Here is a 41,097-nt window from a genome sequence, read left to right as displayed (position 1 = left end):
GCCGGGCGCCCCAGGGCGTCCAGCGCCGCCACGAGCCGGCGGTCGTAGAGCGAGCCGCCGGTGGGCCGCCCGCCGTCGTCGGGCACCACCACGTCGATGCCCGCGCGCGCGGTGCTCACCGGGCGGGGGCGGGCCCGCCGCGCTCGCTCAGCACGGGCAGCTCGAGGGTGTAGGAGGCCCAGGCGTCGGGTGTCTCCCGGAGGGTCACGGTCAGCCGCTCGAGCCCTTCGACGAACGCCGCCCCCGCCGCGAGCCGCTCGGCGACGTACTGGGCCAGGACCTCCGTGGTGGACAGCCGGCCCGCGAAGTCCGGGTGCTCGTCGAGGTTGCGGTAGCGCAGCCCGTCGAGGACGCCCGCGAGCAGGTCGTTGGCCACGCCGATGTCCATGACCACCCCGTGCTCGTCGAGGACCGGCCGGGACCAGGTGGTCTCCACCACGTAGGTGGCCCCGTGCAGGTTCTGGGCGGGACCGAAGAACGGGTCCGGCAGGCTGTGGGCGATCATCATGTGGTCTCGGACGGTCAGGGTGAACACGGAGCTCCTCGGGTCGGTGGGGGGGGCGGTCAGTCGTAGTGCACCACGTGGCACAGGATGTCCGGGGCTCCTGCGGCGAGCCGCGCCATCGTGGCGGGCAGCTCCTCGAACGAGGAGCTCCCGGAGAGCAGGGCGTCGAAGCGGGGGTCCCGGAGGGCGTCCAGCGCGGTGGCGAGCCGGTCGGCGGTCGTGCGGCGGGCCCGGCGGGCGGGGGCGACGACGCCCACCTGGCTGGCGCGCAGCTGCAGCCGGCGGGCGTGGAAGTCGGCGCCGAGCGGGACGGCAGGGTCCTCGTCGCCGTACCAGGACAGCTCGATCAGCTCCCCCTCGTCGCCGAGCAGCTCGAGCCCCCGCGCCAGGCCGGCGGCGGTGGAGGAGGCGTGCAGGACGACGTCGCACTCCCCCGCGGCGTCCTCCGGCAGCACGTGCTCCACGCCGAGCCGGGCCGCGAGCACCCCGCGGGACGGCTGCGGGTCCACGAGCTGCAGCCGGGCCAGCGGGAAGCGGGCCAGCAGCGCGGCCGTGCACGCGCCGATCATCCCGGCCCCGACCACGGCCACGCGGTCCCCGAAGCGGGGCGCGGCCTCCCACAGCGCGTTGACGGCCGTCTCCACCGAGCCCGCGAGCACCGCGCGCCCGGAGGGGACGTCGTCGGGCACCGGGGTCACGGCGGAGGCCGGGAGCACGTAGCGGTCCTGGTGGGGGTGGAGGCTGAAGACCCGCCGGCCCACCAGGTGCTCCGGCCCCTGCTCCACGACGCCCACGGAGAGGTAGCCGTACTTCACGGGGCCGGGGAAGTCCCCCTCCTGGAACGGGGCGCGCATCCGCCCGTGCACGCGCGCCGGGACGAGGCCGCGGTGGACGAGCGACTCGGTGCCGCGGCTGACCCCGGAGCGCAGCGCCCGCACCAGGACGTCCTCGGGGCCCGGGACGGGCAGCTCCGCGGTGCGCAGCTCTCCCCGGCCGGGCTCCACGGTCCAGTAGGCCCGGCCGGTGCGGGGGTCCTCCGGCGGGGCGGGGTGAGCGGCGTCGGTCATGGTCCCATTGTGTCCTGACGGCCGCGCCGCGCCACCGGGTGACCACGGCGCGCCCCCGTGACCCCCGTGCCCCGGCCGACCACGCCGCCGCGGGGTCGGCCGGGCGCCGCCGGGTCAGCCGGGCGCCCCGTGGTCGGCCGGCGGGGAGCGGACGCCGCCGGGCTCCTCGTGCAGCTCGGCGAGCCCCCGGCGCAGCGCGGCATAGCGCCGCGCCCCGAGCCGGCGCCGCCACTGCTCCTCCACCTCGGCGACCACCCCGGCCGCCACCGCCTGGGCGGCCCGGCCGCGCTCGGCGACGCTCACGAGCCGCGCCCGGGCGTCGGCGGGATCGGGGCGCCGCTCCACGTACCCCTCCTCCTCCAGGGCCTGCACGAGCAGGCTGGCCGTCTGCTTGGTGACCCGGGCCTGCTCCGCCAGCTGCACCGTGCGGGTGCCGTCCGGGCCGATGCGCTGGAAGATCCGGGCCTGCGCGTAGGAGAGGTCCGCGAAGCCGGCGGCGTGCAGGGCCTCGACCACCCGGATCTCCATGTCCCGGTACGGGTAGTACAGCAGCAGCCCGGTGTTGGTCCCCGCGTCCTCGTGCATGCCCACCCCTTGACACCGTGGCCGTCGCCGCCGGAAAATTCAGTCAGGAAACCTGACCATCTGGAGGAGATTATCATGGACCGCGACGCCATCTGGGACGCCGTCCACCGGGAGCGGTCCGCGCTGGCGGACCTGCTCGAGACGCTCCGTCCCGAGGAGTGGGACCACCCCACCCTCTGCCCGGGATGGGCGGTGCGGGACGTCGCGGCGCACGTCATCGCCTCGCCCCAGGTCGGTCTCGCCGATCTCGTCCCGGCCCTGTGGCGGGGCCGCGGGGACTACAACCGCGCCCTGTACCTGGACGGCCGGGCCCGCGGCCGCCGGCCGGTCGAGTCGATCCTCGCCGACTACCGCCGCCTGGACGGCTCGAGGCGCCACCCGCCGGGAACGACCGTCCGCGAGCCGCTGCTGGACGTCCTGGTCCACACCCAGGACATCGTCCTGCCCCTGGGCCGGCACCACGCCATGCCCCCGGAGGCCGCGCGCACGGCCGCCGACCGGGTGTGGTCCATGCCCTTCCCGTTCCGGGCGCGCCGGAGACTGCGCGGGGTGGCGCTCACCGCGACCGACGTCGACTGGCACGCCGGCAGCGGTCCCGAGGTGCGGGGCGCCATCGACGCGCTCCTGCTGCTGCTGACCGGCCGCACCGCGGCGCTGGACCGGCTCGAGGGGCCCGGCCTCGACGTCGTGGGAGCGGGCCCGGGAGCCTCCCGCCGCTCTTGACACCTCGCCGCGGCGGCGGGGACGCTGGTGGAGGCGGCGTCCGCCGTCACCTCCCCCGTCCCCGAGGTGACCCATGGTCCAGCGCATCCTCTTCCTGCACGGTGCCGGGCCCCAGCCCCGCACCGGCGACAACCCGGTGCTCGAGGCCGTGCGGCGGCAGTGGCCCGATGCCGACCTCGTGGCCCCGGACCTCCCGAGCCCGGAGGATCCCGACCCGGACCAGTGGCAGGAGGCGATCGGCCGGGCCGTCCGCGCCATCCCGGACGAGCCCTGGGTGATCGTGGGCCACTCCCTCGGCGGGTCCGAGGCCCTGCGCTTCCTGTGCCACCGGATCCCCACCCTGCTGCAGCGCGTCGTGACCGTGGCGGCCCCGTGCTGGTGCCCGGAGCACCCGGACGTGGAGGAGCAGGGGTTCGCCCTGCCCTCCACCGTGGGCCGGAAGCTCGCGGACCTCGAGATCGTCGTGGTCCACGCCGAGGACGACGACGTGGTGCCCCCCGCCCACGCGCGCTGCCTCACCGAGCGGCTGCCCTCGGCCCAGCTCGTGCTGCTCCCCTCCGGCGGGCACCTGCCGACGTCCTGGACGGACCGGGGTCTCATTGCGTGAGGCGGACCCGCCCGGCTCGGCAGGACGGCCGCCGTGCGAGAGCATGGGCACCATGAGCCGATCGCACCCGCAGCACCGCAGGACCGTCCGCACCCTGGGGGCCGCCGCGCTCCTCCTGGGACTCACCGTCCCGGCCCCCGCGGCGGCGCTCCCGGCCGCCCCGGGCGGTGCGGCCGCCACGACCGCGGCGGTCACCGTCCCCGCCTCCTGCGGTCCGGCCGCGGGCCCGCTGCCCGCCGCGGCGCAGGACGACCGGCGTGCCCTGACCACCGCGCTGGACGGGCTGAGCGCGGCGGTGGGCGCCGAGATCGGGCTGCTGGTGCAGGACGCGGACGGCCGCACGGTCTTCGCCCACCGCCCCGAGGTGTCCGGCATGGAGGCCAGCCTCTCCAAGGTCCCGCTGGCCCTCACCACCATGCGCCTGGCCGCCGAGCGGGACGGCCGGCTCACGGAGCAGCAGCGGGCCCTGATCCGCGACAGCGTCCACGAGAGCGGCAACGAGTCCACCACCGCTCTCTACGGCGCGCTCGGGCCCACGCTCTCCGCCATGGAGGGCGAGCTCAACGAGACCTACGACCTCATGGGCGTCAGCTCGACCCGGTCCTCGGGCGGCTGGGGCCACAACCTGACCACCGCCTCCGACCAGCTGGCCGTGCTGGGCACGGTCGTCCACGGGGCGGACTGGCTGCCCGAGGAGGACCTGGCCTGGCTGCGGGAGCAGATGCGGCCCACCCATCCGTCCCAGACCTGGGGCGTGGGCGCGGCCCGCGCGGACGGGTCCGGGGCGGCGGACTCCCTCGTCAAGAACGGGTGGCTGCCGGACGCCGGCGGCGCGTGGGACACCCACAGCGTGGGGCGCACGGTGTCGGGCGGGACCGCCCACCACATCGCGGTGCTGGGCTCCGGCTACCCCTCCGCGGCCTGCGGCCAGGACGTGGCCACCGCCGTGGTCGACCTGTACCTCGCGCTCGGGACCGGCTGAGCTCACGCGGCCGCGTGCGGCGCCCCCGCGCCCGGATCCACCCGGTGCGGTCCGGACGCGGACGGCCGGACGTCGAAGTCGAAGATCGCGGTGGGCAGATAGACCGTGGCGCAGGAGTTGGGGATGTCCACCACCCCCGAGAACCGGCCCTCGATCGGCGCGGCGCCCAGCAGCAGGTACGCCTGCTCCGGGGAGTACCCGAACTTCGTGAGGTAGTCGACGGCGTGCAGGCACGCCCGCTGGTAGGACAGCTGCGAGTCGAGGTAGCGCTGCTCGCCGTCGAGGGTCACCGAGGTGCCGGAGAAGGCGATCCACTCGCTGTACTGCGGGTCCGTCCTGCCCGGCAGGAAGATCGCGTTCTCCGTGACCCCGTAGGTCTCCATCCCGCCCTTGATGACGTCCACGTGGAAGTCGATGAACCCGCCCATCTCGATGGCGCCGCAGAACGTGATCTCGCCGTCGCCCTGGGAGAAGTGCAGGTCGCCCACGGAGAAGTTCGCGCCGTCCACGAAGACGGGGTAGAAGACGCGGGTGCCCTTGGTGAGGTTCTTGATGTCCTGGTTGCCGCCGTTCTCGCGGGGCGGCGCGGTGCGCGCGGCCTCCGCGGCGACCCGCTCGACGTCCGGGCCGGGAACCCCGCCGAGCAGGGCGTTCTCCGGCTCGGGCGGCAGCGCCAGGGGCGGGACCCGGTCCGGGTCGGTGGCGATGAGCGCCCCTTCGCGCGCGTTCCACCGGGCCAGGAGCTCCGCGGAGGGCGCGGTGCCCATCAGGCCGGGGTGGACGATGCCGGTGAACGAGACCTCCGGGACGTGCCGGGAGGTCGCGGTCTGGCCGCGGAAGTCCCAGATCGCCTTGTAGGCGTCCGGGAACCGGTCGGTGAGGAAGCCGCCACCGTTGGACCGCGCGAAGACGCCGGTGTACCCCCAGCCCTGCCCGGCCAGGGGGCCGGAGTCCTCCTGCGGGATCGGGCCGACGTCGAGGATGTCGACGACGAGCAGGTCGCCCGGCTGGGCGCCCTGCACCGCGAACGGGCCGGAGAGCTTGTGCACGGTCGTCAGCGGCGCGTTGAGGACGTCCTCGGCGGAGTCGTCGTTGACGATCGCGCCGTCGAACCACTCCCGGCAGTGCACCCGGAACGTGTCCCCCGGTCGCACGGTGGCCACCGGGGGGATCTCCGGGTGCCACCGGTTGTGCCCGACCAGCTGCTGGTCCTCGAACGGCCGTGACGAGTCCAGGGGAAAGATGAGCTCCGGCATGACGTGCCTCCTTGGCGGCTGTGCTGCGGTGGTGTGCCTCTCAGGGCCGGGGAAGTCTGCGGTGCAGGGGGTTGCCGGTGGTGCGGGTCGCTCGCCGGGAGCCGGGCGGGGGCGCGGCGACGACGTCGGGCTCCGCGGCGGTGCGCTCGGTGCGCTCGATCAGCCGGGCCGCGGGGGTGCCGGCCCGGGAGAGCCCGGGCGCGCTCATCAGCCGCCGCGCCGCGGAGCCGCAGCCGGGGCAGTCGCTCTCGCGCGTGGCCGCGCCCATGCCCAGCAGGACCTCGAAGTCGCCGCACTCCCGGCACCGGTACTCGTAGATCGGCATGCGGGGCGCCTCCCGGGAACGCGGGGTCTCTGGACTGACGACCCTAGTGCGGGGTCCGTGGCCGGGGAAGGGCTGCCATCGACATCGCCCGGACATGACGGGGCGGGGCCGCAGGTTCCTCGGGGCGCGAGCCCGCACCAGGAGGCCCTGCCGGACGTGCGCTCAGGGCCGGCCGGGCGGCACGTTCAGGTTGTGCCGGAAGAGGTTCCCGGGATCGTAGCGGTCCTTGAGGGCGGCCAGCCGCTGGTGCTTCTCCCGCCCGTAGGCCAGGCGGGCCGCCTCCACCGGGTCGCCCCCGAGCTCGGCGTCGGGCCCCATGAGGCCGACGTACTCGCCGTGCTCGGCGAACGGCTGCATCGTGTCCCGCACGGTCCGCACGAAGGCTGCGAGGTGCTCGTCCTCGGCCGGGTCGTGCCGGACGCCGTGCACCGTCAGCCAGTACCGTGCGGACCGGTTGGGGAAGGCGGTGGCCTCCTCGGGCACCCTGCCGAAGGCGCCCTCGAGGTGGTGGACGTCGATGCCGGTGCCTCGGCAGGTGATCCCGGAGGCCAGCCCGACGAGGACGTCGACGACCTCGTCGTCCAGCCGGGAGAAGGGAAGGTTGCGCCAGTGGCCGTGCGAGCCCCGGGGGAAGAGCCCGTCCCGCGCCCCCTGCCACGCGAGCCAGGGCGTCGGGCCCATCTCCTCGGCGTCGGGCGGAGCGTCCTCCCGCAGTCCGTCGACGACGTCCAGGCCTGCTGCGTGGTCCTCCGAGACCCAGCTGAACCCCACGGTCAGCACCGGTTCCTCGCCCATCCCGGCCGCCGGGGGCGGGATCGCGAAGGTGAGGACCGGGTTCATCTCGTCCGGCAGACCGCGCGACCACGCGGCGAAGGCGGACAGGGCGCCCGCCCAGCGCGGCCTTCGGTAGTGGAGGTTCCCCGCGAGCACGGTGGACGGCAGCCGGCGGGCCCGGAAGGTGAAGGAGGAGACCACCCCGAGGTTGCCCCCGCCGCCGCGGAGCCCCCAGAACAGCCCGGCGTTCTCCTCCTCGCTGACGTGCAGGTGGTCGCCGGCTGCGGTCACGACGTCGGCGGAGTCCAGGTTGTCGAGGCTCAGCCCGTTGCTGCGGGTCAGCCACCCCATGCCCCCGCACAGGGTCAGCCCCGCCACGCCCACCGCGCCGGTGAGGCCGCCGGGAACGGCGAGGCCGTGCCGGGCCGTGGCGCGGTCGAGAGCGGCGAAGGTGGTGCCGGGCTCCACGCTCACGAGCTGGTTCGCGGGATCGACGACGACGCCCCGCAGCCGCCCGAGGTCCAGCACCAGGCCGCCCTCGACCGTGCCGTGGCCCGCCACGCCGTGCGCGGCGCCCCGCACCGCCAGCGGCAGGCGCGTGCGCTGGGCCGCGGCCAGCGCCAGGTCGATGTCGGCGAGGTCCCCGGCCCGCACGAGAGCCCGGGGACGGGCGTCGATCAGGCCGTTCCAGACGCGGCGGGCCCTGTCGTAGTCGGCGTCCCCCGGCTCCACCAGCGCCCCGGCGAGACGGCCCCGGAGTTCCTGGAGCGCCCTGGTCGTCCCGTGGTCCGGCGCACCGTGGTCGGTGGTGCTCATGGCTCCCGCTCCCGCGCGAAAATAATTCGTCGGCCCGGGGCAAATTCTAGTCGTCCGCGTTCCCGACTCGGCAGATGACCTCGTCACGCCTGCATAACTCCGCGCGGGACGTCAGGGACGGACGGTCCCGTCCGCTCCGGCGGCCGGCCGGAGCTCGGCGGCCGGAGCCGCCCCGGCGGCACCGGCGCCCTCCGCGGGGCCGGCCGGATCGGCCGGGTCGGTGGTCCCGGTCCTGCCGGTGGCCGGCCCGGCCGCGGCCTTCGGCGCCGGGCTGTCCGGCTCCGCGTCCTGGTCGTTCGGGATCCCGTCGCCGTCACGGTCCAGGTCGTCCTCGTTGCGCAGGCCGTCGCCGTCCATGTCCGGGTCGTCAGCGTTGTCGATGTCGTCCCCGTCGATGTCGGAGTCCAGCTCGTTGGGGATCTTGTCCCCGTCGATGTCGGGATCCTCCATGTCGATGGTCCCGTCCCCGTCGGTGTCCCGCACCGCGTCCGGCACGACGACGGGAGCGACTCCCGGCTCGAGCTCGGGCTCCACAGGATCGGGCTCGACGGGATCAGGCAGGGTCTCCACCGGGTCCGGCACGGTCTCCACCGGGTCCGGCACGGTCTCCACCGGGTCCGGCACGGTCTCCACCGGCGCGGGCACGGTCTCCACCGGATCCGGCCGGTCAGGCTGCGCAGCCGGCGACCCCGGCGTGGTCGGAGTCGGTGTGAGAGCGACCGGAGGGGGCGTGGTCACCACCGGGGCTGCTGGGGCGGCCTCCACCTGCTTCGCCGGCTGCTTGGCGTTCCCGGTCTTCTCGGCCTTCGCCTTCTTCGCGGCGTCGGCCTTCGTCTTCTCCGCCTCAGCCTTCGTCTTCTCGGCCTTCGCCTTCTCGGCCCGCTTCTTCTCTGCCTCGGTCTTCTTCTTCGCCGCCTCGGCCTTCTTCGCCGCATCGGCCTTCTTGGCGGCCGCCGCCTTCTTCGCCGCATCGGCCTTCTTGGCGGCCTCCGCCTTCTGCGCGGCCGGGTCCTCGACCGTGCCCGGGACGGGGACCTCGAGGGAGTACTTGCTGCGGGAGGCGGGGATGACGCGCATGCCGTCGACCCAGTCGAAGGACTGCGGGTCGACGGCCTGCCCGTCCACCCAGGTCTCGAAGTGCAGGTGCGGGCCCGTGACCCGGACGCCGGTGGCCCCCACCGTGCCGAGCTGCTCGGAGGCGGCGAGCCGGTCCCCGGTCCGGACCCGGACGTCCTCGAGGTGGTTGTAGGTGGTCCTGATCCCGTCCGCGTGGGTGACCTCCACCCGGTTGCCGCCCCAGACGTCCCAGAACACGGCCGTCACCACGCCGTCGAGGGCGGCGACGACGGGCAGGCCCGCCGCGGCGGAGACGTCGGTGCCGTTGTGGAACTCGCGCCCGCCGCGGTCCGGGGCGATCCGCCAGCCGAACTGGCCACCGGGCAGGACGGCGCCGGGCCGGGCCGGCGCGATGATCGTGTTGACGGGCAGCTCGCCCTGGTACAGCTTCGGCGCCTGCCGGCCCGGGCGCACGGTCGAGGCCGACTCGCGCCCCCCGTCACCGCGGCCCGTCCCGGCCCGCCAGGAGCCCTTGCCCGCTCCGCCGTCCCGCACGGGCGAGGTCGTGCGGTCGTCCCGCAGCGGCCCGGCCGGCGGAGCGGGCCGCTCCTGCCCGGCCGCGAGCAGGCTCCATCCGCTGTCCCTCTGCTCCGTCCGCTCCGCGGAGGCCGCCGGGGCGCCGAAGGCCGAGCCCCGGCCCTGCCCGGTGTCCGGGCTGATGCCGGAGCTGACCGCCACGCTGACGGCCACCAGCGCCGAGAACGCGGTGAGCGCGGTCACCGGCGAGGACGCGCGCTGGCGCAGACCGGGGCGGGCGGGACGGCGAGAGGAGTCGCGGGGCATGACGGTGTTTCCCCCAGGATGTCGCGACGAGCGACGTGAAGATCGTGCAGGAGTTCGAGGTGCTGGGACCCAGCGTGATCAGCTTAAGCGAACGGAGTCTGACCACCGAGGAAACTCCCGTCCCCACATCAGCGCCTTGTCATGCGACGACTTGATGCAAAAGCAAACACCTCGGGACAGGCGGTCAGTAGGGCCCCGACCACCCGTCCTCGAGCAGACCGCGGGCGTAGGCGGCCTGGCCGAGGTGCTGCGCGGCGTCGTCGACCGTGCTCACCAGGCGGGCGCCACGGGTGACGGGCGGGGTCCACGACCGGTCCACCACGTCGTCCAGCTGAGCCTCCGTGAGTCCGTGCACGTACGCCACGGTGCGCTCGACCACCGCGTCGAGGTAGCCGCGCAGCAGGTCGGGGGACGCCACGCGGATCCGTGCGACGTCCTCCGGCCCGTCTCCGAAACCCATGGAGGAGTCGGGGACGTCGAGGCCGAACCGCCCGCTCCACCCCTCGGCGGTCCACACCTCCTCCGTGCCGGCGAGCTGGGCCACCTGTGCGTCCTGCTGGCGGGACGCGTGCCACACCAGCCAGACCACGGAGTTCGCGGTCCCGCCCGGCATGGTGTGCAGCACCTCCGCCGAGATGCCCTCGAGCACGTGCTCCGCCACCTCGGACGGGCGGCGGGCGGCGTCCTCGAACAGTTCCTGCGGCGTCATCGCGACCACTCCTTCCACACCGGGGGCCGGGCCGGCCCCTGCCGCCGAGCCTACGTCCCCCGGGGCCCGTGGCGCCGGGTCCCGGTGAGGTGACGGCCCGGGGGGCGGGCGGGTCAGCGCACGGCCGGCCGCAGCATGCGGGCGACCGTGAACGCCGCCAGGACCACCACGGCCGTCATGACCAGGGCCGTCCAGTGCATGCCCGCCGTGAACGCGGCGACCGCCGCCTCCTGCACCGCGGGACCGAGCGCCCCGGCGCCCTCCGCGACCTCGACGGCTCCGCCGAGGGTCTCGTGCGCCGCGGCCGAGGAGCCGGCGTCCAGGGCCGCGGGCAGGTCGAGGTGGCGCTGGTAGAACGCGGTCAGCAGTCCGCCGAGCACGGCCGTGCCCAGCACCGCACCGACCTCGTAGCCGGTCTCCGAGATCGCCGAGGCCGCGCCGGCCTTGTGCGGCGGGGCCGCCGTGAGGACGAGGTCGTTGGACAGCGTCTCGGCGAGTCCGATGCCGGTGCCCACCAGGCAGAAGGCCACGAGGACCACCACGGCGCCGGCGGTCGCGGAGAGGTCCGCGAGGGTGACCACGAGGAAGCCGGTCGAGGACAGGAGGATCCCCGCCATGATCACGGTCCGGGGGCTCAGCCACCGCACGGCGCGCACGGCCACGAAGCCGGCGAGGACCGTGAGGACGAGGCCCGGGACCATGGTCAGGCCCGCGGTCATCGGGTCCAGACCGACCACGAGCTGCAGGTACTGGGTCAGCATGAACAGGAACCCGTAGAGCCCCACGTTGCCGAGCACGTTGACGGTGACGCCGCCGCGGAAGCCCGGGTGCCGGAACAGGCCGAGGTCGAGCATCGGGTGCGCCAGGACCGCCTGGCGCCGGACGAACAGCACACCGGCCAGCACGCCGAAGGCCGCGCTGAGCAGACCCTGGAAGAGCTCCCCGGAGGCCGTCGCCGCCTTGATGCCGTAGACCACGGGGGTCATGGCGAGCATGGCGAGCAGCACGGACGGGACGTCCACCGGCCCGGGCCGGGGGTCGCGCGACTCCGGCACCAGCAGGGGGCCGAGCACCAGCAGGGGCAGCAGCACGGGCACGGACATCAGGAACACCGAGCCCCACCAGAAGTGGTTGAGCAGGAAGCCCCCGACGATGGGGCCCAGTGCGGCGCCGCCGCTGAAGCCGCCGGCCCACACCGCGATCGCGATCCGGCGCTGCCCCGGGTCCAGGAAGATGTTGCGCAGCAGGGACAGGGTCGCAGGCATCAGCATCGCGCCGAAGAGCCCCATGGCGGCCCGCCCCGCCACGAGCAGCTCGGCGGTGGGCGCGAAGGCCGACGCCGCGGAGACGGCGGCGAAGCCCGTGCCGCCGATCAGCAGCAGCCGCCGGCGGCCGATCCGGTCCCCCATGGAGCCCATGGGGATGAGCAGGCCGGCGAGCACGAGGGGGTAGACGTCCACGATCCACAGCAGCTGCGCGCCGGTGGGGTGCAGCGCCTGCGAGATGGTGGGCAGCGCGAAGCTCAGGGCCGTGTTGTCGACCGACACGAGCAGGACGGGCATCATCAGGACCGCGAGCGCGGCCCATTCGCGCGCACCGGCCGTGGGGCGGGGCGTCAGCAGAGTGGTCATGGTTCACCTCCGGGGAACGGATGGGGAGCGGACAGCCTCAGTAACTGTACCGTCTAGACGGTACAGTTATGGGCGAGCTGACACAATGGGCACCACGTCCGACCCAGGGAGGTCTTCCTCACATGCCCCGCCCACCCGTGGCCCGGGACAAGCTCCTGGCCGCCTTCGAGCAGATCGTCCTCGACGACGGCGAGCGCGCCGCGACCCTCGACGCCGTCGCCGCCGCCGCCGGAGTGTCCAAGGGGGGTCTGCTCTACCACTTCCCGCACCGCCAGGCCCTCGTGGACGCGACGCTGCAGCGCCTCGAGGAGCTCATGCAGCTGGACCTCGAGGCCATGGCGGCGGCGCCGGACGGGGCCGCGCGCTACTTCCTGGTCACGTCCCTGTTCGAGGACAGCCGGCTGGACCGTGCCCTGATCGTGGCCTCCCGGCTCGTCCAGGCCGGGGACGAGAACGCCCGGGCCGCCCTGAAGCGGCTCGAGGTGGCGTGGTACGAGCTGATCCTCGCGGACGTGGGCGACCCGGTGGTGGCGACCGCGGTCCAGCAGATGGGCGACGGGCTCTACCACAACGCGTCGATCGGCCTGCTGCCCGACGGCAGCGCCCGGCGGCACACCATCCTGGAGCACCTCCTGGCCGCGGTGGACCGGCTCAGCCCACGCCCCTGAGCGCGCCTGTTCAGGCCCGTGCAGCAGCGGCCGCGCGCAGCGCGACGAGGATCCGCTGCCGGGTCTCCGCCCGGCGGTGGCCGTTGCGCAGCGAGGGGTGCGGTACGCCCAGCACGGGCAGCAGCCGCGGCGGGTCCTCGACGGTGAGCAGCCGCATCATCCCCGTGAGCGCCGGGGCCCCGAAGGTCACGACGACGCGCAGCTCCGGCAGCGAACCGACCAGTTCCCGAAGAGCAGGCTCCGCCTCGACGAGGTCCTCCACCCTGGGCGGCCGGTGCCGCCCGTCCGCGTCCCGCAGCGCCCAGGGCACCACGTTCCAACGCAGGTAGTCGCCGCGGGCCAGCCCGGACTCCTCCCGCAGCCCCTTGAAGACCCGGGCGGTGGGATCAGGGTTGTCCTCGGAGCTGAAGCCCCGCTCCCCGGCCGCCACGGTGGCCGGCCCTGGGGCCTCCATGAGCACGAGCACTCGAGCGCCGGTTCCGCCGCCGTCGGGATCGACCCACGGCACGAACCGGCCGCCGCTGCGCCAACCCCGGACCAGGGCGTTGAGCGGGGCCACGTGGGGCTGGTCCACACGGGCGCGCTTGCTCGGGACCGGAGTTTCCGCTGAATTTTCCGAATTCAAATCGTTATCCCATCCATTAATAAACCGACGGGTAAAGGTATTTCTGTTCAATTCTTTTTCTACCGCCTGGTGTTCACGCCTTCGTGACCATGAAACACGCTGTCACATGCGGTGACGCGTCTAGATTAATCCGCATCAGCTTGTTGCGAATTCTTTTGCCCGGGCCCGGAGGATTGCCATGCCGCAGCACACCGAACGTCTCGCAGAAGTGGGTCCTATCGATCCGAGGACCGGTTTTCCCTTCTGGTACGAGGATTTCACAGGACTCCGGCTCGAACTGGTCTGGGCGCCCGGGGACGACTTCGCACCGGTCGTCATCGATCCGGAGGAGAGCGGACCGCTGCGCGACATCGGCGCGTTCCCGGGAGAGTCCTTCTACCTGTCCGCTGAGGCGCGCCTGCCCCTCGGCGGAGGGGAGGACGACGCCGAGGCCCGGGTGATCCTGGCCCTCGAGGCAACCTTCGCCACCGAGGGCGTGCTCGACGGTCAGCAGATCGTCTTCGGCAGGGTCCGCTTCCGCGTCGACGAAGGCCGGCCCGACACCATGTACCTCCTGACGCACCCGTACGGCACCATGACCGTGACCACCGACGAGGACGGTGAGGGCTCCGCGACCGAGGACATCGGCCTCAAGCCGTTGGACTTCGAAGGCGCCCTGACCTCGTCCATCGCCCCTTTCCTGCGCTGGACACCCGACCCCGACCTGGATTTCGCCCGGTACGTCGGAGACGGCGGATCCGAGCACACCGTCACCGGCAGCCCGCTCGGCACGAACTATGCCATGGTCGAGGGTCCCGGCGTCGGCTCGGGCGGTGGCGGTCCGGATCCGAACGATCCCACGAACCCGGACAAGGTCTACACCGATCTGTTCGTGCTGCAGGGCCGGGTCGCGAGGACCCACGGCGCGGAGATCGGGCGCGCCGTCTACACCCGCAGCGCGGCCGGCGAGGTCGTCGTGGCGGTGTTCGCCCGGTCGATCCCTGGCCAGCAGCTGACGCTTGCGATCCCCGCTCTGCCGGACACACCGATGCAGGGTGGCGAGGACATCCATTACCTCGCCCGCGTCGACGCCGGCGGCTCCGTCCCCGAACAGATCACCGTCACGAATACGACCGATCCCACGCCCGTGCCCACGACTGCCGACGTCGTCGACGCCGTGGAGATCACCCAGGCCGACTACAGCACCCCCGCCCGGACGCTCACCGTGGCGGCCACGTCGAGCGATGAGCAGAGCCCGCCAGCGCTCACCGTGACCGGCCGCGGCGGGCTGTCCGGACCGGTCGGCGTCCTGACCGGCCTCGACGCCCCACCACCCGTCATCACCGTCACGTCTGCTGCGGGCGGCTCGAGCACCCGCAGCGTCAGGGTCGTCGGCTGAGCCGGTCGGTCCTTCTCCCGCACACCGCACCGGACCAGCAAGGAACCATCATGGAGTACACACTGGCAGGCCAGTTCCTCGAAGCCTGCGACTGCACCGTCATCTGCCCCTGCTGGGTCGACGACGACCCGGTGGGAGGCCACTGCACCGGCTTCATCGCCTGGCAGATCGACGAGGGCGACACCGCCGTCGTGAACGGGATCCCGGTGGGTGGCTGCACGGTGGTGAGCGTCGCCACCCACGGCGGCAACCGCCGCGACACCAACAAGACCACCACGATGCTCTACATTGACGTCCCCGCTGAGCAGCGGGCCTCTGCGGACGCGGACGAGCAGCACCGTGCTCTGGCCGATCTCTTCAGCGGCCGCTTCGGCGGCCCGTTGAGCGATCTCGCCCAGGTGAACGGCACCGTGGTGGGCGACCGCCGTGCGAGCATCTCGATCAGCCCGCCCAACGAGAAACACTGGACGGTCACCGTCCGTCCCGCCGACGATCGCTCCGGCACCGTGTTCGTCCAGGCCAATGGGAGTCCCAAGGTCTTCGACGCCCAGCGAGGAAACAAGGAACCCCTCACCCTTGAGCACACCGCCATCTCCTACGAGCTGAGCGCCGCGGGATCGGTCGAGGCGCAGGACGGGGAGCGTCTGGTCGTCAACGTCGGCGCGCTGCCCGGAGGAAATCTCGAGGTCACCGGCCGGTCCGGCATGCGCGGTGCCTTCCACTATGACCATTCCGCCGACCAACCGGTCGCATCAGGAGCAGCCGACACTGGCACCGCCCAAGGACGGTAGACGTGGCCGCCACCTTCTCCGCGTCTCCACGCGCGGTTGCCCGTGACCGCAGGGTCGATCGAAAGCTCGTGGCACTGGGCGTGCTCATGGTGGCGGCCGCCGCCTGGGGCCTGCTGTTCCTGGTCCACGACCCAGCCGGCCACGGAGCCGGGCATCTCTCCACCGGTGACGGAGGAACCGCCCTGGTGGCAGACAGCCCACACGCGCACCACGGTGGCGCAGCCGCCGTTCTTCCGGCCGCGCTGATCGGTGGGCTGGTCGCCGTTGGGGGATGGGCGCTGATGGTGGTCGCCATGATGCTGCCTCCTGCCCTACCCCTTCTGCAGACGCTTCGGCAGCTCGTGTCCCGGCAGCCCGACCCGTGGCGGCTGACCGTTCTCGGAGCCATGACCTTCGTCGGCGCGTGGACGGTCGTCGGAGCGGCCGTCGTCGCCGGGGACCTCGGCGTCCGGGCGCTGGCCGAGCGCAGCTGGCCGGAAGCGGACCCTCGGTGGGTGACGGCGGGAGTGCTCGTGCTGGCCGGAACCTACCAGTTCACGCCGCTGAAGGATCTCTGCCTGCGAGGGTGCCGCAGTCCACGCAGTTTCGTGCTGGCCCATTGGCAGGGCCGGCGCTCTTCGGGAACGGAGACAGTGGCGCTGAGCGGTGCCTACGCCCTGTCCTGCATCGGCTGCTGCTGGGCGCTCATGCTGATCTGCTTCGCGGTCGGCACGGCAGCCCTTCCCGTCATGGTGGCCCTGGCCCTGGTCATGGCCGCCGAACGCCTCGCGCCCTGGGGGCGCCGCCTCGTGCGGCCGTCCGGGCTCGTTCTCATCGTCCTCGGTGCCGTCACAGCGCTGGCCGCTGCGGCTTCCGCCATCCCACTGCTGTAGGAACCGCCCGCCGAGTACGGGCCGACATCGGAGCTCGCCATGCTACCCATCGACAACAGTTTCCGTACCTACGACGTCGTCGCCATGTCCTTCCCGATCGTCTACTCGCTGGAAGGTGACCACGACCCCAACGGTCTCCTCTACACCCTGCGGGTGTACGAACCCCTCCTGAAATGGGCGAAGGAGCAGCGGGAGAAGGACGACGAGTACCTACCGAGGATCCACCGCAGATCCCAGCTCATGGAGACGGTGGTGGACGGCATCCCCCGCTACCTGCGCATGAGAGAGCTCCTGGCACAGTCCACCGAGGACGGAACCTCCTTGGACAACGGAGATGAGGATGTCAGCTATCTCCTCAATGACTGGGGAAGCGACGAGGAGGTCTTCGCGCGGGAGGAGCACGACGCCAGGGAGCGACGCCCAACCCCCAATCACCGGGCCATCCGACAGAACTACCGCGCCACAGTGGACGAACTGGTGCATGCCTTGCGTGAGTTGACCGAGGGGCGGATCACCAGGCTCGTTGACGACGTCGACAAGTTGAATGAATGGCGTGATGACTGGTCCGCCCAGCTCAAGTCGGCCGAATGTGGGATTCACAGGCGGCTGAAAGAGATCAATGACCAGTGGCCAGCCATGCTGGAGCAGTATCGCCGGGATCGCCCGGGATCCCAGCTGAGTGATGAGGACATCGAGCGGTTGCTCCGCAACGACCACGATGCCTTCAAGAATTGGCACATGGGCAAGGACGCCCCGAAGTACGCGTGGTTCAATCCTCTGCGGCCAATCCCTCTCGTCCGTCCCCTGGTGCTGCGGGCCCGTCGCGGTGAGGAGTTGGAGGTCCACTTCGAGAACAGCATCCGCGGCCGCGAGGTCGGGCTACACGTCCAGGGAGACGGTCTGGCCGGAACTCGCGCCGATGGCAGCAGCGGTAGCGGAGTCAGGTACGGTGACGGCGCCTGCGTGGGCGACAACGACCCCACGACGGTCCCTTACAGGCACAGGATGATCTACCGGTGGAACTGCGCGCGCGAAGGTGTGTGGCCGATCAACGACCTGGGGGACGTGCGGGGCACCGACCGCGGGACGAACAACCACGGACTCTTCGCCGCCCTCGTCGTGGAGCCCGAGGGGGCCCAGTGGCGGGACCCCGAGACCGGTGCTCGGCTGGATGACACGGACCATCCCGACGGCCTCTACGTCGACGTCGTGCCGAGGGTCGAACAGGGCCTGACGGACGCCCAGGCTAAGGCACGGCACCCGGACGAGTTCGTGGACTTCTACTTCCACGGGAAAGAGTTCAGTTTCCGCGAGTTCACGGTGTTCTTCCACGACGAGACGGAGACCCACAGCGGTATCCCGCACCCACTCCCCCACTCGGCGATGCCGTTGTCCTACAGGGCGGAACCCATGCACAACCGGCTGCCCTACCGTCTCCGGAAGCGCCACCGGCTGGGCACGTCCTGGGTCGAGATGCGCGCTGAGGACGACGACATCGACCACTCCGCTGTCGAGATCACGCTCGACAGGACACTGGGTGAGGAGTTCTGGGTCGCCAAGGACCACCGTGCCGCCGTCCCGGACGTCGCGCACCTCGAGCCGTACGCCGAGGAACGCAAGAAGGGGTTACTCGAGCGCGTCTCCGGGGAGGAGCAGCACCACAGCGCCTGGCTGTTCGGGGAGTCCGTGACCCCCACCTTGCGCGCCTATCGGGGCGACCCCTGCCGGGTGCGCCTGGTCCACGCCGGCGTCAAGGAAACCCACGTCTACCACCTGCACGTCCACCAGTGGCGTGCCGTCCCGCAGGACACGGCTGAGCCGTCCGAGTGGAGGCCCGGTAAGCCCCGTGGTTCCCAGCTGCTGGACTCCGTCTCCATCGGACCCCAGACCGCCATGACCATCGACCCGCTCTACGGATCCGGCAGCCGCCAGCACGCCGTGGGCGACATCATCTGGCACTGCCACCTCTATCCGCACTTCCACCACGGCATGTGGGGGCTGTGGCGTAGCTTCGATCGCAAGGTGACCGGGAACCTGGCCTATCCGGACGGCACCCCCTGCGCACCCCTCGTGCCGTTGCCAGGTCGCGAGCCTTTGCAGTCGGACAATGCGCACCCCGGTTTCCCCTGGTTCATCGACGCTACATTCCCCCGCAAGTCCCCACCCCCACCCGTTCTGGACGACGAACACAAGGACTGGCGCCGCGAGCTCCTGCGCATGGGTGAACACTCCCAGCAGGAACTAGGAGCCTTCGACCCGGGGTGCGTGACCAATAGGCGCCCTGGTGCGCTTTTCGTCGATCTGGATGACATGGCCGCACGTTGGAACCGCAAGGCAAGAGTTCCCGAGCGGCGACTCCTCCGCTATGACATCGAAATGGGAGACCGGCGGATGACCTACAACTCCGCCGGATGGTACGACCCCATGGGCCACCACTACAAGTTGCGCAAGGTCGAGGTCCTTCGCCTGGATCAGAAAGGTGCTGTGGATCCGAATCTCACTCCCTTGAAGGATGAGGCTCCGGTGAATGGGTACGGGGTAAGTGTCGACGCGTTCTTCCCACGCGCCAATCACGGCGATGTCGTGGAGCTGCGGCTCTACAACACGGTGAAGTCCTTCCCCCCGGACCACTTCGATCTGCCCGCTCACCCGGTGGAATGCGGTCTGCACGTGCATCTCGTGAAGTTCGACGTGCTCGCGGCGGATGGCTCAGCGAGTGGATGGAACTACCTCTCCGGAGCCAGCTCTCCGGAGGTCATCCCGGAGGACAAGGGGCCATTCAAGAGAAACTTTTCCGTGCACCGCTGGGTGGTGGACGAAGAGTTCGGGACGTGCTTCTTCCACGACCATCTGCTGGCCAACTTCCGGCAGAAGCGGGGGCTGTTCGGTGCGCTGATCGCCGAGCCCAACGGCACCCGCTGGTACCTCCCGGACCAGAAGACCCCGGCCTGGGTCGGTTCGCAGGCCGTCGTGCTCCCGCGCGACCGCGGCGCGGACGCTACCAAGCCCAAAGAAGCGGGCATCGACGCTCCGTTCCGGGAGGCCGGCCTCGCTCTCGGCGATTTTGTGCCCCTGAACCGGCGGAAGACAGCACGCCCTGAGATGCCTGGTCTCCCGGGACGGCACGATGAGCCGCTCAATGAGCCGAACCAGCTGGGCGGCGACGACGACCCCGGCGTGATGGGCGTCAACTACCGTTGCGCTCCGCTGGAATACCGGGGCAAGGACCCTTCCGAGTGGTTCAGCTCCAACCGCTCGTCGATCGACATCGACGCCCTGGAACGCCAAGTCTTCGCCGACGCCGAGGCCGAGCACAGAGCGCTCGACGAGGCCAGGGTCCGTGCCCGGCCGCTCGACCACCCGTGGATGCCCGCGAATGGCCAGGATCCGGGGGCCGGTGATGGACAGGACGGAGCGCACGGCGAGGACCATGATCGGTGTACCCCCCACTGGCCGGTGCCGCCGAAGACGAGCGGAGATCCGGACACGCCCGTGATCTACACCTATCCCGGAGAACGGTTGCGGCTCAGACTCCTGCAGGGGTCGCACGAGGAGCAGCACAGCTTCATGCTGAACGGCATGCGCTGGCGCAAGGACTGGCAGAACCGTCGGTCGCCCCTGGTGAACCAGCAGACGATCGGCATCTCCGAGGCCTTCACCGTGGACATCGACCCGGAGGACGCGAGCCCCTACGGGGTCGGTGACCACCTGTGGCAGTTCACCGTCATGGACGACCTGTGGCTGGGGTGCTGGGGCCTCATCAGGTCTATGGCGCCCAGTATCGACAACTATCGCCACCATCTCCTCCCCCTGCCGATCATCACCAAGTACGCGAAGGGAAAAACTGCAGCAAAGTCACCTAAGGCACCGTTGTGGAAACTCCCCGTCCCGCCGAGGAGGGAGGAACTCGATCGGGCTCTGGAACGGGGCCTCAACGCTCAGGCGTCCCGGTTCGGGAACCAGCGCCCGGCCCGGGGACCGAACGGAAAGTGGCCGGCGGACGAGGTGCGCGAGTACGTGGTCGTCGCCCAGCGCCACGAGCACGAGTATGCCGCCCATGCGCTGACCGACCCGTGGGGACTCATCTACAGATCGGCTCAGCACGCCGTGCCCGAGAAGGATCGGGATGGGCAGGAGACCGGCAACGTCCGGGCCGCGGGGGTGGACCCCTCCGATGAGCCGCTGGTCCTGCGGGCCCATCCCGGGGAGTGGCTCAAGGTCACCCTCATCAACGAGGTGCTGCTGCCGGAAGAAAACCTTCCTGGACAGAACTACTCCGTCAGGGATCCCCGGTTGCCCGACTTCGGCCCGGAGGTCAGCCCGCCGCGACTGCCGGTCGAACACCGCGATCACCTCGGCTATCCCGACCGCCGGACGGTGAGCCCCCGGGTGTCCCTGCACCCCAGTCTGCTCCTGTACGACGTGGTCAGCGACGACGGCTCCTACGTGGGCCTCAACCACGACAGCACCGTGGCAGCTCTCGACGTGGACAGCACCGCCCATGTGGTCCACGGCGACGAGGCCGCGGCCGGAGCCGTGGTCCACCGCTCGGACCACGGGATCGGGCACAGGGATCCGAACTGGCGGGAGTACTGGTGGTACGTCGACGACCTGCTGGCGCCGCAGTCGGACCAGAAACCCGACGAGTCGAAGAGCCCCCGACCGGGACAGGTCTGCTATCTCTTCGACATGGCCGACATCCGCAACCACCGGCACCACGGCCTGATCGGGGCCGTCGTCGTCGAGCCGCGGGACGTAGTCCCTGTCGACCGTCACGACGAACGCAAGGAGCAGTGGGTCGGTCCGCACGTCCACCTGAAGCGCCGGGAGGACCGGGGCGACCCGCGCGAGCAGCAGAAGTGCGAGGAGAAGTGCCCCTGCCCGCACGTGCACACGAAGTGCGAGGGGAAGATCCTCGGCCAGGAGCTCGTGCTCTTCCTGCAAGACGGGCTGCGCCACTTCATCAACGGCGACGTCGACCTGCCGATGCCGGACATCTCGCCCAGCGACCCTCCGGTCGACGTGGGACAGAAGGCGATCAGCTACCGGTCGCCTCTGACACCGCACCGCCGGCCCATGGCGCTGCCCAACCTCACGGCCCCGATCATCGAGGTCCGGGACGACCTGCCGATCTGGTGGCGGCTGGTGTGCGCGGGCGACAAGCCCCGCAACCACACCTTCACCGCGCACAACTTCGCGTGGGACACCGCGCCGTGGGTGCGGAAGGTGAAGAACTCCAGCCCGGAGTCCGGCTCGGTCACCGCGATCTGCGGCGGCTTCGTCCAGGACCTGGTGATGACGCCGGAGACCAGATGGGATCCCGGCGACCATGCCTACCGCAGCGGCGCCTTCCGGTGGGCGGTCGGCCAGGGCATGTGGGGGATCCTGCGCATCGAGGGCCGGGAGGACCAGTGATGCTTCCATCCGGCACGGCTTCCGCCTCCCAGTGAGGGCCGGTCCGGGCACGTCCGTGCGGGATCAGAGCGTACGGACGTGCTCGGGCCGGAGGCCGATGCCGATCGCCCGTCCGGTCACGTGGGGCAGGAACGGCAGGGCCCGCACCACGCCCAGCGGCAGCGGAGGCCGCGGCGCCTGCCCGGGCCGGGAAGGGACCAGCCGGCGGGCCAGCACGAGCTGAAACAGCTGGGTGGCGCGCGCCGGCCACGCCCGCCGGCGCTGCACCCGGGCGAGGTCCCGCCCCCGCACCTCACCGCGCAGCAGACGCGGGCCGAGGAGGTTCGCCGCCGCGACCGCGTCCTGGATCGCGAGGTTGATGCCCACGCCCCCGGCCGGGGACATCGCGTGGGCTGCGTCGCCGAGGAACAGCACTCCGGGCCGCCACCAGCGGCGCAACCGGTCCACGCGCACGCGCAGCAGCTTCACCTGCTCCCAGTCCTCGATCGTGGCGAGTCCCTCGCCCAGGCCGGGGGCGAGCGCCCGCACCTGGTCCCGGAAGGCCTCGAGCCCCTGGGCGCGCAGCGCGTCGTGCTCGCCGGCCCGCACAATCATGGCAGCTTGCCAGTAGCCGGTGCGCGGCAGGGCGACCACCGCGCCGTCCCCGGCGTTGAACAGCGGCTGCTCCTGTCCCTCGCTCCGGGGCACGCGGAACCACAGCACGTCCATCCGGGACGGTGAGGCCTTCGGGACCAGGCCGGCCGCGGCCCGCAGCACGGAGTCGCGGCCGTCGGCGGCCAGGACCAGGTCGGCCCGGACCTGCACCGGCGCCCCGTCGTCGTCGTGGGCCGTGACACCGGTGCACCGGCCGTCCTCGACGAGCAGGCCGTCGGCGGCCGTGGAGCGCAGCAGCCGGAAGCCGGGCAGCGCCTCGCCCTTCTCGGCGAGCAGGTCCAGGAAGTCCCACTGCGGCAGGAACGCGATGAACGGGCAGCGCACGGGCAGACGGTCGAACCGGCCGACCACGACCGTCTCCCCGCCGAGGGCGACCGTGGCACGCTCCACGCGAGTGTGGGGCAGCGCCAGGACGTCCTCGAGCCAGCCGAGCTCGGCCATCACCTCCAGGGTGGAGGGGTGCAGGGTGTCACCGCGGAAGTCGCGCAGGAAGTCCCCGTGCTTCTCCAGCACGACCACGTCCACGCCCTGTCGCGCGAGCAGCACCCCGGCCATCAGCCCGGCCGGGCCACCGCCCACCACGCAGCACGTGGTCCGCACCTGCTCCACCGCCTGCACCGCCGCCACGGGTGCCTCCCGGACCCTCGCCGAACCGCCGTCCCTGCCGACGATCCCACCGGGGTGCCGGACGCGCAAGAGGACTGAGCGGCCCGCCTGCCGACCGCGTCATCCCGCGCCGCACCCTTCCCACCGCCGCGCGGGAGCACCAGAGTGGGAACCGCAGCGCCGGACGCCGACCGCACCGACAGGAGATCCCCATGGGCACGCTGATCGTCACCGAGTTCATCACCCTCGACGGCGTCGTCGACTCCCCCGGCGGCGGCCCGCACCCGCACGCGGGCTGGAGCTTCCGGCACGTGACCTATGACGAGGCGGCCTACGAGCTCAAGGACCGCGAGCAGAAGGAGGCGGCGGCGATGCTGATGGGCCGGGTCAGCTACGACGAGTTCGCCCCCGTCTGGCCGTCGATGGAGGAGTTCGCCGAGTACAACGCCATGCCCAAGTACGTGGTCTCCTCCACCCTGGAGGACCCGCGCTGGCACAACACCTCCGTGCTGCGCTCCCTCGACGAGGTCGCGCGGCTGAAGGCCACGGTCGACGGCACGATCCTCGTGCACGGCAGCGCCACCCTGGCCAAGGGCCTCGCCGCCGCGGATCTCGTGGACCGGTACCACCTGCTGGTGTTCCCAGTGCTGCTCGGCGCGGGCCGCCGTCTCTTCGACGACAGCACCGACACGTTCCGCACCCTGGAGCTGGTGGAGCACGAGGCCTACGCCAACGGCGTCCTCAAGTCCGTCTACGACGTCGTCCGCTGACCGGCGACCGCCCGTCGGGGCTCACGGCCCCTCATCCGGCCGTTCCCCGGAGCCGCGCACCAGCAGCCCGTCGTGCTCCTCGATCAGGCGCAGGGAGAGCTCCTTGTACCCGACCGCGTCGAACAGGACGGTGATCCGGTCCGGCTCCGCGCCCATCACGATCCCGTGGCCCCACTCGCGATGGGTGACCGGGCTCTGGATCGCCCAGCCGTGCGGGGTGGCGGCGGACCGCTCCGCGGCCTCGGCGGCGGAGCCGGTCTCCGCGCAGGTGTCGCAGTTGCCGCACCAGCCGTCGGTCTCCTCGCCGAAGTAGTGGAGCAGCCAGTCCCGCCGGCACCCGTCCGTCTCGGCGTAGCCCCGCATCATGTCGATCCGCGAGCGGTCGATCCGGTGCTGGGCCTCGGCCTCCGCGAGCGCGGCGGCGACGGCGTCCTCCGGCGCGACCCCGTCCACGGCCCGGTAGCCCTCGGGCCGGGCCAGCACGCCACCGCTGTGCTCGAGCAGGTGCAGGGCCCGGGCCTGGGCGCGGGGGCCCAGGCCGGTGTGCTCGCGCAGCTCGCGGGCCCGGACCGGCCCGTGCCCGAGGACGGCGCGGAGGACCTCCTCGAGGTCCGCCCGCTCGGGGGCGGCGCCGGCGAAGTACTGCTGGAGCCCCAGGTCCTCGGAGCGGTAGTGCAGCACGGCGAGGGCAGGCCTCCCGTCCCGGCCGGCCCGGCCGATCTCCTGGTAGTAGCTGTCCAGGGAGTCGGGGATGTCCGCGTGCACCACGAAGCGCACGTCCGGCTTGTCGATGCCCATCCCGAAGGCGGTGGTGGCCACCACCACGTCCAGCTCGTCGCCGTGGAACCGGGCGTGCACCTCGTCCCGCTCGGACCTCCGGCGTCCCGCGTGGTAGGCCTCGGCACGCACGCCGCGCCGGACCAGCTCCGCGGCGTAGTCCTCCGTCTCCCGGCGGGTGGCGACGTAGACCAGCCCCGGGCCGGCGAGCCCGGCGACCTCGTCGAGCACCGCCCGGCGCTTGTCGGAGGCCTGGTGGTGGCGCACCACCCGCAGCTCGATGTTGGGCCGGTCGAAGCTGTGCACCAGGACCAGGGGGTCGCGCAGGCCCAGCCGGTCGACGATCTCTGCCCGGGTGTGCGGGGAGGCGGTGGCAGTCAGGGCCACGACGGCCGGGCGCCCCATCCGCTCGACGGCCTCCTGCAGCACCAGGTAGTCGGGGCGGAAGTCGTGGCCCCACGAGGAGATGCAGTGCGCCTCGTCCACCACGAACAGGGACGGCGGGTGCGCGGCGAGCCGCTCGGTGATCTCCTCCCTGGCCAGCTGCTCGGGGGCGAGGAAGAGGAACTTCGCGTCCCCGCGCGCCACGGCGTCCCAGGCGGCGCGCTCGCGCCGCGCCCCCACCGCGGAGTTCACCGCGAAGGCGACCTCCGCCCCGAGGTCCTCGTTGATCGCCTCGACCTGGTCGTGCTGGAGGGCGATCAGCGGGGACACCACCACGGCGGTCCCGGGCAGGGCGGCGCCCGGGACCTGGTAGATCGCGGACTTGCCGTGGCCGGTGGGCATCACCGCCAGGACGTCCCGGCCGGCCGCCGCCGCCGCCATCGCCTCGAGCTGGCCCTCGCGGAACTCCGTGATGCCGAAGCCGGACGCGGCGACCTCCCGGAGCCGTTCCGCGGTGACCGGTGCGGCGCGCCCGCCCGCGCCCGTGGCGGCACCCACCGGCTCAGCGGGGGATCCGGGCGAGGACGGTCGCGGGCCCGTGCCCGCCCTCGTCGTCGTCGACCAGGTCCCGGCTGGTGCCCATGGTGCCGCTCCCGTCCGCTGCCGCACCCTGCGGCCGTCTCTCCTCACGGCCAGGGTAGGCACCGGATCCGGGAATCACCACGGCGGGCCCGTGTGCGGTCCGGGGCCGGGCTGCCGGAGGCGCAGAATGGGACCCGTGGAAATCATCGTCATCGCCGCCCTCGCGATCCTCGTGGGCTCGGTCCTGCAGCGCGTCTCGGGCACGGGGGTCGGCCTGGTCGTGGCCCCGACCCTCGCCCTGCTGCTGGGCCCCGCCACGGGCGTGCTCGTGACCAACGCGACGACGACCGTCTCCGGCTTCCTCATCATGCTCTCGGTGTGGCGCCACGTGGACTGGCGGCGGTTCGCCCTCATCGCCCCGGCCGCGGCGGTGGGCGCCGTGCCGGCGGCGCTCGTGGTCCGCGAGCTGCCCGCCGCCTGGCTGCAGGTGCTGGTGGGCGGCGTGGTGCTGCTGGCCCTCACCACCATGTTCGGGCTCCCCCGCCTGCCCGAGTGGCCGGGGCGGTTGCCCACGGTGCTCGCCGGGGCGATCGGGGGGTTCTTCAACACCACGGCGGGGGTGGCCGGACCGGTCATGGTGATCCACTCCCGGCTGGCCCGCTGGGAGCAGCGCTCCTTCGCCGCGACCCTGCAGCCGGTGTTCATGACGATGGGCGCCCTGTCGGTGCTCACCAAGACCCTGCTGGGCGCGGCGGGGACCGGCGGGATGCCGCCGTGGTGGGTGGCCCCCGGCGTGGTCCTCACGGTGGTGCTGGGCGTGCGGATCGGCGGGGTCGTCGCCCGCCGCGTGTCCCTGAGCACGGCGCGCACGGTCGCTCTGGTCCTCGCGGGGATGGGCGGGGCGATCACGCTGGTGCGCGGGCTGCTGGGCGTGCTCTGATCCCGGCCGCCCCTCAGTCCTCGCGGGCCCGGCGCGTCGCGGCGTCGTTGGCCTTCCGGATCGCGTCGACGAGCTCCTTCTTGGTCATGTAGGAGCGCCCCTCCACGTCGAGCCGCTTCGCCACCTCGTAGAGGTGCTCCTTCGAGGAGTTCGCGTCGACCCCGCCGGCGGTCTCCGCGCGGGAGTCGCGGCCGCCCGCGGCGTGCTCGTCGGAGGGCCCGTACTCCTCCTTGCCCTCCCAGTGGTCGCCGACCTTCTCGTGGGTGTGCTTGAGCGCGCTGTAGGCCGTGCGCGCCGCGCGCTCCTCGTCGCCGTACTCCTCGAGCGCGGAGTCGTAGGTCTTGGCGAACGTGTCCTGCGCCTTCTGCCCCGAGCGCTGCAGGGTGGAGGGCAGTTCGTTCTTCTTGGCGTGGTCGTCCTTGCCGGTCTTGGGCACGAGGTGCTCCTTCCGTAGGGGTGTGGGGGCGCGGCTCAGAAGACGGGCATGCCGCCGGTGACGCCGAGGACGGTGCCGCTGACGTAGCTGGCCTCGGCCGGGCTCGCGAGGAAGACGTAGGCGCCGGCCAGCTCGGCGGGCTGGCCGATCCGGCCCAGGGGCGTCTCCTTGCCCATGTTCGCGACCGCTCCGGGCTCCTTCGTGGCGGGCCCCAGCGGGGTCCACACCGGTCCGGGGGCGACCGCGTTGACGCGGATGCCCTCGGGCCCCAGCTCGGCGGCGAGGTTGGCGGTGACGTTGTTCAGCGCGGCCTTCGTGGCCGCGTAGTCGATCATCGACACGGACGGGTCGTAGGCCTGCACGGACGTGGTGTTGATGATGCTGTCCCCGCGGCCGAGGTGCGGCAGCGCCGCCCGGCTGATCCAGAGGGTGCCGTAGAGGTTGGTGCGCACGGCGCGCTCGAGGTCCTCCGTGGCGAGGCCCTTGAGCCCCGCCTCCCCGCGGGCCCAGTGGAAGCCCGCGTTGTTGACGACCACGTTGAGCCCGCCGAGGCCCTCGACCGCCCGGTCCACGATGTCCCGGCAGCTCTGCTCCTCGCGCACGTCGCCGGGGACCAGGACGGCGGTGCGGCCGGCCTTCTCGATCCACCCCACCACGTCCTGGGCGTCCTCCTGCTCCTCGGGCAGGTAGTTGATCGCGACGTCGGCCCCCTCCCGCGCGAACGCGATGGCCACGGCGCGGCCGATCCCGGAGTCCCCGCCGGTGATGAGGGCCTTGAGCCCCTCGAGCCGGCCCCTGCCCTCCCAGGACGCCTCGCCGTGGTCGGGCACGGGGTCCATGGCGGCGGTCAGCCCCGGGGGCGTCTGCTGCTGCTCGGGCATCCCGCCCTCGTCGTCGGCCATCGCGCGGGCGTGCTGGGAGACGGGTGCCTCGGGCATGTCGGACTCCTTCTATCAGGTTGCTTATCGTTTGCTTCTCCCACCCTAGGAGGACGGGCGCCCCCTTGTCTTCCCCCGGGGGCACAATCTTCCGCGCCGGCCGTGGACACCCCTCGACGCTCCTCGAGTTCCGTTGATAGGTTCGCGACACGCACCCCACCGCGCACCGACGACCCGGGAGAGACCGCATGAGCCCCGACATGAAGCCCCGCAGCCGTCAGGTGACCGACGGCATCGACGCGACCGCCAGCCGCGGCATGCTCCGCGCCGTGGGCATGGGCGACGCCGACTGGGAGAAGCCCCAGATCGGCATCGCGAGCTCCTGGAACGAGATCACCCCCTGCAACCTCTCCCTGGACCGGCTCGCCCAGGGCTGCAAGGAGGGCGTCCACGCCGGCGGCGGCTACCCCCTCCAGTTCGGCACGATCTCGGTCTCGGACGGGATCTCGATGGGCCACGTGGGGATGCACTTCTCGCTGGTCTCGCGCGAGGTCATCGCGGACTCCGTGGAGACGGTGATGCAGGCGGAGCGCCTCGACGGGTCCGTCCTGCTGGCCGGGTGCGACAAGTCCCTGCCGGGCATGCTCATGGCCGCCGCCCGCCTGGACCTGGCCTCGGTGTTCCTCTACGCGGGGACCATCGCCCCGGGGTGGGTGAAGCTCACCGACGGGACCGAGAAGGACGTCACCCTCATCGACGCGTTCGAGGCCGTGGGCGCGTGCAAGGCGGGCCTGATGGGCAGGACGGACCTCGACCGCATCGAGCGGGCCATCTGCCCGGGCGAGGGCGCCTGCGGCGGGATGTACACGGCCAACACGATGGCCTCCGTGGCCGAGGCCCTGGGCATGAGCCTGCCCGGCTCCGCGGCCCCGCCCTCGGCGGACCGGCGGCGCGACCAGTTCGCCCACCGCTCCGGGGAGGCCGTCGTCGAGATGCTCCGGCAGGGCATCACGGCCCGGGACGTCCTGACGAAGGAGGCCTTCGAGAACGCCGTCACCGTGCTCATGGCCCTCGGCGGGTCCACCAACGCCGTCCTGCACCTGCTGGCCATCGCCCACGAGGCGGAGGTGGAGCTCACCCTCGAGGACTTCAACCGGATCGGGGACCGCGTCCCGCACCTCGCGGACCTCAAGCCGTTCGGCCGGTACGTCATGAACGACGTCGACCGGCACGGCGGCATCCCGGTGGTCATGAAGGCCCTGCTCGACGCCGGGCTGCTGCACGGGGACGCCCTCACCGTGACCGGCCGCACGGTGGCCGAGAACCTGGCCGCCCTGGACCCCGGGCCCCTGGACGGCGACGTGATCCGCACGCTCGACAACCCGATCCACCGCACGGGCGGGATCACCGTCCTGCACGGCTCCCTGGCGCCGGAGGGCGCGGTGGTGAAGTCCGCGGGCTTCGACGCCGAGGTCTTCGAGGGCCCGGCCCGCGTCTTCGAGCGCGAGCAGGCCGCGATGGACGCCCTGGAGGCCGGGGAGATCACGGCCGGGGACGTGCTCGTGATCCGCTACGAGGGCCCCAAGGGCGGCCCCGGCATGCGCGAGATGCTGGCCATCACCGGGGCGATCAAGGGCGCGGGGCTGGGCAAGGACGTCCTGCTGCTCACGGACGGCCGGTTCTCGGGCGGCACCACGGGTCTGTGCATCGGCCACATCGCGCCGGAGGCCGTCGACGCCGGACCGGTCGCGTTCCTGCGCGACGGCGACCGGATCCGGGTGGACCTGGCGGCCCGCTCCCTGGACCTGCTGGTGGACGCCGAGGAGCTGGCGCGGCGGCGCAGCGGCTGGGCCCCCCTGCGCCCGCAGTACGAGGGCGGCGTGCTGGGCAAGTACGTCAAGCTGGTGCGCTCGGCCTCGCTGGGCGCCGTCACCGGCTGACCGGCCGGTTCCGCCGCCCCGCCGAACGGGACGCCCCGTGCACGCACCGGGCCCCGACCGTGTGCGGTCGGGGCCCGGTGCGTGCACGGGGACGAATCAGAGCGGGCCGCCCGCGGGGCGGTCGTCGATGCGCCGGGTGGCGGGGTCCACGCCCGGGTCCGCGTCGACGGTGCCGTCGGCGAGCGTCTCGTCCACGGGCGGGATCGGCGGGACCTCCCCGGTCACGGTCTCCCCGGGAGCCCCCGGCGCCACCGGTGCGGCCGGCGCCGCCGGGGGCGCGGTCGACTCGAAGGTCACCGGCTCCGTGTCCGGGCCGGAGTCCTTCTTCTTCGCCGCGGCCGCGACCCCGGCGGCGGCCACCCCGGCCGCGGCGACGCCCGCGGCGACCGCCTTGCCCGAGACCCCGGCCTTGCCGTCGTCACCGCGGGAGGCCGCGGCGTGCTCCACGCCGGGCGTGCCGACCGGGGCGCCCTCGTTGACGGAGCCTCGCCAGGCGCCGGTCGCGTAGCCCTCGGCCTCGATGAACTTCTTGAACCGCTCGAGGTCGCCCTCGGCCTGGTTCTCGACCACGTTGAGCTTGTCGCCGACCTTCTCCACGAGGCCCTCGGGCTCGTACTCGAGGACCAGGTGCACCTCGGTCCGCCCGTTGCCCGCGTCGCGGAACGTCACGGTGCCGGCGTTGGTGGCGCCCTGGGTGGCGGCCCAGGAGACCCGGCTGTCGGGGACCTGCTCCACGATCTTCGCCTCCCACTGCCGGCGGACGCCGCCGAGCTCGGCGACCCACTGGAGGCGGTCGGCGCCGAGCTGGGTCACGCTCTGCACGCCGTTCATGAAGTGGGGGAAGTCCTCGAACTGGGTCCACTGGTTGTACACGGTGCTCAGCGGCACGTCGACCACGACATTCTTCTCGACCTTGGTGCTCATGGCATCTCCTTCGATCCGTCTCGACGATCAGGGGCGGCGAAGCGTCGCCGATTCGCCAGTGTGCTTACGATACCGCTGGGCGCGCGGTGTGACCAGGGGTCGGCGGCCCGGCCGGCACCGGGCCGGCCGACACCGGCCCGGGGCGCCCCACGGAGGACTATGGACTTGACGTGGGCGGACGGGGAGAATTGCCGCACGACCTGCGGGGGGCTCGACATGGCGAATCTCGAGACAGAATTCCGGACACTGGTGTCCGTCCAGGACGCGCGGGCAGCTGATGCCGTCGAGGGACACCTGGCGTGGGGACGCCTGGTGGACAGCGACTACGTGCTGGTGCACGGGCCGCCGGACTGGCTGGGACGGGACGTCGACCCCGAGGTGCTGATCGCCCGGGTCGTGTCGGGGCGGACGGACGAGGTCGAGCGGATCAGGATCGCCCGGATCCAGCTGCACGGCGTCCTGCACGACCCCGCGTCCGAGATGACGGGCATCCGGCTCGACCACCCGTCCGGGTGCCCGGCCCAGGGCCCACCGGACGGCGCGGGCTCCGAGCGCCGGCTCGCCACGGGCGCCGAACTGTGCTCGGCCGTGGACACGGTGCTGGGCCCGGCCCCGGCCGAGGAGGCCCCGGACAGCACCGAGGAGGCCCTGCGACCCGTGGTGGCGTGGGAGGAGATCCGGCGCCACTCGATCGTGGAGGACTGCCGGCTGCCCGCTCCTCCCGTCGAGCGGATGTGGATCTGCACCGTCTTCGGCAGGTCCGTGTGCAGCTGAGCGGGACCCGATGAGATCCCGGAGGCACCCCTCGCGCCTGGCCGTGGACCTCGTCGCGGTACCGGTGCTGTGGGGCATCGAGCTCCAGATCACGTGGGACCGCACGGCGGAGCCGGACGCGACCGCCACCTGGGTGGTCGTCCTCACGGCGGCGCTGCTGTACCTGCCCCTGTTCTGGCGCCGGCGCCGGCCCCTGACGGTGCTGGCCCTGGTGTCGCTGGGCGCCGTGGCCGTCCCCCTGCTCGGCTTCGCGTTCCACCCCGTCTTCTGTGTCTGGCTGGCCCTCTTCGCGGCGGCCGCGCACTGCTCCGACCGGAACGCCCTCCTCGGCCTGGCGCTCGCGTTCCTGCCGGTCGCCACGAGCGTGCAGGCCACCGTCCGGGACACTCCCGACCCCTCGATGCGGGTCGCCACGTTCGTCGTCGCCGCGCTGTTCCTCACCGTGGCCCACGTGGTCGTCTTCGGCGTGGGCCGGTGGGTCCGCTGGAGCGTGGCCCAGCGGGCGCTCGTGGCCCGGCTGGCCGCCGCCCGGGCCGAGGCCGAGGAGCGCCAGCGCATCGCCCGCGAGCTGCACGACGTCGTGGCCCACGCGGTGAGCCTCATGGTGCTGCAGGCCGGAGGGGCCGAGCGCGTGATGGATCGGGACCCGGAGCGGGCGCGGGCGGCGCTGCGGCAGGTCGACGAGCTCGGGGAGCAGGCCGTCACGGAGCTGCGGCGCATGCTGGGCCTGCTCTCCCCGGCGTCGTCCGCGGCGGCACAGATCGCGCCGGAGCCGGTGGGCCTGCAGCGATTGGACAGCCTGCTCGACCACCTGCGCACGGCGGGCCGTGAGGTGGAGCTCTGCGTGGCGGGCGAGCCCGGGGCCCTGGAGCCGGCGGTGGACGAGGCCGCGTACCGGATCGCGCAGGAGGCGCTGACCAACGCGGTCAAGCACGCCGCCCCGGACCGCCCGGTCCGGGTCGCCCTCGACTGGGGCCCCCGGGACGTCGAGCTCTCCGTCCGCACGGACGGCGCCGGGGCCCGGGGCCGGCTCTCCGCGCGGCTGTCGACCGGGCACGGGGTGCGGGGGATGGCGGAGCGGGCCCGGGCGGTGGGGGGCGAGGCGACGGCCGGGCCCGATCCGAACGGGGGGTACCTGGTGTCCGCGCGGCTGCCCGTCCGGCCGCCCGGCCCCGGCGACGCCGCGGCGCAGGACGCCGCGGCGTCCACGGCGGCCACCGGCCGCGGGGAGGGCACCGGATGACACGGGGCGCGGAACCCGCACCCGTCCGGGTGCTCCTGGTGGACGACGAGGCGATGGTGCGCTCCGGGCTGGCCATGCTCCTCACGGCCGAGCCGGACCTGATCGTCGTCGGGGAGGCCGCCGACGGCACGGAGGCCGTCGAGGAGACCGCGCGGCTGCAGCCGGACGTGGTGGTCATGGACGTGCGCATGCCCGGCACGGACGGGGTGGCCGCCACCCGGGTGCTCACCTCCGACGCGTTCCTGGACCGGGTGCCGAACGTCCCCGCCGTCCTGGTGCTGACGACCTTCGACGAGGACGCCGCCGTCCACGCCGCCCTGCGGGCGGGCGCCTCCGGCTTCATCCTCAAGAGCTCCGCGCCGAAGGTCCTGGCGGACGCCGTCCGCTCGCTGGCCCGCGGCGGGGGCTGGCTGGACCCGGACGTGACCCGCAGGCTCCTGACCGAGTTCGGCCGCGGGCCCGACCCCTCCGCCCCTCCGCCGGAGCGGCTGCAGCAGCTGACCCGGCGGGAGCGCGAGGTCCTGGTCGCCGTCGCCCACGGCCTGACGAACTCGGAGATCGCCCGGCGCCTGTTCCTCAGCGAGGCGACCGTGAAGACCCACGTCCACCGGATCTTCCTGAAGCTGGGCGTCAGCGAGCGCGCCCAGGCGGTCACGGCGGCGTTCAAGAGCGGGCTCGTCAAGCCCACCGACCGCTTCTGAGCCCTGCCCCCGGTCCCGCGCGTACCACCCCGGTTGTACGCCGGAGTTCACCTCCCGGGTGGACGCCGGGAGGTGCCCCCCACTGCGACCCTGGTCCTGTCGGTTCGAGAAGTTCCCCTCCGGACCCCGGGCAGGAACCGCCGGCACCCACGAAATCTCTGTCCCGCAGGAGACCCGAAATGTCCATCGAAACCAGCACGACCGCAGCCCCGCAGCCGGCCGGCGCCCGCCGCCACGCCCGCAAGGCGGTGCTGTCCCTGGCCTCCCTGACCCTGGCCGCAGGCGCCCTGCCGCTGCTGGGCGCCCCGGCCCAGGCCGCACCGGCCCAGGCCGCCTCGACGCAGTCCTCGGTGCTCGAGACGGCGTCGCACAAGCCCCATCAGAAGCACTGCTCGGTCGACGCCCACAAGCCGTCCTGGACGTGGCACCACGGGAAGAAGTACGTCAAGTACCCCGTCCACGTGAAGTGCCACAAGGGCTACAAGGTGGAGGTCAAGCAGTACTACTACGCGGTGGACAAGCACGACCACCACTACTACACCGGCGGCCACCACGACTACTACTGGGGCGGCTCCTGGGGAGGCGGGCACTGGAAGCACCTGGACCACCACGACGCCAAGAAGGTCTACCACGTGGTCAAGTACCGCTACTACGACGGCAAGCACTGGTCCCCCTGGTACCAGGAGACCAGCCACTGGACCGGTCTCGGCCACTGACCGGACGGCACCGGGGGCCGGCCGGACACCGGACGACCCCCGGACCGCTCCTCCTCCCGACGCCCCCGAGGCCGTCCCCCGGCACTGCGCGCGGGGGACGGGCTCCCGACACCACAAGAGCCGATCATGGACCTCACCCATCAGCACCCCGCCGCCAGGGCCTGGGACCTCGCTCCCGGCGACACCTTCCACGGGCGCACCATCACGGCCGTTCGCGGCGTGGTGGGACTCGCCCTCAGCCCGGTGGCCGTCATCTCCTTCACGGAGGACGACCGGGAGCACCGCGCCCAGGCCCGGATCGGCGCCGCCCACTGCGAGACGCACCAGCACTACGACGACATCATGCTCAGCGCCCGAGCGTGGGTCCGCACCCACGGCCTGCACGAGGGGGACGCCGTGGACCTGGACCGGCTGCGCGCCGAGGTCATGGGCGCGGCCGCCCGGAACTGACCCCGCCCCTCCCCAGGACCTCGTCCCCCGCGAGCAGCGGCGCCACCCGGTACGGGATGACCGTGCGCAGGAACATGCTCGTGGAGGTCCGCAGGATGCCGGGGCACAGCCGGATCTCCTCGGAGACCCGGTAGAGGTCCTCGGGATCCTTCGCCACCACCCGGCACAGCAGGTCCGTCTGCCCCGCGGGGGCGAACACCTCGATGACCTGCGGGATCGCCTGCAGTCCCGCGATCGCCTCGTCGAGCTGGTGCTGGTCGAGCTCCACGGCCACGCTCGCGGCCAGGCCGTAGCCGAGCGCCGCGGGCGTCACCCGGGTGCTGTGCGGGCGCAGCGCGGGGCTCGCGCGGTAGCGCTCGAGCCGGGCGTGGATCGTCCCGCGCGCCAGACCGGTGCGCTGGGCCAGGGCCAGCACCGTCATCCGCGGGTCCTCGTCCAGCGCCGCCAGGATCCTCCGGTCCGTCGCGTCCAGCGGACCCGCTGCCGCCCCGCCGTTCGTCATGCTGACCACCGCAGCCCCACTTCCCCGCCTCGATCTGATCGATCTGACCGGTTCCAGAGTAGACGTTTGCGCACAGTGCCGACCAGGGTGTCGAATGATGGTCACACGATGCGCCACCTGACCCGGTTCGGTGCATCCCGGCCGGCGCCGGTCGCCCACGAGGCGTCCCGCGTCCCGCGCTGCCCGGCACCCCGCGGCGGCAGAGGCCCCCTTCCGGCCCGCGGGAGCTCCTCGGAGCTCCCGCGGGCCGAGTGCTGCCACCGGCTCAGTGCTCCCGCGGACAGGAGCGCCGGGCGCCGCCGCCGCCGGTCAGCGCCGCCGGTCAGCGCCGCCGGCCCACCGACCGGCGGCAGGCGAGGAAGCTCGCCACGAGGTCCCAGACGGTGACGACCACCACGAGCGCGACCCCGATCTGCGCGAACTCCTCGCCCACCCAGCCGCGCTCGCGGAAGACCGGGTTCACCACGGACTCGGTGCGCAGCACGGTGATGAGCAGCGCGGCCATGGCGAGGTCCAGGACGGCGCTGACCCCGAACAGCGCCCAGGACCAGCGGCGGCGGAAGAAGCGCAGCAGCTCCCACCCCCAGGCCAGCAGCACGATCCCCAGGTAGAGCGGCACCCAGGGCGTCCACACGGCGGGGTCGAGCAGGGGCTCGCCGGCGAGCGGGCCCTCACGGAGCAGCGGCCGCGAGAGCAGGAACGGCGCGGCGAAGGCCAGGCCCAGGGCGATGGTGGCCCAGACCAGCTCCCCCACGGTCGAGTCCCGCTCCGGGCGCGGCGGCGGCAGCTGCTCGACCGTCCAGCGCGGGGGCGCCTCCCCCGCCGCCCCGGTCTCCCCCCGGGCGCCGCGCTCCACCGCCTCCGCGACCTCCGTGCGCTCCACCACGGCGAAGACGACGACGGCGATGCCCGCCCCCATGAGCGCCCCCTGGATCGCGGCACCGACCGCGGGGGCGAGCGAGAGCACGAGGTAGGTGACCAGGTCCTCGCGCCCCGCCTCCCCGAAGAGCCGGCCGATCAGGGTGAGCCCGCCGAAGAGGCCGGCCAGGACGGGCACCAGGACCTTCAGCAGCTCGAGGAAGTCGTGGTAGTGCTCGGGCCCGATCAGGTGCCGCGGGCCGGGGCCGTAGTCCTCGGCCAGCAGGGCGGGGTCGCCGAGCTCCTCGAGGGCGCGGCGCTCCGCCTCGGCCGGCGGGAGACCGCGCGCCACGCCGTCGTCGACCATGTCGGCGACGGTGCCCCGCAGCTCCCGGGACACGTCCTCGCGGGCTCTGGGCGGCAGGCGCCGGGCGACCTCGTGGAGATAGCTCTCGGTGCGCGGGGTGAGAGTGCTGGCGGACATGGCGATCAGTCCTCGGGGCGAGTGGGGCGGGCGAAGGTGGACAGGGCGGCGTGCAGCCGGAGCCGCTCGGCCTCGAGGGTGTCCCGGACGCGGACCCCGGGACCGGTGATCCGGTAGAACTTGCGGGGCCGGGACTCGTCCGTGTTCCAGTCGCTCTCGAGCAGGCCCTGCGCCTCGAGCCGGCGCAGCAGCGGGTAGAGCGTGTTGGCCTCGACGTCGAGCCCCGCGTCACCGAGGGTCCGGAGCAGGGCGTAGCCGTAGCGGGGCTGGTCCAGGACGAGCAGGCAGGCCAGGACCACCGTGCCGCGGCGCAGCTCCTGGAAGTGGGAGGCCACGATCGGGTCGCTCGGTTCAGCTGCCATGACCACACGATAGTGTGTGTCACACACTAATGGAAGAGCCGCCCGCCCCACGCCGCGGCTCTCGTGGCCGGCGGGCGGCGCTCAGTCGTCCCAGCCCTCCTGCGGCGTGGCGCAGGACTCCCGGAAGACGTACTGGGAGATCCGGCGCCGCTCCCGGCTGGACCAGTCGATGGCCGGGCGGCGGTGCTCCTCGGGGACGTAGCCCAGGCGGTAGACGGCCATGAGCTCGAGGTCCTCGGGCACGTCCAGCAGGTCCACGACCTCGGCCCACCGGGCGGGCGCCTCCATGGGGAAGGAGATGAACTGGATGCCCATGCCGAGCTCCACGGTGGTCAGCCAGAGGTTCTCCATGGCCGCGCCCATCGAGAACAGCGAGTAGAACCCGGAGAGCTCCCCGGGCCGGTACTCGCGGCGGTCGAGCATCACGCCGATCAGCAGGGGGGAGCCCGCCACGAGCTTGTGGTTCTCCGCGCCCAGGGTCTGGGGCACCCGCAGCCGGTTCATCATCGCCTGCCCGCCCGGGGTGAACGCCTTCTTGGTGAAGGGGCGCAGCACCGCGGGCAGCTTGTCGAAGAGCATCCCGAAGCGCTGCTCCTCCATCTCCTGCCTGCTGAAGCGGAAGTAGCGCTTGTACCGGTCGAAGAAGCTCCCCTCGGCCATCACCTGCGTCATCGAGTCGGCGCTGATCCGGGCGATCCGGTCGATGGTCCCCCGGTCCTCGACCAGCACGAAGCGCCACGGCTGGCTGTTGAACTGGGAGGGTGCGGCCGCGGCCGTGCGCAGCAGCAGCTTCTGATGCTCCGGGGACACCCGGTCCGGCAGGAACGGGCCGTTGGTGGTGCGGCGGTTGAAGACGACGTCGAGGAACTCCATGTGCTCTCCGGTCAGGTCGGGCGGCTCAGCCGGCGCGGGCGGCGCGGGCTCGGAACAGGGCGGTGGCGTAGAACGGCGCCGCGGACAGCGCGGCGAGCGCGTGGCGGCGCGGGTGCCCCTGGGCGGGCGTGCCGAGGTGCGGCAGGGCGGCCAGGGGCAGCAGCGCCGGCGCCAGGGCCCGGCCCGCCGCGCGCCCGGAGGCGGAGGAGGAGCCGGCGGCGAGGACCGCGGCCAGCGCCGTCGTCGTGGTGGTGGTGACGTAGAGGGCGTGGTGGATCCAGCGGAACCGGCCCGTGCGCACGATCCCGGCGCCGACGGACGCCCCCAGGGCGGCGTTGGCGGCCCAGCACGCGCTCGCGAGGCCGATCCACGGGCCGGGTCGCGAGCCCACGGCGTGCACGGTGTGTCCCACGCGGTCCCCTCCTGCCGTCCGGTCCTGCCCGGCACCGGCCGGGAGCCCCAGTCTAGTGACGGCACCCCGCGCCGCCCCCGGCCCGCCGTGCTCCTTGGCGGATCGTGTCGGCCCGCGGAGAATGGGCAGATGCCCTCCGTCCAGCCGCGCGCCCGGCCCGACCTCTCCCGGCGGGACGCCGAGCTGCGCGAGCTCATGGACGACCCCTGCTGCGACCTCGCCGCGCTGCGGCGCACCTACGCACGCTTCGACGTGGTCAACTCCCTGGTCGCCGGGTGGGCCGCGACCTACCGGCGCCGGATCCGGCCCCTGGCCGTGCCCGGCCGGCCGCTGACCCTCCTGGACGTCGGTGCCGGCGGCGGGGACGTGGCACGCGCCCTGGCCCGGTGGGCGCAGCGGGACGGGATCGACCTGCGGGTCACCGGCATCGACCCGGACGCCCGCGCCCACGAGTGGGCCTCGGCGCGGACCCGCCGCTGGTCGACCCGGCACCCGCGGGCAGTGCCCCCGGTCTTCCGGCGGGTCACCAGCCGGGAGCTGGTCGCGGCCGGCGAGACGTTCGACGTGGTGGTCTCCAACCACCTGCTCCACCACCTGGACCCGGGGCCGGTGCGGGACCTCGCGGCGGACTCGGAGCACCTGGCCGGCCGGCTCGTGCTGCACAACGACCTCGTGCGCAGCCCGGCGGCCTACCGGCTGTACTCGGTGGGCGTGCTGCCCCTGGCCCCGGGCTCCTTCCTGCGCACCGACGGGCTGCGGTCCCTGCGCCGCGCCTACCTGCCCCACGAGCTGCGCGAGCTGACCGGTCCGGGCTGGGAGGTGCTCCCCGGTTCGTTCGGGCACCAGCAGCTGGTCCAGGACCGTTCACTCCGGGTTCACGCGCGTCCTCCACGCTGAGTGCGAGACCGACACGACGGGGCCCGGCAGCGGCCCGGGAACGGAGCACCAGTGAAGATCGCGATCCTCGGCGGCGACGGCTTCTGCGGCTGGCCCGCGGCCCTGCACCTGTCCGCGCGCGGCCACGACGTGGTGGTGGTGGACAACTTCTCCCGCCGCGCCATCGACGTCCGGCTCGGGACGGAGTCGCTGACGCCCATCCGCGGCCTCGACGAGCGCCGCGCGGCCTGGCAGGAGCTGATGGACCGGCGGATCGGCGCGGCCGAGATCGACCTCGCCGCCGACTACGAGGCGTTCCTCGACCTCCTGGTCGTCGAGCGCCCGGACGCCGTGGTGCACTTCGCGGAGCAGCGGGCGGCGCCGTACTCCATGCGCACCCCGGCCACCAAGCGCTACACCGTGGACAACAACGTCGGCGCCACGCACAACGTGCTGTGCGCGGTCGTGGAGTCCGGGCTGGACGTGCACGTGGTGCACCTGGGCACCATGGGGGTCTACGGGTACGGCACCGCCGGGATGCGCATCCCGGAGGGCTACCTGGACGTGGAGGTCCCCGGACCGCACGGCACGGTGCCCCAGCAGATCCTCTACCCCTCCCGCCCCGGCTCGCTGTACCACATGACCAAGGTCCTGGACCAGACCATGTTCGCGTTCTACGCCAGGAACGACCGCCTGCGGATCACCGACCTGCACCAGGGCATCGTCTGGGGCACCGGCACCGCGGAGACGGCGCTCGACGAGCGGCTCGTCACCCGCTTCGACTACGACGGCGACTACGGCACGGTGCTCAACCGCTTCCTCGTCCAGGCGGCGGTCGGCCACCCGCTGACCGTGCACGGCACCGGCGGGCAGACCCGGGCGTTCATCCACCTCCAGGACATGGTCCGGTGCGTGGAGCTGGCCCTGCTCCACCCCCCGGCGGCCGGCGACCGCGTGAAGATCTTCAACCAGATGACGGAGACCCACCGGGTCCGCGACCTCGCGGAGCTCGTGGCCGGACTCACCGGCGCCGAGGTGGAGATGGTCCCCAATCCCCGCCAGGAGTCCGCGGAGAACGACCTGCACGTGGACAACGACGCGTTCCTGGACCTCGGCCTGCGGCCCACCACCCTGTCGGAGGGGCTGCTGCTCGAGGTCGAGCGGACCGCCGTGCGCTGGGCCCACCGCGTGGACCGCTCCCGCATCCCGGCGACGTCCGTGTGGAACGCCCGCCGGCGCCCGGGGATCCCGGCGCGGCCGGCCCGCTCCGCGGTCCCGTCCACGCCCGTGCCCATGTCCGCGGGCGCCTGAGCCGGCGGATGCGGATCGCGCTCTGGACGGACGTCTTCGCCCCGAACGTCGACGGGGTGGTGACGCGCCTGACCCGCACCCTCGAGGAGCTCGGGGACCTCGGCCACGAGGTGCTCGTGCTCACGCCGGGGGATCCGCCCGGGCACTGGGGTCCGCACCGGGTGGTCCGGGCCCCGTCCGTGACGTTCCCCTGGTACCGGGACGTCCGGGGAGGCCTGCCGTCCCCGCGCACGGAGCGGGCCGTGTCGGCGTTCCGCCCCGACGTGGTGCACGCCGTGAACCCGGTGTGGTTCGGCGCGTGGGGCGCGCTCTCCGCACGGACGCGGGACCTGCCGCTGCTGGCGTCCTTCCACACCGACGTGCCGCAGTACATGAGCGTGTTCGGGCACGGGCTCGGCGCCCTGCGCCGGCCCGTGGAGCGGTGGATCCGCACGACCCACAACCTCGCCGAGGTCAACCTGTGCACGTCGGGGCCCATGGTGGACCGGGCCGCGGCCCTGGGCGTGCGCCGCGTGGCGCTGTGGCCCAAGGGCGTGGACACCACCCTGTTCCACCCCGCCAGGGCCTCCGCCGCGATGCGGTCCCGGCTCACCGGCGGGCACCCCGGGGAGCGGCTGGTGCTCTCCGTGGGGCGGCTGTCGAGGGAGAAGAACGTGGCGGCGCTGCTCGAGCCGATCCGGCGGCTGCCGGGCACCCGGCTCGCCGTGGTGGGCGACGGCCCGCACCGGCCCGAGCTCGAACGGCGCTTCGCGGGCACCCCCACGGTCTTCCCGGGCCGGCTCGCCGGGGAGGAGCTGGCGGCCGCCTACGCCTCGGCGGACGTGCTCGCCTTCCCGTCCACCACCGAGACGCTGGGTCTCGTGGCCCTGGAGTCCCTGGCGAGCGGGGTGCCGGTGGTCGGCGCCCGGGCCGGCGGCATCCCGTTCGCGGTGGCCCACGGGCGGACGGGGCTGCTCGTGCCGCCCGGCGACGCGGACGCGCTCACCGCGGGCCTGGCCCGGCTGCTCGACGACGCG

Annotated in this window: 39 protein-coding genes; 19 read left to right on the top strand and 20 right to left on the bottom strand. The window is 73.0% G+C overall.

Annotated features, from left to right (window positions below; translation table 11 throughout):
- Window positions 1–115 precede the first annotated feature (115 nt).
- The 3 genes from CRM73_RS07460 to CRM73_RS07450 form a co-directional block, all read right to left on the bottom strand.
- Entirely contained in the window at window positions 116–535 is a 420-nt protein-coding gene (locus CRM73_RS07460; RefSeq protein ID WP_017834754.1) for a 6-carboxytetrahydropterin synthase, read from the bottom strand.
- 29 nt (window positions 536–564) lie between these two features.
- Window positions 565–1,572 carry a zinc-binding alcohol dehydrogenase gene (locus CRM73_RS07455; protein WP_229587274.1) on the bottom strand — a complete coding sequence of 336 codons (1,008 nt, stop codon included), beginning with the start codon at window positions 1,570–1,572 and terminating at the stop codon, window positions 565–567.
- Window positions 1,573–1,686: 114 nt separating this feature from the next.
- Entirely contained in the window at window positions 1,687–2,157 is a 471-nt protein-coding gene (locus tag CRM73_RS07450) for a MarR family winged helix-turn-helix transcriptional regulator (protein ID WP_126346588.1), read from the bottom strand.
- A 75-nt stretch (window positions 2,158–2,232) separates the two neighbouring features.
- Between CRM73_RS07450 and CRM73_RS07445 the strand changes: the two genes are divergently transcribed.
- The 3 genes from CRM73_RS07445 (at window position 2,233) to CRM73_RS07435 (ending at window position 4,469) form a co-directional block, all read left to right on the top strand.
- Complete coding sequence (locus tag CRM73_RS07445; protein ID WP_035923331.1) at window positions 2,233–2,880, top strand: maleylpyruvate isomerase family mycothiol-dependent enzyme; 648 nt, start codon at window positions 2,233–2,235, stop codon at window positions 2,878–2,880.
- A 73-nt stretch (window positions 2,881–2,953) separates the two neighbouring features.
- On the top strand, window positions 2,954–3,487 hold the full coding sequence (locus CRM73_RS07440; RefSeq protein WP_017834750.1) for an alpha/beta fold hydrolase: 534 nt from the start codon (window positions 2,954–2,956) through the stop codon (window positions 3,485–3,487).
- A gap of 52 nt (window positions 3,488–3,539) precedes the next feature.
- Window positions 3,540–4,469: a hypothetical protein gene (locus CRM73_RS07435; RefSeq protein WP_126349770.1), complete on the top strand. Its 930-nt coding sequence runs from the start codon at window positions 3,540–3,542 to the stop codon at window positions 4,467–4,469.
- Between the two features lie 2 nt (window positions 4,470–4,471).
- Here CRM73_RS07435 and fmdA read toward each other — a convergent pair whose 3' ends face one another.
- The 6 genes from fmdA to CRM73_RS07405 form a co-directional block, all read right to left on the bottom strand.
- Window positions 4,472–5,725: a formamidase gene (fmdA, locus tag CRM73_RS07430; protein ID WP_035923336.1), complete on the bottom strand. Its 1,254-nt coding sequence runs from the start codon at window positions 5,723–5,725 to the stop codon at window positions 4,472–4,474.
- Between the two features lie 40 nt (window positions 5,726–5,765).
- Entirely contained in the window at window positions 5,766–6,050 is a 285-nt protein-coding gene (locus CRM73_RS07425; RefSeq protein WP_109221354.1) for an FmdB family zinc ribbon protein, read from the bottom strand.
- Window positions 6,051–6,212: 162 nt separating this feature from the next.
- Window positions 6,213–7,640, bottom strand: coding sequence for an FAD-binding oxidoreductase (locus tag CRM73_RS07420; protein WP_229587273.1), 1,428 nt, complete (start codon window positions 7,638–7,640; stop codon window positions 6,213–6,215).
- Window positions 7,641–7,751: 111 nt separating this feature from the next.
- Complete coding sequence (locus CRM73_RS07415; RefSeq protein WP_229587272.1) at window positions 7,752–9,539, bottom strand: M23 family metallopeptidase; 1,788 nt, start codon at window positions 9,537–9,539, stop codon at window positions 7,752–7,754.
- Between the two features lie 184 nt (window positions 9,540–9,723).
- Entirely contained in the window at window positions 9,724–10,248 is a 525-nt protein-coding gene (locus CRM73_RS07410) for a DinB family protein (protein ID WP_126349768.1), read from the bottom strand.
- A 113-nt stretch (window positions 10,249–10,361) separates the two neighbouring features.
- Window positions 10,362–11,879, bottom strand: a complete 1,518-nt coding sequence (locus tag CRM73_RS07405) for an MFS transporter (RefSeq protein WP_229587271.1) — start codon at window positions 11,877–11,879, stop codon at window positions 10,362–10,364.
- Window positions 11,880–12,001: 122 nt separating this feature from the next.
- Between CRM73_RS07405 and CRM73_RS07400 the strand changes: the two genes are divergently transcribed.
- Window positions 12,002–12,547, top strand: a complete 546-nt coding sequence (locus CRM73_RS07400) for a TetR family transcriptional regulator (protein ID WP_031283706.1) — start codon at window positions 12,002–12,004, stop codon at window positions 12,545–12,547.
- Window positions 12,548–12,557: 10 nt separating this feature from the next.
- Here CRM73_RS07400 and CRM73_RS07395 read toward each other — a convergent pair whose 3' ends face one another.
- The gene (locus tag CRM73_RS07395; protein WP_109221359.1) at window positions 12,558–13,121 is read right to left on the bottom strand and encodes a uracil-DNA glycosylase; all 564 of its coding nucleotides are present in this window, start codon (window positions 13,119–13,121) and stop codon (window positions 12,558–12,560) included.
- 229 nt (window positions 13,122–13,350) lie between these two features.
- On the opposite strand from CRM73_RS07395, the gene CRM73_RS07390 reads away from it, so the two are divergent.
- From CRM73_RS07390 to CRM73_RS07375, 4 genes are read left to right on the top strand one after another with little or no spacing between them, the layout of a single operon-like run.
- A complete protein-coding gene (locus tag CRM73_RS07390; protein WP_229587270.1) occupies window positions 13,351–14,550 on the top strand; it encodes a hypothetical protein in 1,200 nt (399 codons plus the stop codon).
- A gap of 50 nt (window positions 14,551–14,600) precedes the next feature.
- On the top strand, window positions 14,601–15,341 hold the full coding sequence (locus CRM73_RS07385; RefSeq protein ID WP_109221361.1) for a DUF1326 domain-containing protein: 741 nt from the start codon (window positions 14,601–14,603) through the stop codon (window positions 15,339–15,341).
- Window positions 15,342–15,343: 2 nt separating this feature from the next.
- A complete protein-coding gene (locus tag CRM73_RS07380) occupies window positions 15,344–16,213 on the top strand; it encodes a DUF2182 domain-containing protein (RefSeq protein ID WP_115163465.1) in 870 nt (289 codons plus the stop codon).
- A gap of 39 nt (window positions 16,214–16,252) precedes the next feature.
- Window positions 16,253–21,628, top strand: coding sequence for a multicopper oxidase domain-containing protein (locus CRM73_RS07375; protein WP_115163464.1), 5,376 nt, complete (start codon window positions 16,253–16,255; stop codon window positions 21,626–21,628).
- 63 nt (window positions 21,629–21,691) lie between these two features.
- On the opposite strand, the gene CRM73_RS07370 is transcribed toward CRM73_RS07375, so the two are convergent.
- Window positions 21,692–22,909 (bottom strand): FAD-dependent oxidoreductase, encoded by a 1,218-nt coding sequence (locus CRM73_RS07370; RefSeq protein WP_109221364.1) that lies wholly within the window; start codon window positions 22,907–22,909, stop codon window positions 21,692–21,694.
- Between the two features lie 191 nt (window positions 22,910–23,100).
- On the opposite strand from CRM73_RS07370, the gene CRM73_RS07365 reads away from it, so the two are divergent.
- The gene (locus tag CRM73_RS07365) at window positions 23,101–23,658 is read left to right on the top strand and encodes a dihydrofolate reductase family protein (RefSeq protein WP_017834740.1); all 558 of its coding nucleotides are present in this window, start codon (window positions 23,101–23,103) and stop codon (window positions 23,656–23,658) included.
- 21 nt (window positions 23,659–23,679) lie between these two features.
- Here the strand turns inward: CRM73_RS07365 and CRM73_RS07360 are convergent, their stop codons facing one another.
- A complete protein-coding gene (locus tag CRM73_RS07360; protein ID WP_229587269.1) occupies window positions 23,680–25,377 on the bottom strand; it encodes a RecQ family ATP-dependent DNA helicase in 1,698 nt (565 codons plus the stop codon).
- Between the two features lie 211 nt (window positions 25,378–25,588).
- Here CRM73_RS07360 and CRM73_RS07355 point away from each other — a divergent pair, with 211 nt between their 5' ends.
- Window positions 25,589–26,341 carry a sulfite exporter TauE/SafE family protein gene (locus CRM73_RS07355; protein ID WP_229587268.1) on the top strand — a complete coding sequence of 251 codons (753 nt, stop codon included), beginning with the start codon at window positions 25,589–25,591 and terminating at the stop codon, window positions 26,339–26,341.
- 13 nt (window positions 26,342–26,354) lie between these two features.
- On the opposite strand, the gene CRM73_RS07350 is transcribed toward CRM73_RS07355, so the two are convergent.
- Together CRM73_RS07350 and CRM73_RS07345 are read right to left on the bottom strand one after the other, a co-directional pair.
- Entirely contained in the window at window positions 26,355–26,777 is a 423-nt protein-coding gene (locus tag CRM73_RS07350; RefSeq protein WP_229587267.1) for a ChaB family protein, read from the bottom strand.
- Window positions 26,778–26,812: 35 nt separating this feature from the next.
- On the bottom strand, window positions 26,813–27,715 hold the full coding sequence (locus tag CRM73_RS07345) for an SDR family oxidoreductase (protein ID WP_017834736.1): 903 nt from the start codon (window positions 27,713–27,715) through the stop codon (window positions 26,813–26,815).
- Between the two features lie 188 nt (window positions 27,716–27,903).
- Here CRM73_RS07345 and ilvD point away from each other — a divergent pair, with 188 nt between their 5' ends.
- The gene (gene ilvD / locus CRM73_RS07340) at window positions 27,904–29,595 is read left to right on the top strand and encodes a dihydroxy-acid dehydratase (protein ID WP_126346599.1); all 1,692 of its coding nucleotides are present in this window, start codon (window positions 27,904–27,906) and stop codon (window positions 29,593–29,595) included.
- A 96-nt stretch (window positions 29,596–29,691) separates the two neighbouring features.
- Here the strand turns inward: ilvD and CRM73_RS07335 are convergent, their stop codons facing one another.
- Complete coding sequence (locus CRM73_RS07335) at window positions 29,692–30,519, bottom strand: SRPBCC family protein (protein WP_229587266.1); 828 nt, start codon at window positions 30,517–30,519, stop codon at window positions 29,692–29,694.
- A 249-nt stretch (window positions 30,520–30,768) separates the two neighbouring features.
- Here CRM73_RS07335 and CRM73_RS07330 point away from each other — a divergent pair, with 249 nt between their 5' ends.
- The 5 genes from CRM73_RS07330 to CRM73_RS07310 all read left to right on the top strand — a co-directional run bounded on the left by CRM73_RS07330 (window position 30,769) and on the right by CRM73_RS07310 (window position 34,403).
- A complete protein-coding gene (locus CRM73_RS07330; protein WP_095650302.1) occupies window positions 30,769–31,293 on the top strand; it encodes a hypothetical protein in 525 nt (174 codons plus the stop codon).
- Between the two features lie 10 nt (window positions 31,294–31,303).
- Entirely contained in the window at window positions 31,304–32,536 is a 1,233-nt protein-coding gene (locus tag CRM73_RS07325) for a histidine kinase (RefSeq protein WP_229587265.1), read from the top strand.
- Window positions 32,533–33,237, top strand: a complete 705-nt coding sequence (locus CRM73_RS07320) for a response regulator transcription factor (RefSeq protein WP_229587264.1) — start codon at window positions 32,533–32,535, stop codon at window positions 33,235–33,237. The genes CRM73_RS07325 and CRM73_RS07320 overlap by 4 nt, the downstream gene beginning before the upstream one ends.
- 179 nt (window positions 33,238–33,416) lie before the next feature.
- Window positions 33,417–33,953, top strand: a complete 537-nt coding sequence (locus CRM73_RS07315; protein WP_229587263.1) for a hypothetical protein — start codon at window positions 33,417–33,419, stop codon at window positions 33,951–33,953.
- A 126-nt stretch (window positions 33,954–34,079) separates the two neighbouring features.
- Window positions 34,080–34,403: a hypothetical protein gene (locus CRM73_RS07310; RefSeq protein ID WP_017834729.1), complete on the top strand. Its 324-nt coding sequence runs from the start codon at window positions 34,080–34,082 to the stop codon at window positions 34,401–34,403.
- Here CRM73_RS07310 and CRM73_RS07305 read toward each other — a convergent pair.
- The 5 genes from CRM73_RS07305 to CRM73_RS07285 all read right to left on the bottom strand — a co-directional run bounded on the left by CRM73_RS07305 (window position 34,378) and on the right by CRM73_RS07285 (window position 37,894).
- A complete protein-coding gene (locus tag CRM73_RS07305; RefSeq protein ID WP_043739643.1) occupies window positions 34,378–34,905 on the bottom strand; it encodes an Lrp/AsnC family transcriptional regulator in 528 nt (175 codons plus the stop codon). The genes CRM73_RS07310 and CRM73_RS07305 overlap by 26 nt on opposite strands.
- 322 nt (window positions 34,906–35,227) lie before the next feature.
- Window positions 35,228–36,247: a permease prefix domain 1-containing protein gene (locus tag CRM73_RS07300; protein ID WP_229587261.1), complete on the bottom strand. Its 1,020-nt coding sequence runs from the start codon at window positions 36,245–36,247 to the stop codon at window positions 35,228–35,230.
- A gap of 5 nt (window positions 36,248–36,252) precedes the next feature.
- Entirely contained in the window at window positions 36,253–36,609 is a 357-nt protein-coding gene (locus CRM73_RS07295) for a PadR family transcriptional regulator (protein WP_229587259.1), read from the bottom strand.
- 81 nt (window positions 36,610–36,690) lie between these two features.
- Window positions 36,691–37,482, bottom strand: coding sequence for a nitroreductase family protein (locus CRM73_RS07290; RefSeq protein WP_095650298.1), 792 nt, complete (start codon window positions 37,480–37,482; stop codon window positions 36,691–36,693).
- A gap of 25 nt (window positions 37,483–37,507) precedes the next feature.
- The gene (locus tag CRM73_RS07285) at window positions 37,508–37,894 is read right to left on the bottom strand and encodes a hypothetical protein (protein WP_017834724.1); all 387 of its coding nucleotides are present in this window, start codon (window positions 37,892–37,894) and stop codon (window positions 37,508–37,510) included.
- 129 nt (window positions 37,895–38,023) lie between these two features.
- On the opposite strand from CRM73_RS07285, the gene CRM73_RS07280 reads away from it, so the two are divergent.
- From CRM73_RS07280 to CRM73_RS07270, 3 genes are all read left to right on the top strand, one after another.
- Window positions 38,024–38,791 carry a methyltransferase domain-containing protein gene (locus tag CRM73_RS07280; RefSeq protein ID WP_229587257.1) on the top strand — a complete coding sequence of 256 codons (768 nt, stop codon included), beginning with the start codon at window positions 38,024–38,026 and terminating at the stop codon, window positions 38,789–38,791.
- 51 nt (window positions 38,792–38,842) lie between these two features.
- Window positions 38,843–40,081, top strand: a complete 1,239-nt coding sequence (locus tag CRM73_RS07275; RefSeq protein WP_229587256.1) for an NAD-dependent epimerase/dehydratase family protein — start codon at window positions 38,843–38,845, stop codon at window positions 40,079–40,081.
- An 8-nt stretch (window positions 40,082–40,089) separates the two neighbouring features.
- The coding region (locus tag CRM73_RS07270; RefSeq protein ID WP_229587255.1) for a glycosyltransferase family 1 protein at window positions 40,090–41,097 on the top strand (1,008 nt) is incomplete at its 3' end.

The organism is Kocuria sp. CCUG 69068 (genome assembly GCF_020833785.1).
Classification (GTDB): Bacteria; Actinomycetota; Actinomycetes; order Actinomycetales; family Micrococcaceae; genus Kocuria; species Kocuria rosea.
Note: the sequence above shows the minus strand (reverse complement) of the source record. Positions and strands in the feature narration are given on the sequence as shown.

What these genes read in the sequence shown, in the direction of transcription:
- CRM73_RS07455 (WP_229587274.1), bottom strand. Translation starts at nt 1,572, where the DNA reads ATGACCGACGCCGCTCACCCCGCCCCGCCGGAGGACCCCCGCACCGGC.
- CRM73_RS07450 (WP_126346588.1), bottom strand. Translation starts at nt 2,157, where the DNA reads ATGCACGAGGACGCGGGGACCAACACCGGGCTGCTGCTGTACTACCCG.
- CRM73_RS07445 (WP_035923331.1), top strand. Translation starts at nt 2,233, where the DNA reads ATGGACCGCGACGCCATCTGGGACGCCGTCCACCGGGAGCGGTCCGCG.
- CRM73_RS07440 (WP_017834750.1), top strand. Translation starts at nt 2,954, where the DNA reads ATGGTCCAGCGCATCCTCTTCCTGCACGGTGCCGGGCCCCAGCCCCGC.
- CRM73_RS07435 (WP_126349770.1), top strand. Translation starts at nt 3,540, where the DNA reads ATGAGCCGATCGCACCCGCAGCACCGCAGGACCGTCCGCACCCTGGGG.
- fmdA (WP_035923336.1), bottom strand. Translation starts at nt 5,725, where the DNA reads ATGCCGGAGCTCATCTTTCCCCTGGACTCGTCACGGCCGTTCGAGGAC.
- CRM73_RS07425 (WP_109221354.1), bottom strand. Translation starts at nt 6,050, where the DNA reads ATGCCGATCTACGAGTACCGGTGCCGGGAGTGCGGCGACTTCGAGGTC.
- CRM73_RS07420 (WP_229587273.1), bottom strand. Translation starts at nt 7,640, where the DNA reads ATGAGCACCACCGACCACGGTGCGCCGGACCACGGGACGACCAGGGCG.
- CRM73_RS07415 (WP_229587272.1), bottom strand. Translation starts at nt 9,539, where the DNA reads ATGCCCCGCGACTCCTCTCGCCGTCCCGCCCGCCCCGGTCTGCGCCAG.
- CRM73_RS07410 (WP_126349768.1), bottom strand. Translation starts at nt 10,248, where the DNA reads ATGACGCCGCAGGAACTGTTCGAGGACGCCGCCCGCCGCCCGTCCGAG.
- CRM73_RS07405 (WP_229587271.1), bottom strand. Translation starts at nt 11,879, where the DNA reads ATGACCACTCTGCTGACGCCCCGCCCCACGGCCGGTGCGCGCGAATGG.
- CRM73_RS07400 (WP_031283706.1), top strand. Translation starts at nt 12,002, where the DNA reads ATGCCCCGCCCACCCGTGGCCCGGGACAAGCTCCTGGCCGCCTTCGAG.
- CRM73_RS07390 (WP_229587270.1), top strand. Translation starts at nt 13,351, where the DNA reads ATGCCGCAGCACACCGAACGTCTCGCAGAAGTGGGTCCTATCGATCCG.
- CRM73_RS07385 (WP_109221361.1), top strand. Translation starts at nt 14,601, where the DNA reads ATGGAGTACACACTGGCAGGCCAGTTCCTCGAAGCCTGCGACTGCACC.
- CRM73_RS07375 (WP_115163464.1), top strand. Translation starts at nt 16,253, where the DNA reads ATGCTACCCATCGACAACAGTTTCCGTACCTACGACGTCGTCGCCATG.
- CRM73_RS07365 (WP_017834740.1), top strand. Translation starts at nt 23,101, where the DNA reads ATGGGCACGCTGATCGTCACCGAGTTCATCACCCTCGACGGCGTCGTC.
- CRM73_RS07355 (WP_229587268.1), top strand. Translation starts at nt 25,589, where the DNA reads ATGGGACCCGTGGAAATCATCGTCATCGCCGCCCTCGCGATCCTCGTG.
- CRM73_RS07345 (WP_017834736.1), bottom strand. Translation starts at nt 27,715, where the DNA reads ATGCCCGAGGCACCCGTCTCCCAGCACGCCCGCGCGATGGCCGACGAC.
- ilvD (WP_126346599.1), top strand. Translation starts at nt 27,904, where the DNA reads ATGAGCCCCGACATGAAGCCCCGCAGCCGTCAGGTGACCGACGGCATC.
- CRM73_RS07335 (WP_229587266.1), bottom strand. Translation starts at nt 30,519, where the DNA reads ATGAGCACCAAGGTCGAGAAGAATGTCGTGGTCGACGTGCCGCTGAGC.
- CRM73_RS07325 (WP_229587265.1), top strand. Translation starts at nt 31,304, where the DNA reads ATGAGATCCCGGAGGCACCCCTCGCGCCTGGCCGTGGACCTCGTCGCG.
- CRM73_RS07320 (WP_229587264.1), top strand. Translation starts at nt 32,533, where the DNA reads ATGACACGGGGCGCGGAACCCGCACCCGTCCGGGTGCTCCTGGTGGAC.
- CRM73_RS07315 (WP_229587263.1), top strand. Translation starts at nt 33,417, where the DNA reads ATGTCCATCGAAACCAGCACGACCGCAGCCCCGCAGCCGGCCGGCGCC.
- CRM73_RS07310 (WP_017834729.1), top strand. Translation starts at nt 34,080, where the DNA reads ATGGACCTCACCCATCAGCACCCCGCCGCCAGGGCCTGGGACCTCGCT.
- CRM73_RS07305 (WP_043739643.1), bottom strand. Translation starts at nt 34,905, where the DNA reads ATGACGAACGGCGGGGCGGCAGCGGGTCCGCTGGACGCGACGGACCGG.
- CRM73_RS07300 (WP_229587261.1), bottom strand. Translation starts at nt 36,247, where the DNA reads ATGTCCGCCAGCACTCTCACCCCGCGCACCGAGAGCTATCTCCACGAG.
- CRM73_RS07295 (WP_229587259.1), bottom strand. Translation starts at nt 36,609, where the DNA reads ATGGCAGCTGAACCGAGCGACCCGATCGTGGCCTCCCACTTCCAGGAG.
- CRM73_RS07290 (WP_095650298.1), bottom strand. Translation starts at nt 37,482, where the DNA reads ATGGAGTTCCTCGACGTCGTCTTCAACCGCCGCACCACCAACGGCCCG.
- CRM73_RS07280 (WP_229587257.1), top strand. Translation starts at nt 38,024, where the DNA reads ATGCCCTCCGTCCAGCCGCGCGCCCGGCCCGACCTCTCCCGGCGGGAC.